Annotated in this window: 55 protein-coding genes and 1 pseudogene (2 of these 56 running past the window's edge); 44 read left to right on the top strand and 12 right to left on the bottom strand. The window is 71.6% G+C overall.

The features are described 5' to 3' along the window. From rpoZ to OHA81_RS06470, 4 genes are all read left to right on the top strand, one after another. Positions 1-23: the end of a DNA-directed RNA polymerase subunit omega gene (gene rpoZ, locus OHA81_RS06485; protein WP_030879741.1), read on the top strand. Its footprint begins 250 nt before the window's first position; only the last 23 of its 273 coding nucleotides appear in the window; the start codon falls outside the window, past its left edge; its stop codon occupies positions 21-23. Positions 24-121: 98 nt separating this feature from the next. Next, positions 122-1,336, top strand: a complete 1,215-nt coding sequence (coaBC, locus tag OHA81_RS06480) for a bifunctional phosphopantothenoylcysteine decarboxylase/phosphopantothenate--cysteine ligase CoaBC (RefSeq protein ID WP_329193639.1) — start codon at positions 122-124, stop codon at positions 1,334-1,336. Positions 1,337-1,531: 195 nt separating this feature from the next. After that, positions 1,532-2,740, top strand: coding sequence for a methionine adenosyltransferase (gene metK / locus OHA81_RS06475; RefSeq protein ID WP_329193638.1), 1,209 nt, complete (start codon positions 1,532-1,534; stop codon positions 2,738-2,740). Between the two features lie 90 nt (positions 2,741-2,830). Next, positions 2,831-4,963: a primosomal protein N' gene (locus tag OHA81_RS06470; protein ID WP_329193636.1), complete on the top strand. Its 2,133-nt coding sequence runs from the start codon at positions 2,831-2,833 to the stop codon at positions 4,961-4,963. Positions 4,964-5,207: 244 nt separating this feature from the next. Here the strand turns inward: OHA81_RS06470 and OHA81_RS06465 are convergent, their stop codons facing one another. Continuing rightward, a complete protein-coding gene (locus OHA81_RS06465; protein ID WP_329193634.1) occupies positions 5,208-5,741 on the bottom strand; it encodes a hypothetical protein in 534 nt (177 codons plus the stop codon). Positions 5,742-5,989: 248 nt separating this feature from the next. Here OHA81_RS06465 and fmt point away from each other — a divergent pair, with 248 nt between their 5' ends. The 11 genes and pseudogenes from fmt (at position 5,990) to OHA81_RS06410 (ending at position 16,945) form a co-directional block, all read left to right on the top strand. Further along, entirely contained in the window at positions 5,990-6,934 is a 945-nt protein-coding gene (gene fmt, locus OHA81_RS06460) for a methionyl-tRNA formyltransferase (protein ID WP_329193632.1), read from the top strand. Between the two features lie 73 nt (positions 6,935-7,007). Next, positions 7,008-8,516 (top strand): RsmB/NOP family class I SAM-dependent RNA methyltransferase, encoded by a 1,509-nt coding sequence (locus OHA81_RS06455; RefSeq protein WP_329193630.1) that lies wholly within the window; start codon positions 7,008-7,010, stop codon positions 8,514-8,516. 206 nt (positions 8,517-8,722) lie between these two features. Beyond that, a pseudogene (locus OHA81_RS06450) lies at positions 8,723-9,127 on the top strand (DUF6507 family protein); the annotation flags it as partial. 58 nt (positions 9,128-9,185) lie between these two features. Continuing rightward, positions 9,186-11,390 carry a hypothetical protein gene (locus OHA81_RS06445; RefSeq protein ID WP_329193628.1) on the top strand — a complete coding sequence of 735 codons (2,205 nt, stop codon included), beginning with the start codon at positions 9,186-9,188 and terminating at the stop codon, positions 11,388-11,390. Next, entirely contained in the window at positions 11,371-12,018 is a 648-nt protein-coding gene (locus tag OHA81_RS06440; protein WP_329193626.1) for a pentapeptide repeat-containing protein, read from the top strand. Before OHA81_RS06445 ends, OHA81_RS06440 begins: the two co-directional genes overlap by 20 nt. 257 nt (positions 12,019-12,275) lie before the next feature. Further along, positions 12,276-13,730, top strand: coding sequence for a DUF6177 family protein (locus OHA81_RS06435; RefSeq protein ID WP_329193623.1), 1,455 nt, complete (start codon positions 12,276-12,278; stop codon positions 13,728-13,730). Between the two features lie 109 nt (positions 13,731-13,839). Further along, complete coding sequence (gene rpe / locus OHA81_RS06430; protein WP_329193621.1) at positions 13,840-14,538, top strand: ribulose-phosphate 3-epimerase; 699 nt, start codon at positions 13,840-13,842, stop codon at positions 14,536-14,538. Positions 14,539-14,650: 112 nt separating this feature from the next. Continuing rightward, a complete protein-coding gene (locus tag OHA81_RS06425; RefSeq protein ID WP_329202042.1) occupies positions 14,651-15,664 on the top strand; it encodes a sugar-binding transcriptional regulator in 1,014 nt (337 codons plus the stop codon). 106 nt (positions 15,665-15,770) lie between these two features. Beyond that, positions 15,771-15,992: a CarD family transcriptional regulator gene (locus OHA81_RS06420; RefSeq protein WP_031145007.1), complete on the top strand. Its 222-nt coding sequence runs from the start codon at positions 15,771-15,773 to the stop codon at positions 15,990-15,992. A 93-nt stretch (positions 15,993-16,085) separates the two neighbouring features. Beyond that, positions 16,086-16,553, top strand: a complete 468-nt coding sequence (locus tag OHA81_RS06415) for a ribonuclease domain-containing protein (RefSeq protein WP_329193619.1) — start codon at positions 16,086-16,088, stop codon at positions 16,551-16,553. Continuing rightward, a complete protein-coding gene (locus OHA81_RS06410) occupies positions 16,550-16,945 on the top strand; it encodes a barstar family protein (protein ID WP_329193617.1) in 396 nt (131 codons plus the stop codon). The genes OHA81_RS06415 and OHA81_RS06410 overlap by 4 nt, the downstream gene beginning before the upstream one ends. Positions 16,946-17,092: 147 nt before the next feature. Here the strand turns inward: OHA81_RS06410 and OHA81_RS06405 are convergent, their stop codons facing one another. The 5 genes from OHA81_RS06405 to OHA81_RS06385 form a co-directional block, all read right to left on the bottom strand. Then, complete coding sequence (locus OHA81_RS06405) at positions 17,093-17,572, bottom strand: group II truncated hemoglobin (RefSeq protein WP_329193615.1); 480 nt, start codon at positions 17,570-17,572, stop codon at positions 17,093-17,095. After that, on the bottom strand, positions 17,569-17,898 hold the full coding sequence (locus OHA81_RS06400) for an antibiotic biosynthesis monooxygenase family protein (RefSeq protein ID WP_329193613.1): 330 nt from the start codon (positions 17,896-17,898) through the stop codon (positions 17,569-17,571). Before OHA81_RS06400 ends, OHA81_RS06405 begins: the two co-directional genes overlap by 4 nt. 80 nt (positions 17,899-17,978) lie before the next feature. Then, a complete protein-coding gene (locus OHA81_RS06395; RefSeq protein ID WP_329193611.1) occupies positions 17,979-18,482 on the bottom strand; it encodes a hypothetical protein in 504 nt (167 codons plus the stop codon). 86 nt (positions 18,483-18,568) lie between these two features. Next, positions 18,569-20,206, bottom strand: a complete 1,638-nt coding sequence (locus OHA81_RS06390) for an FAD-dependent oxidoreductase (RefSeq protein WP_329202040.1) — start codon at positions 20,204-20,206, stop codon at positions 18,569-18,571. A 176-nt stretch (positions 20,207-20,382) separates the two neighbouring features. Continuing rightward, entirely contained in the window at positions 20,383-20,655 is a 273-nt protein-coding gene (locus OHA81_RS06385) for a UBP-type zinc finger domain-containing protein (RefSeq protein ID WP_329193609.1), read from the bottom strand. Positions 20,656-20,932: 277 nt separating this feature from the next. Between OHA81_RS06385 and OHA81_RS06380 the strand changes: the two genes are divergently transcribed. The 28 genes from OHA81_RS06380 (at position 20,933) to OHA81_RS06245 (ending at position 49,348) form a co-directional block, all read left to right on the top strand. Beyond that, positions 20,933-21,757, top strand: coding sequence for a type 1 glutamine amidotransferase domain-containing protein (locus tag OHA81_RS06380; RefSeq protein ID WP_329193607.1), 825 nt, complete (start codon positions 20,933-20,935; stop codon positions 21,755-21,757). Positions 21,758-21,788: 31 nt separating this feature from the next. Continuing rightward, on the top strand, positions 21,789-23,426 hold the full coding sequence (locus tag OHA81_RS06375; protein WP_329193605.1) for a thiamine pyrophosphate-binding protein: 1,638 nt from the start codon (positions 21,789-21,791) through the stop codon (positions 23,424-23,426). Positions 23,427-23,573: 147 nt separating this feature from the next. Further along, a complete protein-coding gene (locus OHA81_RS06370; RefSeq protein ID WP_329193603.1) occupies positions 23,574-24,005 on the top strand; it encodes a nuclear transport factor 2 family protein in 432 nt (143 codons plus the stop codon). Positions 24,006-24,034: 29 nt separating this feature from the next. Then, on the top strand, positions 24,035-24,490 hold the full coding sequence (locus tag OHA81_RS06365) for a nuclear transport factor 2 family protein (protein ID WP_329193601.1): 456 nt from the start codon (positions 24,035-24,037) through the stop codon (positions 24,488-24,490). A 13-nt stretch (positions 24,491-24,503) separates the two neighbouring features. Beyond that, a complete protein-coding gene (locus tag OHA81_RS06360; RefSeq protein WP_329193599.1) occupies positions 24,504-24,884 on the top strand; it encodes a nuclear transport factor 2 family protein in 381 nt (126 codons plus the stop codon). 12 nt (positions 24,885-24,896) lie between these two features. Beyond that, positions 24,897-26,501, top strand: a complete 1,605-nt coding sequence (locus tag OHA81_RS06355; protein ID WP_329193597.1) for a GMC family oxidoreductase — start codon at positions 24,897-24,899, stop codon at positions 26,499-26,501. Next, the gene (locus tag OHA81_RS06350; protein ID WP_329193595.1) at positions 26,494-27,105 is read left to right on the top strand and encodes a DJ-1/PfpI family protein; all 612 of its coding nucleotides are present in this window, start codon (positions 26,494-26,496) and stop codon (positions 27,103-27,105) included. Before OHA81_RS06355 ends, OHA81_RS06350 begins: the two co-directional genes overlap by 8 nt. Continuing rightward, complete coding sequence (locus OHA81_RS06345) at positions 27,105-27,560, top strand: VOC family protein (RefSeq protein WP_329193593.1); 456 nt, start codon at positions 27,105-27,107, stop codon at positions 27,558-27,560. Before OHA81_RS06350 ends, OHA81_RS06345 begins: the two co-directional genes overlap by 1 nt. Positions 27,561-27,563: 3 nt before the next feature. After that, entirely contained in the window at positions 27,564-29,384 is a 1,821-nt protein-coding gene (locus OHA81_RS06340; RefSeq protein WP_329193592.1) for an AGE family epimerase/isomerase, read from the top strand. A 40-nt stretch (positions 29,385-29,424) separates the two neighbouring features. Then, positions 29,425-29,769: an STAS domain-containing protein gene (locus OHA81_RS06335; RefSeq protein WP_329193590.1), complete on the top strand. Its 345-nt coding sequence runs from the start codon at positions 29,425-29,427 to the stop codon at positions 29,767-29,769. Then, on the top strand, positions 29,766-31,913 hold the full coding sequence (glgX, locus tag OHA81_RS06330; protein WP_329193587.1) for a glycogen debranching protein GlgX: 2,148 nt from the start codon (positions 29,766-29,768) through the stop codon (positions 31,911-31,913). Before OHA81_RS06335 ends, glgX begins: the two co-directional genes overlap by 4 nt. Positions 31,914-31,929: 16 nt before the next feature. After that, on the top strand, positions 31,930-32,241 hold the full coding sequence (locus tag OHA81_RS06325) for an STAS domain-containing protein (RefSeq protein WP_190187123.1): 312 nt from the start codon (positions 31,930-31,932) through the stop codon (positions 32,239-32,241). A gap of 14 nt (positions 32,242-32,255) precedes the next feature. Then, entirely contained in the window at positions 32,256-32,711 is a 456-nt protein-coding gene (locus OHA81_RS06320; RefSeq protein ID WP_329202038.1) for an ATP-binding protein, read from the top strand. Next, entirely contained in the window at positions 32,693-33,943 is a 1,251-nt protein-coding gene (locus tag OHA81_RS06315) for a PP2C family protein-serine/threonine phosphatase (RefSeq protein ID WP_329193584.1), read from the top strand. The genes OHA81_RS06320 and OHA81_RS06315 overlap by 19 nt, the downstream gene beginning before the upstream one ends. After that, positions 33,943-34,686, top strand: coding sequence for a MinD/ParA family protein (locus OHA81_RS06310; RefSeq protein ID WP_329193581.1), 744 nt, complete (start codon positions 33,943-33,945; stop codon positions 34,684-34,686). Before OHA81_RS06315 ends, OHA81_RS06310 begins: the two co-directional genes overlap by 1 nt. Before the next feature lie 70 nt (positions 34,687-34,756). Next, complete coding sequence (locus tag OHA81_RS06305) at positions 34,757-35,497, top strand: type 1 glutamine amidotransferase domain-containing protein (protein WP_329193579.1); 741 nt, start codon at positions 34,757-34,759, stop codon at positions 35,495-35,497. A 32-nt stretch (positions 35,498-35,529) separates the two neighbouring features. Then, positions 35,530-37,014: an aldehyde dehydrogenase family protein gene (locus OHA81_RS06300; protein WP_329193576.1), complete on the top strand. Its 1,485-nt coding sequence runs from the start codon at positions 35,530-35,532 to the stop codon at positions 37,012-37,014. A gap of 9 nt (positions 37,015-37,023) precedes the next feature. Then, positions 37,024-37,638 carry an NADPH-dependent F420 reductase gene (locus OHA81_RS06295; RefSeq protein ID WP_329193574.1) on the top strand — a complete coding sequence of 205 codons (615 nt, stop codon included), beginning with the start codon at positions 37,024-37,026 and terminating at the stop codon, positions 37,636-37,638. Beyond that, positions 37,623-38,144: a (2Fe-2S)-binding protein gene (locus OHA81_RS06290; protein ID WP_329193572.1), complete on the top strand. Its 522-nt coding sequence runs from the start codon at positions 37,623-37,625 to the stop codon at positions 38,142-38,144. Before OHA81_RS06295 ends, OHA81_RS06290 begins: the two co-directional genes overlap by 16 nt. A gap of 4 nt (positions 38,145-38,148) precedes the next feature. Beyond that, positions 38,149-40,554 carry a xanthine dehydrogenase family protein molybdopterin-binding subunit gene (locus tag OHA81_RS06285; protein WP_329193570.1) on the top strand — a complete coding sequence of 802 codons (2,406 nt, stop codon included), beginning with the start codon at positions 38,149-38,151 and terminating at the stop codon, positions 40,552-40,554. After that, complete coding sequence (locus tag OHA81_RS06280; RefSeq protein ID WP_329193569.1) at positions 40,551-41,375, top strand: FAD binding domain-containing protein; 825 nt, start codon at positions 40,551-40,553, stop codon at positions 41,373-41,375. Before OHA81_RS06285 ends, OHA81_RS06280 begins: the two co-directional genes overlap by 4 nt. A gap of 30 nt (positions 41,376-41,405) precedes the next feature. Further along, positions 41,406-42,665 (top strand): MFS transporter, encoded by a 1,260-nt coding sequence (locus OHA81_RS06275; protein ID WP_329193567.1) that lies wholly within the window; start codon positions 41,406-41,408, stop codon positions 42,663-42,665. Continuing rightward, entirely contained in the window at positions 42,662-44,140 is a 1,479-nt protein-coding gene (locus OHA81_RS06270; RefSeq protein WP_329193565.1) for an ATP-binding protein, read from the top strand. The genes OHA81_RS06275 and OHA81_RS06270 overlap by 4 nt, the downstream gene beginning before the upstream one ends. 31 nt (positions 44,141-44,171) lie before the next feature. Further along, on the top strand, positions 44,172-44,513 hold the full coding sequence (locus tag OHA81_RS06265; RefSeq protein ID WP_329193563.1) for a nuclear transport factor 2 family protein: 342 nt from the start codon (positions 44,172-44,174) through the stop codon (positions 44,511-44,513). An 84-nt stretch (positions 44,514-44,597) separates the two neighbouring features. Beyond that, positions 44,598-45,245 (top strand): TMEM175 family protein, encoded by a 648-nt coding sequence (locus OHA81_RS06260; protein WP_190187111.1) that lies wholly within the window; start codon positions 44,598-44,600, stop codon positions 45,243-45,245. 72 nt (positions 45,246-45,317) lie between these two features. After that, positions 45,318-46,598: an IS701 family transposase gene (locus OHA81_RS06255; RefSeq protein WP_329193559.1), complete on the top strand. Its 1,281-nt coding sequence runs from the start codon at positions 45,318-45,320 to the stop codon at positions 46,596-46,598. Further along, the gene (locus OHA81_RS06250) at positions 46,598-47,755 is read left to right on the top strand and encodes an XdhC family protein (RefSeq protein ID WP_329193557.1); all 1,158 of its coding nucleotides are present in this window, start codon (positions 46,598-46,600) and stop codon (positions 47,753-47,755) included. The genes OHA81_RS06255 and OHA81_RS06250 overlap by 1 nt, the downstream gene beginning before the upstream one ends. A 150-nt stretch (positions 47,756-47,905) precedes the next feature. Beyond that, positions 47,906-49,348 (top strand): GuaB1 family IMP dehydrogenase-related protein, encoded by a 1,443-nt coding sequence (locus OHA81_RS06245; protein WP_329193555.1) that lies wholly within the window; start codon positions 47,906-47,908, stop codon positions 49,346-49,348. A 77-nt stretch (positions 49,349-49,425) separates the two neighbouring features. Here the strand turns inward: OHA81_RS06245 and OHA81_RS06240 are convergent, their stop codons facing one another. The 6 genes from OHA81_RS06240 to OHA81_RS06215 all read right to left on the bottom strand — a co-directional run bounded on the left by OHA81_RS06240 (position 49,426) and on the right by OHA81_RS06215 (position 56,056). Further along, positions 49,426-50,661: a histidine kinase gene (locus OHA81_RS06240; protein WP_329202036.1), complete on the bottom strand. Its 1,236-nt coding sequence runs from the start codon at positions 50,659-50,661 to the stop codon at positions 49,426-49,428. An 8-nt stretch (positions 50,662-50,669) separates the two neighbouring features. Beyond that, a complete protein-coding gene (locus OHA81_RS06235; RefSeq protein ID WP_329193553.1) occupies positions 50,670-52,412 on the bottom strand; it encodes a sodium/solute symporter in 1,743 nt (580 codons plus the stop codon). Between the two features lie 151 nt (positions 52,413-52,563). Then, positions 52,564-52,839: a hypothetical protein gene (locus OHA81_RS06230; protein WP_329193551.1), complete on the bottom strand. Its 276-nt coding sequence runs from the start codon at positions 52,837-52,839 to the stop codon at positions 52,564-52,566. 204 nt (positions 52,840-53,043) lie between these two features. Next, complete coding sequence (locus OHA81_RS06225) at positions 53,044-53,847, bottom strand: LytR/AlgR family response regulator transcription factor (RefSeq protein WP_329193549.1); 804 nt, start codon at positions 53,845-53,847, stop codon at positions 53,044-53,046. A 119-nt stretch (positions 53,848-53,966) separates the two neighbouring features. Further along, the gene (locus OHA81_RS06220) at positions 53,967-54,899 is read right to left on the bottom strand and encodes an SCO0930 family lipoprotein (protein WP_329193548.1); all 933 of its coding nucleotides are present in this window, start codon (positions 54,897-54,899) and stop codon (positions 53,967-53,969) included. 116 nt (positions 54,900-55,015) lie between these two features. Beyond that, positions 55,016-56,056, bottom strand: coding sequence for a GDSL-type esterase/lipase family protein (locus OHA81_RS06215; RefSeq protein ID WP_329202034.1), 1,041 nt, complete (start codon positions 56,054-56,056; stop codon positions 55,016-55,018). A 377-nt stretch (positions 56,057-56,433) separates the two neighbouring features. On the opposite strand from OHA81_RS06215, the gene OHA81_RS06210 reads away from it, so the two are divergent. Beyond that, on the top strand, positions 56,434-56,910 hold the 5' end (the start) of the coding sequence (locus tag OHA81_RS06210; RefSeq protein WP_329193547.1) for an amino acid transporter. The gene runs 978 nt beyond the window's last position; 477 of the gene's 1,455 nt are visible here — the first part of the coding sequence; its start codon is at positions 56,434-56,436; its stop codon lies off the right edge, out of view.

The following is a 56,910-nucleotide window of genomic DNA, read 5'->3' as shown; positions in this document are numbered from 1 at the left end:
CCATCGAGGCCCCGGCCCAGTAAGGCACCAGGAATTCCTTTCACCACAGGCCCGGCAGAACATCTGCCGGGCCTGTGGTGTGTCATAGGTGCAGAGAAGGTTCCTCGAAGGGGAGTGCGTGGTGGGTAAGCCGAAGGTCGTGCTGGGTGTCAGCGGCGGGATCGCCGCCTACAAGGCGTGCGAGCTGCTGCGCCGGCTGACCGAGTCCGGCCACGACGTACGGGTCGTGCCGACGGCCGCGTCGCTGAACTTCGTCGGGGAGGCCACCTGGGCCGCGCTGTCAGGCAACCCGGCCTCCACCGAGGTCTGGGAGAGCGTCCACGACGTCCCGCACGTGCGCATCGGACAGTCCGCCGACCTGGTCGTCGTCGCCCCGGCCACCGCCGACATGCTGGCCAAGGCCGCCCACGGGCTGGCCGACGACCTGCTCACCAACACGCTGCTCACCGCACGCTGTCCCGTGGTCTTCGCACCCGCGATGCACACCGAGATGTGGGAGCACCCCGCCACCCAGGAGAACGTGGCCACCCTGCGCCGGCGCGGCGCCGTCGTCATCGAGCCCGCCGTCGGCCGGCTCACCGGCAAGGACACCGGCAAGGGACGGCTGCCCGACCCCGACGAGATCTTCGAGGTGTGCCGCAGGGTCCTCGCCCGGGGCGCCGCAGAGCCGGACCTGGCCGGGCGCCACGTGGTGATCAGCGCCGGGGGCACCCGGGAACCGCTGGACCCGGTCCGCTTCCTCGGCAACCGCTCCTCGGGCAAGCAGGGCTACGCGCTCGCCCGCACCGCCGTGGCGCGCGGCGCCCGGGTCACGCTCGTCGCGGCCAACACCGCTCTGGCCGACCCCGCGGGAGCCGACGTCGTACGGGTGGGGACCGCCCTGCAGCTGCGGGAAGCGGTGCTCAAGGCGGCCGCCGACGCCGACGCCGTGGTGATGGCAGCCGCCGTGGCCGACTTCCGGCCCGCCCAGTACGCGGGGGGCAAGATCAAGAAGCAGGACGGGCAGGACCCCGCGCCGGTGGCGCTCGTCCGCAACCCCGACGTGCTGGCCGAGATCTCCGCCGAACGCGCCCGGGAGGGCCAGGTGGTGGTGGGTTTCGCCGCGGAGACCGACGACGTCCTCGCCAACGGGCGGGCCAAGCTCCGGCGCAAGGGATGTGATCTTCTCGTCATCAACGAGGTCGGCGAGACCAAGACCTTCGGTTCCGAGGAGAACGAGGCGGTCATCCTTTCCTCCGACGGGGCTGAGACGCCTGTGGCCCATGGACCGAAGGAAGCGCTGGCGGATGCGATTTGGGACCAGGTCGCTCCCCGCCTCGCGCCGCGACGCGCCTGAGCGGATCGCCTTCCCGCTGGGGAATCCGTACGTCAGAATGTAGTGCCGCAGGTCACACGGCTCCCACAAGGCGAGACGGGTGGTCCGGCAAACGGTGGCGACCGATAAACTGCACCTGGAACACGACCGGGCGCAGCCCCCGGTAAGGTTCCGCCAAATGATCAGCCAGCAGCCGCTGCAACCCCAGGGAGCGTTGTGTCCCGTCGCCTGTTTACCTCGGAGTCCGTGACCGAGGGTCACCCCGACAAGATCGCTGACCAGATCAGCGACACGATCCTCGACGCGCTCCTCACCGAGGACCCGACCTCGCGTGTGGCCGTGGAGACCCTCATCACCACCGGTCTCGTGCACATCGCGGGAGAGGTGACGACGAAGGCGTACGCGCCGATCGCGCAGCTCGTCCGCGACAAGATCCTCGAAATCGGCTACGACTCCTCGAAGAAGGGCTTCGACGGCGCCTCGTGCGGCGTGTCGGTGTCCATCGGCGCGCAGTCCCCCGACATCGCCCAGGGCGTCGACACCGCCTACGAGCAGCGTGTCGAAGGCGACGAGGACGAGCTGGACAAGCAGGGCGCCGGCGACCAGGGCCTGATGTTCGGCTACGCCTGCGACGAGACCCCCGAGCTGATGCCGCTCCCGATCCACATCGCGCACCGGCTCTCCCGCCGGCTGTCCGAGGTCCGCAAGAACGGGACCATCCCGTACCTGCGCCCCGACGGCAAGACCCAGGTCACCATCGAGTACGACGGCGACAAGGCCGTCCGCCTCGACACCGTGGTCGTGTCCTCGCAGCACGCCGCCGACATCGACCTCGATTCCCTCCTCGCCCCCGACATCCGTGAGTTCGTCGTGGAGCACGTGCTCGCGCAGCTCATCGAGGACGGGATCAAGCTGGACACCGAGGGCTACCGGCTGCTGGTGAACCCGACGGGCCGGTTCGAGATCGGCGGCCCGATGGGTGACGCGGGCCTGACCGGCCGCAAGATCATCATCGACACGTACGGCGGCATGGCCCGCCACGGCGGCGGCGCGTTCTCCGGCAAGGACCCGTCCAAGGTGGACCGCTCGGCCGCGTACGCGATGCGCTGGGTCGCCAAGAACGTGGTCGCCGCCGGTCTGGCCTCGCGCTGCGAGGTGCAGGTCGCGTACGCCATCGGCAAGGCCGAGCCCGTCGGCCTGTTCGTGGAGACCTTCGGCACCGCGAAGGTGGAGACCTCGAAGATCGAGGAGGCCATCGGCGAGGTCTTCGACCTGCGCCCGGCCGCCATCATCCGCGACCTGGACCTGCTGCGGCCCATCTACGCCCAGACCGCCGCCTACGGCCACTTCGGCCGCGAACTGCCCGACTTCACCTGGGAGCGCACCGACCGCGTCGACGCCCTGCGCGCCGCCGCCGGTCTGTAAGCGACAGACCCCTGGTGCGAGGCCCCGGACCCTGAGGTCCGGGGCCTCGTGCATGTCCGGGTGTCAGTGGCATTTGGTAAGAATGCGGGTGTGAGCAGCACGGACGAGTCGGATCAGCGGGGCGGGGAGAGCAATCCCGGCGGCCCGCCGGAGCAGCTCGCGCTCATCCGGGACATCGTGGCCGAGGCGAAGGCCAAGGCACCCAAGGCCAAGCCCCGCACCTGGCGCGGGGCGGCCCTCGCCGAGGAACTGCCCGTCGCCCGCGTCCTGGTCAACAAGGGCGTGCTCCACCTCGACCAGCTGTGGGACTACGCGGTGCCCGCCGAGCTGGCCGAGGCCGCGCAGCCGGGCGTCCGGGTCCGGGTCCGCTTCGGTGCGGGCGCCCACCAGGTGCACGGCGGGCGCCGCGAGGGCGGCGGACTGATCGACGGCTTCGTCATCGAGCGGCGCGCCGAGTCCGACTACAACGGGGCCCTGGCGGCCCTGGCGCAGGTCGTTTCTCCCGAGGTCGTGCTCACCCCGGGCCTGCTGGCGCTCGCCCGGGCCGTCGCCGACCGGTACGCGGGCAGCCTCGCGGACGTCCTCCAGCTGGCCCTGCCCCCGCGCAGCGCCCGCGCCGAGGCGAAGCCCTCGCCGGAGCCGCTGCCGCCGCCCCCGGCGCCCGAGCCCGGAAGCTGGCAGCGGTACGGGGCCGGCCCGGCCTTCCTGCGGGCCCTGGCGAGCGGGGGCGCTCCCCGCGCCGTGTGGACGGCCCTGCCCGGCCCCGGCTGGGCCGGTGAACTCGCCCTGGCCATGGCCGCCACCCTCGCCTCCGGCCGGGGCGCCCTCGCCGTCCTGCCCGACGGGCGGACCGCCGCCCGGGTGGACGCGGCGCTCACCGCCCTGCTCGGCGAGGGGCGGCACGCGCTGCTGACCGCCGAATCCGGGCCGGAGAAGCGCTACCGCCAGTGGCTCGCGGTGAGCCGGGGCTCGGTACGGGCCGTCATCGGCACCCGCGCCGCGATGTTCGCACCCGTACGGGACCTCGGACTGGTTGCCGTCTGGGACGACGGGGACTCCAGCCACAGCGACGACCGCGCGCCGTTCCCGCACGTCCGCGAGGTGCTGGAGCTGCGCGCGGTGACCGACGGCTGCGCCTTCCTCGCCGGGGGCACGAGCTGCACCGTCGAGGCCGCCCAGCTCGTCGAGTCCGGCTGGGCGCGGCCGCTGGTCGCCGACCGCGAGACGGTACGGGCCTGCGCGCCCCGCATCAGGACCGTCGGCGACGAACTGCTGGCGCGGGACGAGGCCGCCCGGGCCGCGCGCCTGCCCAGCCTCGCGTGGGAGACCGTGCGCGAGGGCCTCAAGGCCGGACCGGTGCTGGTGCAGGTGCCCCGGCGGGGGTACGTGCCCCGGCTGGCTTGCGAACGCTGCCGGGAACCGGCCCGCTGCCGGACCTGCGCCGGGCCCCTGGAGGCCCCGGACGAGCGGGACCTGCGGTGCGGGTGGTGCGGGCGCGAGGAGCCGTCGTGGCACTGCGGGGAATGCGGGTCGTTCCGGCTGCGGGCCCGGGTGGTCGGCGCGCGGCGCACCGCCGAGGAGCTGGGGCGGGCGTTCCCCGCCGTGCCGGTGCGCACCTCCGGGCGCGATCACGTACTGGATGAGGTGCCGGACCGGCCCGCACTGGTGGTGTGCACCCCCGGGGCGGAGCCCGTCGCGTCCGGCGCGGGGTACGCGGCGGCGCTGCTGCTGGACGGCTGGGCCATGCTGGGCCGGCCAGACCTGCGGGCCGGGGAGGAGGCGCTGCGGCGCTGGATCGGCGCCGCCTCGCTGGTCCGGGGGGAGGGCCAGGTGGTGGTCATCGCCGAGCCGACGCTGCGGCCGGTGCAGGCGCTGGTGCGCTGGGACCCGGTGGGACACGCGGTGCGGGAGCTCGCGGAGCGGGCCCAGCTGGGCTTCCCGCCGGTGTCGCGGATGGCGGCGGTGGCCGGACGGCCCGAGGCACTGGAGGCGTTCCTCGCCGCTGCCGAACTGCCACCGGACGCGCAGATCCTGGGGCCGGTGCCGCTGCCGGGCCGGCGCGGGGAGCCTTCGCCGGGGGAGCGGGTCCTGATCAGGGTCCGGCCCGGCAGCGGGGCGGATCTGGCGAGGGCCCTCAAGAACGCGCAGGCCGCCCGGCTGGCGCGGGGGGTGACGCCCGCGGAATCGGTCCGGATCAGGATCGACCCGCCGGACATCGGCTGAGGGGCGGCGCCGACGGGGCCGGCCCGCGTGCCGCGCAGGCGTCCGGCGCAGGCGTGTCGGGCAGGTCCACCGACCCAGACGAGACGTCCGCCTACGTGGACGAGACGTGCCGTGCAGGAGTCCCGCGCAGGCGGCCGCCCCCCTGCGGGAGCGGCCTCGGGGGAGGGTTGCTCCGCCGGGGGGCGGGGTCAGGGCTGGGCGCGCCCGGCCGTCAGGGGTCGGCGTCCCGGCGGCAGGCCGCGCGTCAGCCGTTGCGCGGGCCGGGGAACGCGGGCGACCGGGAGGCCGCCGCACCCTGTGCCCCGGCGGCCGACTCCTCGCGCACGGGCTGCGGCGGTACGGAGCGCGCCGCCGGGACGGTCGGGAGCGGCGCCAGGGTCCGGGTGGTGGTCGTCCCGTCGGCGGCCACTTCGACGGGCTCGGCGGCCTGGGCGCGCCGGGCCCCGTAACGGCGGTGCACGGCCTGCTTGGTGACGCCGAGCGCCGAGCCGACGGCGTCCCAGGAGAAGCCGAGCGAGCGGTCGAAGTCCACCGCGGCGGTGACCAGCGTCTCGACGCTGTCCCGCAGTTCCTGCGCGAGCCGGACGGTGGGGGCGGGGGCCCTGCCGTAGACGACGAAGCCCGTGGAGGGACCGGAGCGGCGCGGGCGGTACACGTTGCCGAGCTGGGCGGTGAGCGTGCGCAGAGCATCCACCTGCCGGCGGACCCGCTCGATGTCCCGCACCAGGAGATGCAGGCTGGCCCGTGCTTGGGCGTCGTGGGTGGCGTGGTCGGCCATGAAGAAGCCTCTCGAACCGTGCTTAAGAGCGGATCGGGCCGCAGACACCGTTCTCGATCGCGGCCCGTTTCGGTCAATCTCTCTTGACCAACGCGTCAGCGGTCGTCCAGGTCACGCTCCGGGGGCGTGTCGGCATATGCGAGAGGCGCGCGTCCCGCGGTACGCCCCGGGCGCACGGAGTGGGCCGTGCGCGGCGCGGCCCATAGACTGGTGCGCTGCTGACAGCCGAGATAGCGAGGTAGGACCCAGTGAAGCTCGTCTTCGCAGGCACCCCCGAGGTCGCCGTACCCGCCCTGGACGCCCTGATCGCCTCCGGGCGCCACGAGGTCGCGGCCGTCGTCACCCGGCCCGACGCCCCGGCCGGGCGGGGCCGCCGGCTCGTGGCCAGTCCCGTCGCCGAACGCGCCGAGGAGGCCGGGATCGAGGTCCTCAAGCCGGTGCGGCCGCGCGACCCGGAGTTCCAGGCGCGGCTGCGCGAGATCGCGCCGGACTGCTGCCCGGTCGTCGCGTACGGGGCGCTGCTCCCCAAGAGCGCCCTCGACATCCCCAAGCACGGGTGGGTCAACCTGCACTTCTCGCTGCTGCCCGCGTGGCGCGGGGCCGCCCCCGTCCAGCACTCGATCATGGCGGGTGACCAGGTCACCGGCGCGTCCACCTTCCTCATCGAGGAGGGACTGGACTCCGGGCCGGTCTACGGCCACCTGACCGAGGAGATCCGGCCCACCGACACCAGCGGCGATCTGCTGACCCGGCTCGCCTTCGCCGGGTCGGGCCTGCTCGTCGCCACCATGGACGGCATCGAGGACGGCACCCTGCGCGCCGTGCCGCAGCCCGCCGACGGGATCTCCCTCGCACCCAAGATCACGGTCGAGGACGCCCGGATCGACTGGAAGGCCCCCGCGATGCGCGCCGACCGCGTCGTGCGCGGCTGCACCCCCGCACCCGGCGCCTGGACCGTCTTCCGCGGGGAGCGCCTCAAGCTGATCTCGGTCGCTCCGGTGCCCGACCGCACGGACCTGGAGCCCGGCGTGCTGGCCCCGGCCAAGAACAACGTCCACGTCGGCACCGGCTCGCACGCCGTGGAACTGCTCTGGGTCCAGCCCCAGGGCAAGAAGCCGATGAAGGGCGCCGACTGGGCGCGCGGGGTGCGGATCGCGCCCGGCGAGCGCCTGGGCGGAGCAGACGTAGGCTGATACCGGCCGCGCCGAACCCCACCACCTCTGTCGACACACCCCGAGCACCACGTACAACCGGAGCACCTTTCACGTGAGCGAACAGCCCCGTCAGCCCCGTCAGAGCCCCCGGCGCAACGCCGCGGGCGGCAACGGCAAGCCGTCCGGCAACCAGGGCGGCAAGCAGGGCAAGCCCTACCGCCGGCCGCAGAAGGACCCCGTCCGGCTGCTGGCCTTCGAGGTGCTGCGGGCGGTGGACGAGCGCGACGCGTACGCGAACCTCGTCCTGCCGCCGCTGCTGCGCAAGGCCCGCCAGGACGAGAGCTTCCAGGCGCGCGACGCCGCGCTGGCCACCGAGCTGGTGTACGGGACGCTGCGCCGGCAGGGCACGTACGACGCGGTGATCAAGGCCTGCATCGACCGTCCGCTGCGGGAGGTCGACCCGCCGGTGCTGGACGTGCTGTCGCTCGGCGCGCACCAGTTGCTCGGCACCCGGATCCCGCCGCACGCGGCCGTGTCGGCGAGCGTGGAGCTGGCCCGCGTCGTGCTCGGGGACGGGCGCGCGAAGTTCGTGAACGCAGTCCTGCGCAAGATCACCGCGCACGACCTGGAAGGCTGGCTGGAGCGGGTCGCGCCGCCCTACGAGGACGACGCCGAGGAACACCTCGCGGTGTACCACTCGCACCCGCGCTGGGTCGTCAGCGCCCTGTGGGACGCGCTGGGCGGTGGCCGCGCCGGTATCGAGGACCTGCTGGAGGCCGACAACGAGCGGCCCGAGGTCACCCTCGTCGCCCGCCCGGGCCGCTCCACGCCGCAGGAGCTGCTGGAGGCCGTCGGCGAGGAGTCGGCGCTGCCGGGGCGCTGGTCCCCGTACGCGGTACGGATGGCCGAGGGCGGCGAGCCGGGCGCGCTGGAGGCGGTGCGCGAGGGCCGCGCCGGTGTGCAGGACGAGGGCAGCCAGCTGGTGGCGATGGCCCTGGCGGCGGCGCCCGTGGAGGGCCGTGACGAGCGCTGGCTGGACGGTTGCGCGGGCCCGGGCGGCAAGGCGGCCCTGCTCGGGGCGCTGGCCGCGCAGCGCGGGGCGTTCCTGCTCGCCTCCGAGAAGCAGCCGCACCGGGCGCGGCTGGTGGAGAAGGCGCTGGCCGGCAACCCCGGCCCGTACCAGGTCATCGCGGCGGACGGCACCCGCCCGCCGTGGCTGCCGGGATCCTTCGACCGGGTCCTGGTGGACGTCCCCTGCTCCGGCCTCGGCGCCCTGCGCCGGCGCCCCGAGGCGCGGTGGCGGCGCCGGCCGGAGGACCTGGAGGGCTTCGCGCCGCTCCAGCGCGGGCTGCTGCGCGAGGCGCTGTCGGCGGTGCGGGTCGGCGGCGTCGTCGGCTACGCGACCTGCTCGCCGCACCTGGCGGAGACCCGGGTCGTGGTGGACGACGTCCTCAAGGGCCGCGGCGCGGGCGCGTCGGCGCGGGTGTCGGCGGAACTGATCGACGCCCGTCCGTACATGTCGGGTGTCCCGGCCCTCGGCGAAGGCCCGGACGTCCAGCTCTGGCCCCACCTCCACGGCACGGACGCGATGTACCTCGCCCTCCTGCGCCGCACGGCGTAGCGCCCTCCCCGGCAGCCCCCCGCCCTCCGCCCGGCCGCAGTCGGCACGGGCGGGGAGGCCCCGCCGCCCGTGCCGGGGCGAGCCGTCCGACGACGACGCAAAGGTGTGCCGGTGACGGCCGACCCCGCAGAGAGTGTCACTGCTCCGTAACAGGTGCCGATCTGATCGAAACTCACTTTGCAGACGGCAATGGGTAGTTGATAGACATGGAACGTCAGTGCGGGACGTGCAGAACGGGGGGCACCGTGTCGACGTGGGACATAAAGCCTGAGGGCGTTCAAGGAGTCCTGAACAAGACCGTCGAGGCCGGCGGCAAGTTCGAGGAAGAGTTCACGGCGTACGGGGACGGTCTGGTCGGCGCCGCCACGTGGGCGGGCACGATGGTCCTGGGCGGGACCGAAATTCCCAAGGAGGGCGCGTTCGGCCCCGTGGCGCAGGCGTTGCTGGAGTTCCAGCAGCACACGGAGAACGACGTGAAATTCCTTCCGGTCCGGACGGGGAAGTCCGTCACCGGGGTGCGCCTGGCCACTGAGGAGTACCTCAAGGGCGACCTCGCGATGGCGAAGAACAAGCAGGAGGAGTACTCCAAGGCTCCGACTCCGGAAGAGTTGAAGGGCCCCAAGAAGCGATCTGGGGAAGATACCGACTTTCACCGGCAATCTGGAGACGTTGGAGACGCATGCGGCCTCGCTGAAGACGACTGCCTCCGGCATTCGAGGTACGGGCAAGGACGTGCACAACGCCTTTCAGGCGTTGGATGCCGTCTACGACGCGCCCGAGCAGGAAGAGCTGCTCAACTCGACGGTCCCGGTACGGGACAAGGCCGACGAGTTCGCGAAGAAGCTGGAATCCGTCAGCGGCGCGCTGACGAGCTTCGCGACGAGTGCCCGTCCGTTGGTGAGCAAGATGAAGCAACTCCGTGCGGACGCAGAGAAGTTCGTCGCGGAGAACAAGGACGATGACGACTGGCAGCAGGACCAGCACAAGATCGACGAGAACGCGCGTCTGGTCCGCGAGGTCGGCACGACGTGGGTGGCATTCCAGGGCGTCGAGCGCGATGCGGCCAACAAGATCACTGCGTTGGTGGGCGGCACGCACTTCGTCGTCGATGACGGGTCGCACAAGACCGGCATGTACGGCTTCAGGGAAAGCGACGTCAAGGACGCCAAGGAAACGCCTTGGGGGACGGCCGACGAACGTGAGTACACGGGCCTGCGGGCCGCGTGGGAGTGGACGAAGGACCATACCGGCGGTGTGCTGAAGGGGTTCTTCGTCGACGGTGTCTGGGGCACCCTCAAGGGCCTGGGCAGCATGGTCAACGTGTTCGACTGGGACAACTTCAAGAAGACGTGGTCAGGCATCGGGAACGTCTTCGGTGGTATCAGCGCTTACATCGCGACCCCGTACGACTGGGCGATGGACAAGATGTTCGGCCCGGTCGACCACAGTGACACCGACAAGCAGAAGGCGGCCCTGCGCAACTTCGGCAAGTCACTGGTCGCGTGGGACGAGTGGGACAAGAATCCCTCGCGGGCGTCCGGGACGGTCCTGTTCAACGCCCTGACCCTTGGCTCGGGCACGCTGCTCAAACTCGGCAAGGCCGGCCAGGCCGGAAGGCTGGGCGCGGCCGCGGAGGCCGCGACCGCGCTGGGTAAGGCGGGGGCGCTCGTCGACCCGATGAGCTACCTCGGCAAGGCGGCCGTCGTCACCAAGTTCAAGGTCGGCGACCTCATGGAGAGCTTGAGGGCCAGCCGTGCGGGCGTCGACGACATGGCCCGCAGCATGCCCTCCGGTACCTCGCCGCACCCTGGCGAGGCACCCGCGATTCCCGGGCGCGACTACGTCGACCACGCGGGCAACAAGCGCGTCATCGGCGACGACGGGCACATCAGGGACGAGCACGGCAACGTGGTCCCGGACACCGAACCCGTCAGGGAACCGCACAAGAGCGACCTGCCCAACATCCACGAGCACGAGACCGCCCCGGCCATGGAAGAGCCGAAGGTCCTCGAAGGCGCGGGTGGCCCGGGCCGCATGGAAAACGGCACGAGCCACCCGGCCGGCGGATCCCGCCCGACCTCGATGCACCCGGGCGACGGTGCACACCCGGCCGGCGGTGGGGGGCCGCACAACACGCCCTCCACGGGCGGTCACGCCGCGGACCATTCGACCGGTGGCGGCTCGGGCAACGGCCCAGGTGCACACGCGCCCGGTAACGGTGGGTCCTATGCGGATCATGTATCCGGTGGCAGCGCCGAGGGCCATGTGCAGCACCACGCCTCCAGTGGGGAGACGCACGACCACACGGGTAGCGGGACGCCGGACACCTCGGAGAACGCGGGATCGGGTCATGGCGGACGTGCGAACGAGCCGATTCCGGAGTTGACAGCAGAGGAAAAGGCGGCGCACTGGGGTCATCTCGATGACGTGCAACGTCGGGCTCCAGAGGAATTCGATCACTTGAAGCACGACCCGGATCACAAGAACCAGGTCGATGACAGATCGATGGATGAGGCCCGAGTCGGCCTCGACCTGCGAGAGAGTGGGCGGCTCCCGGCGGACATCCGCCGTCCGGATATACCGGACAGGGGTGAGTTTTATTCCGAGACCACCGGTGAATACTATGACATCAAGGGTGTTCACTCCGACTATCCGCCATTCAACAACGTGCGAGACAAGTCCCAGCCGTTCAAGGGTGCGTATGACCCGGGCAACAACGAGTCATGGGTCAACAAGCAGCTGGCGAAGCAGATTGAGAAACGCGGGCGTGTAGTCATCATTGACGTCCGGAATGCAAATCAAGCGGCGATCGACAGTGTCAAGGCAGTTGTCGAGAGCCGCGGTTGGGGAGATCGTGTCATCTGGTATCCGTAAGAACTGGAATCCGGCGGTGTTCCCGGCTGACCCGGAAGCGGCGCGGCGGCTGCAGGAGTGGCTGGCTTCGGAGGATTACAACCTCAATGGCATGGGGAGTGACTTCCGGGGCGCCGACCTTTCGGGCGGGGATTTCTCCAATGCTTGGTTCACCGATGCGGTCCTCGTGGGCGTGAAGTTTGTCAGCGCCTCCTTCTACCGGGCCGACCTGCAGTCGGCGGATCTGACTGGGGCGGATCTGACCGGAGCAGATTGCGTCCGGGCGAACTTGGACGAGGCTGTGCTTCGATCGGCGCGGCTCGATGGGGCCGACATGGTGGGGGCGTCGCTGTGTGACGTCGATGCGTCGGGAGCGAGCTTCCGTGGAACGAGATTCCTCGGTGCTTCGCTGATTGACACCGACATGAGGGGGGCGGATCTGGCCGATGCCGTCCTTGATGAGAATCTCTTCGAGATCAAAGTCGACGATGCCACGGTGGTGCGGGGCCTGGCCGGGACGGTTTTCGGCCCGATCACCGTCTTCAGCGGAGCGTCGTCCCGAGAGCTGGCCGGCGGGGAACTCGAAGCCTGGATCGCTGCACGTGGCGGTCATGTGCAGGTCATTCCTTCGCGTCGGCCACCCAGGTAGCGCAACGGCCGAAACCCACGGGAGAGGAACGCGGATGGTCTGCGGAGGTATCCGTACTCGGAACCTCGGCAGCAGCGCACTCCACGTGCCGTAGTTCTCCGGGACTGCCGAGCCGAGCGTTTCGGGGGTGGTAGGTGACAGCCGACAGCCCGTACACATGCATTCGTGCGATGCCGAAGGTGCCGTCCTCCGGTAGAACCAGGTGCCGGGGCGCTGCTCGGGGACAACAATGATCAAGCAGCCAGGGGGAACACCGCATGACCACGGATGTGATCGCGCTCACCGAGAGGGTGCCCGACCCGCTGAGCGTGCTGGCAGGGCTGCTCGCGGGCGGGCCTGACCTGCGGGTCGAGACCGCCGGTGAGGGTGCCGTGGTGCAGCTCTGTGATGCCGAAGGGCGGCCGCTCGTCTCGATCGAGGTGCCGCTGATGCTCCGGGTACCGGGCGAGGCGTCCAGGTTGCTGGGCCCCGGGGCCGAGCCGTCCGGCGACGGCCCGGCCTGGTGGATCGAGGCTCGGGCCGCCGTCGGCGTCCCCCGGGCAGAGCGGCTCGCGGGTGCGTTCGCGGCCCGTATGGCCATGCTCCTGGGCGGCCGGGTGTGGCCGCCGGACGCCCCCGGCACCGTCGGCGCGGCCCGCCCCGTCGATGTCTCGGGCGTCACCGCGGTACCGGTCCCCGCCGCCGCCCGGCCGGCCGTCGACATGCTCACCGACGAAGCCGCCGTGGTTCTCCAGGACCGGCCGGTCGTCCCCATGACGAGCTGGCTCTCCGATGCCCTGCGCGCCACCGTGGAGAGCGACCGGTCCCTGCAGATCGTCACCCCGCCGCACTGTCGCCTTTCGTTGCCCACCCGCATGCTGCTGCAGTCCACCCCCTCGCGCTGGGTGGTGCGGGACGAGCGGTGCGGGTACTACGACGGGCTGACCGGCGCGGTACTGGAGTGGCAGGACGGCGCCTTCCGGCCCGATCGGGGCGACAGCGGTGAGACCCCGGTGGCGGACGCCTTCACGGACGGGTACCGGCCCACCGGCGAGCGTCAGCTCATCGTCAGCTTCCGTACCCTGCACCGCGCCGAGGCCGACCTCGTCCTCGGGGGTGCGGTGGAGGCCGCCTGGCGGGCCCTCACCGGCAGCCCGCCGGCCGGATGGGGGACCTCGGAGCCGGCCGGGCTCAGCTGGTCGCGGCGGCAGCTGACCGAGCTGGCGTACGAGCGCGCTCCCCGCCCCACTTGGACGGTGGTCGTCGGCACCCCGGACCGCCCTGCCATGGCCACCCTGCGCGTGATCCGTACCCCGGAGGGCGTGGAGGAGGACGTCACCCTCACCGTGGGCCACGGCCGCGGTGAGAAGCCCGCCCTGGAGGCACTGCCGGAGCTGGCCGACGAGCTGGTGACCCGGCACGGGCTCAAGACCATGATGTGCCAGGTGCGCGAGGCGCGCCGGGACCTGAGCGCGCCGCCGCGCTTCGAGCCCCCGCCGCTGCCGTACGCGTTCGTGCTGGGACCCGCGGAGGTCGCCCAGGCGGGGCGCGACACGGCGGGCAGGACGCCGCTGAAGGAACCGCCGGTGCGGTTGGGCCATGGCGGCCGGCCGGGCTACTACTACCCGCTCGGCGACGGCGAGAGCGCCGAAAGCTGGACCGCCCTGGAACAGCTCATGCGCCACTTGCGCGGGGCGCCGCCGCTGGGAGGGATGGCGGGGAACGCAGGGTGAGGGTTAAGGACGTGTGAAGTGAGCGGGCGCATCTGTTAAGCACGGCTGAGGGGTGTGGGACTTACGGGGTCGTGGCCGGAAGTGGGCTTGGGCATGGCACGCTTGGGGCATGGCCGTTCAGATCAATCCCAGCATCCTGTCCGCCGACTTCGCCCGACTCGCCGAGGAGGCGAAGGCCGTCGAGGGGGCCGACTGGCTGCATGTCGACGTCATGGACAACCATTTCGTCCCCAACCTCACGCTCGGCGTGCCGATCGTGGAGTCCCTGAGCCGCGCGACGGACATTCCGCTCGATCTGCACCTCATGATCGAGAACCCGGACCGCTGGGCCCCGCAGTACGTGGAGGCCGGAGCCGGATCGGTCACCTTCCACGCCGAGGCCGCCGCCGCGCCTGTGCGGCTGGCCCGGGAGATCCGGGCCAAGGGCGCCCGGGCGGCCATGGCGCTCAAGCCCGCCACCCCGATCGAGCAGTACGAGGACATCCTGCCCGAATTGGACATGGTGCTGATCATGACCGTCGAGCCCGGCTTCGGCGGTCAGGCCTTCCTCGACATCATGCTGCCCAAGATCCGCCGTACCCGGGAGATGATCGCCAAGCACGGGCTGGAGCTGTGGCTCCAGGTCGACGGCGGGGTCTCGGCGTCGACGATCGAGCGGGTCGCCGAGGCCGGCGCGGACGTCTTCGTCGCCGGGAGCGCGGTCTACGGGGCGCCCGATCCGGCCGCCGCCGTACGGACGCTGCGCGAGCAGGCGGGCGCGGCGATCGCGGCCGCGCCCTGGGCTTGCGACCACGGGGCCAAGGCTTGATGAACAGCTCGGTGAACGAGGGCTGTACGGGCTGATCAACGGTCGTCGGATCTGACAGGATGAACGGCGAGTCGAGAGTGTGAACAGCAGTGAGGAGAACGCGGTGTCTGCAATGTCGGCGGGACGGTCAGCCCTGCGGATGGGACCCGCGGAGCTGGTGCAGGCGGCGGCCATGGCGCGCCGTTTCTACCTGGAGGGCAAGTCCAAGATCCAGATCGCCGAGGAGTTCGGCGTGAGCCGCTTCAAGGTGGCCCGGGTCCTGGAGACCGCCCTCGAACGCGACCTCGTACGGATCGAGATCAGGGTCCCCGCGGAGCTGGACGCCGAGCGCTCCGACGCGCTGCGTGCCCGGTACGGGCTGCGGCACGCCGTGGTGGTCGAGTCCCCGGCCGATGCGACCGAGGACGCCCCGGACCCGGAGAACCTCGGCGCGGTCGCCGCCGACCTGCTGGGCGAGCTGGTCAACGAGGGCGACGTACTCGGTCTCGCCTGGGGCCGCTCGACCATCCACATGGCGGCCTCCCTGCACCGGCTGCCGCCGTGCACCGTGGTCCAGCTGACCGGTGTGTACGACGCGGGTACGGCGGAGCGGGGCTCGGTGGAGGCCGTGCGCCGGGCCGCCCAGGTCTCGGGCGGGGACGCGCACCCGATCTACGCTCCGATGCTGCTGCCCGACCCGGCGACGGCGGCCGCGCTGCGCAGCCAGACGGGCATCGCGCGGGCCTTCGAGTACTTCGACAAGGTGACCGTCGCCGCGGTGTCCATCGGATCGTGGGAGCCCGGCATCTCGACCGTGCACGACATGCTCAGCGACGAGGAGCGGGCCCACTACGCCTCGCTCGGCGTCGCGGCCGAGATGTCCGCGCACCTGTTCGACACCGAGGGCCGGCGGGTCGGCCGGGACCTCGGCGAGCGCTGCATCACCGTCGAGGCGGACCGGCTGCGCCGGATCCCCGAGGTGGTGGCGATTGCCGGCGGACTGCGCAAGGCCTCCGCGATCGGCGCAGTGCTCCGGTCGGGTCTCGTGACCAGCCTGGTCACCGACACGGCCGTGGCGGACTACCTGCTGACGGAATCCCAGCCGGGGCTGCGCCCGGCCCTGGAACGGGCCGATCCCGACGACTGAGCGGGGCCGCGGGGTCCGCCTCCGGGACGTCCCGGAGCGGATGGTGCCGCAATTGAGATCCGAACGGCGGACCGCGGGGCGGCCCGCTGGGCGCATACTGGACCCAATGACTAAGTCAGCAGTACCTCGCCGCCATTTGCCGTCCAGCCCGTTCAAGGCCCCCGTGGAACCGCCGCTCCGGCAGTTCAGCGTCGGCGACCGGGTCACTCACGACGAGCACGGCCTCGGCCGTGTCGTCGGTATCGAGGAGGGGATCGCTGTCCTCGTCGACTTCGGATCGGTTCAGAAACGCATCCTGAGCCCCTACACCAAGATGGCTGCGCTCTAAGCCGTCTTCACACCCCGCTTCTCCACGGCCCGGTTCTCCACGTCCCGCCCCGCGCGAGTCGCGGACGAATCGGTTGTTTGGCACGATCGGCGCATGATCCTTCGGAACGTGCCCCGATCGCTGCTGCGTGCGCTGGGGGCCCTGTTCCTGTGCGCCGCGCTGGTGACCGCGGTCGGCTGCGCCGGCAAGACGCCCGGGGCGGCGCGGACCGGCGCGCCCGCGAGCCCCGGCACCGCGAGCCCGGGCCAGGGGGGTCGCCCCGTCGTGCCCGGATGGGCCAAGGGGATGGCCACCGTACGGGCGGACGCGCTGCCGGAGCAGGCGCGCGAGGTACTGGCACTGATCGACAAGGGCGGTCCGTACCCGTACCGGCAGGACGGCACGGTCTTCGGGAACTTCGAGAAGGCCCTGCCCCGCCGCGAGCGCGGCTACTACCACGAGTTCACCGTGAGGACACCGGGGGAACGCGACCGCGGGGCCCGGCGGATCGTGACCGGCTCGGGCGGGGAGCTGTTCTACACGGACGACCACTACGACACCTTCAAGGCGGTTCTGCGATGACCCTTGGAGCGGGGCCGCTGGCCCCGGCGCTGGCCGCCGCCGAGGAGGCCGGCTGGACGACGCTCCGGCTGGACCTGGACGGCGTCGGCGGCAAGGCGGAGCTGCTGCGGCGGTGTGGGGAGGCCCTGCACGTGCCCCAGTGGTTCGGGGAGAACTGGGACGCGCTGGCGGACGTGCTGACCGACCTGTCGTGGCTGCCGGACGGGCCCGGGCGGCTGGTGGCGGTCACGTCCTGGCACGACTACGCGCGGGCCCGGCCCGGTGAGTGGGCGACCCTGCGCGAGATCCTGGAACAGGCCGTCGACTTCTGGCGGGGCCAGGGCGAGGGCGAGGGCGCGGCCCCGTTGGCGGTGGTGCTCGCCGACCGGCCCGCGGGATACCTTCGCGACTGAGCCGTCCGGGCGCTGCGCCGCCGCACCAGCTCCACTCGGGCGGCCGCACCAGGCCCACTGCGACGGCCGCACCAGGCCCATTGCGACGCGGCAGGGCCGTCCCGACGGGGCGCTGCCGGGCAGGCCCGACAGCGCCCCCGGGCCGGGTCAGGACTTCGGGATCCAGGGCGGGGTCTGTCCCCAGGACCAGACGGGGATCTTCGCCGCGTCGACCGGCGGCGGGTTGGGGCCCGAGTAGATCAGGGCCATCCGGGTGCCCCACTCGATGTAGTAGGCGAACACCGCCCGGAATTCCGGGTCGGTCGGCAGGCCGACCTCGTCCGCCGTGTCCATCAGCAGGTCCACCCACCGGCGGCGCTGCTGCTCGGTGATGCCGCGGCCCAGGTGCTTGGTGGCCATGTGCTGGTGGCCGCCGTGGTGGGCCGAGTAGTCGGCGGGGCCGCCGAAGACCTCCGACAGCCAGATGGCGACGTGCTGCGGGTGGTTCGAGTCCATGCCGGCGAAGACCGGGGCCAGGATCTCGTCCTGGAGGGCGTGCGCGTAGAAGACGTCGGTGAGGCGGTCGAGCGCCTCGGCCCCGCCCATCCACTCGTAGATGGTGGGCGTCGTGTCGGGCGTGGTGCTCATGACTGGGAGGCGGCCTTTCCCGTGCCGAAGACGTCGGTGACGCGGTAGTGCTTCATTTCCTCGATGTTGTTCAGGTACGGGCGGATCGCGGCGAAGAACGCCGGGAACTGCTCGCCCTTGCGGAAGCCCTGGAGGTGGTCCTCGACCGAGGTCCAGCGGATCCGGAGGATGTAGCGCTCGGCCTCCTCCTCGCTGTGGGCCAGTTCGTAGTCGATGCACTCGGGCGAGGCGGCCAGGGACTCGGCCGCCCGCGCGTAGGCGTCCTCGAACGCCGGCTGGTCGTCCGCTGCGATCCGGTAGCGGATGTATTCGACGGTGGTGGTCATCGTGTGGGGCCTCTCCCTGCGGTCGGTTGTCCCGTCCCGGCTACCTTTCCGGGATCTTGCGTGCCCGGCGAGGATTTCCGCTATTCGGAGTCGGACTTCGTGATGTCCGCCTTGACGTCGGGGCCCTGCGAGCGGACCCGCTGGACCGTGTCGAGGGACTCGCGCAGCTCGGCGAGCCAGGTTTCGGTGTTGCGGCCGACGAGGCGGACGCACCACGCCAGCGCGTCGGCGCGGCTGCGGGCCACGCCGCTCGCGACCAGGGTGTCGAGCACCTGGCGTTCGGACTGGCGCAACCGCGTCATCACCGGGACCGCGAGGTGGGTGAACAGGGTCGTCTCGTCGCCGGAGCGCACGCCCCAGGACACCTTGCGGCGGTAGAGCTCCTCCGCCTCGCGGGCCACCTCGATGCGCTGTTCGCGGGTGCGTTCGCGGAAGTCCTTGACCGACTCGTTCGCCGGGAGGGTGCCGATGACCGTGATCTCCTCGCGGTCGGCGGTGACGGAGACCAGGGACTCGTAGACGTCCACCGGCAGGCGGTCCGCGAACCAGGTACGGAGCTGTGTCTGCTGCTCGGGTGTAATCATGTAATCAACGTTGCATCCGCTGCCTTCTTGATCGCAAGGAGTCGCCCACGATTGCCCGTTCGCTCTCAGCTGGTCCCGCGCGGGGTTCAGCCCATCGAGCGGTAGCGGTGGATCAAGGAGACGGCCATCGCCCCCTCGCCGACGCCCGACGCGACCCGCTTGACGGAGTGGGCGCGGACGTCGCCCGCCGCGAAGACGCCGGGGACGCTGGTCTCCAGCGGGTACGGCGCGCGCTCCAGGCTCCACTCCGCCGGGAGCTCGCCCCCGTTGGAGATCAGGTCGGAGCCGGTGAGCACGAAGCCGTACTCGTCGCGTTCCACGACCCCCGCCAGCCAGTCCGTGTGCGGGCGGGCGCCGATGAACGTGAACATGAACCGGGCCGGGACCTCGGTGTCGGCGCCCGTGTCGGCGTCGTGCAGGGTCAGCCGCTCCAGGTGCTCGTCGCCGTCCAGCGAGACGACGGTGGTGCGCACCTTGACCTCGATGTTGGGGGTGCGGGCGATCTCGTCGATCAGGTAGCGGGACATGCTGGCGTCGAGGGACGCCGCCCGGACGAGGATCGTGACGCGGGCCGCGTACTTGGCGAAGTGCACCGCCGCCTGGCCGGCCGAGTTGGCGCCGCCCACGATGAACACGTGCTGCGAGATGCAGGCCGAGCTCTCGGTGGTGGCCGCGCCGTAGTACAGCCCGGCGCCCTCGAAGCGGTCCGCTCCCGGTGCCTGCAGGCGGTTGTACGAGACCCCGGTGGCGAGCAGGACCGTCTCCGCGCTGATCTCCGTACCGTCCGCCAGGGTGAGGATCTTCGCCGGGTCGTCGCGGGTCAGCGAGACCACCTCCACCGGGTGCAGGATCTCGGCGCCGAAGCGGGAGGCCTGGATGGTGGCCCGGCGGGTCAGGTCGCCGCCCGAGAGGCCCGACGGGAACCCGAGGTAGTTCTCGATCAGGCTGGAGGTGCCGGCCTGGCCGCCCGGGGCGCGGGAGTCCAGCATGAGCGTGGACAGGCCCTCGGACGCCGAGTACACCCCGGCCGCCAGCCCCGCCGGACCGGCGCCGACGATGACGCACTCGTAGTGCGGGCGGGAGGCGGTGGTCGCCAGGCCCAGGCGCTGGGCGAGCTGCGTGTCGGTCGGCGCGGAGAGCACCGTCCCGTCCGGGAACCGGACCAGCGGCAGCGCCGCATCGGGGTCGGCGGCCGCGAGCACCGTCAGCGCCTCGGGGTCGCGCTCGACGTTCAGGAAGCGGAACGGCTGCCCGTTGCGGGTGAAGAAGTCCCGGACGGCGTGGGTGCCGGGCGACACCAGGTGGCCGGCGACGATGATCCCGTCGTAGGCGGGGCGGTAGGTGGCGAGCCAGTCCGAGAGCAGGTCGTCCAGGACCGGGAACAGCCGCTCGTGCGGCGGGTCCCAGGGCTTGAGCAGGTAGTAGTCCAGGCGCACCCGGTTGATGGCGGTGATCGCCGCGTCGGTCTCCGCGTAGGCGGTCAGCAGGACCCGGCGGGCGTCGGGGAAGCGGCTGACGGCCTCCAGGAGGAACTCCACCCCGGTCACGTCCGGCATCCGCTGGTCCACCAGGAACAGCGCCGGGTCGTGGCCGCGTTCGTCCAGGGAGTCCAGGATCTTGAAGGCGTCGGCGGCCGAGGAGGCGCCGAGCACCCGGTAGCGGTCCCCGTACGCGCTGCGCAGGTCGCGCCGGACGGCCCGCAGCACCTGGGGGTCGTCGTCCACGGCGAGGATGACGGGCTTGCGGTTCTCGGACCGCTCGGTGGCCGCCGGGGAGTGCCCCGCCGTGGTCGCCGGCGCGGTCGACCCGGTCCGGTCGACGGCGGAGGAGGGGCCGACGGAGGGGACGGCGGAGGAGCGGCCCGCGGGGGAGGGGGCCTCGGCGTGCTCCCGGGACGCGCTCACGCGGGGTCCAGCATCAGCTTGTCGGCGTAGCACCAGGCCCAGTCCTCGCCGGGCTCGTGCGAGGCCGCGACGGGGTGCCCGACGGTGCGGTAGTGCCGGGTGGCATGGCGGTTCTTCGAGGAGTCGCAGCAGCCGACGTGCCCGCAGCTCAGGCACATCCGCAGGTGCACCCAGTCGTCTCCGGTCGCCAGGCACTCCTCGCAGCCGTCGGTCCCCGGCTTCACCGGACGTATCTGGTCGATGTGTGTGCACAACAGGTCCATCGTCATCGTCCCCGTCCCTCTCCTCGCGCACTCGTACCGCTCGTCACGCCGGTGAATCACGGGCGCGTCCAGACCTTAGGACGGGGGCCCCGGAAAGGTTCATCGATTCGGCCGAAGTCATGGAGTAACGGACCTACTTCATGACCTCGCGCGGCGACTACCTGAGGTGTGGGGACGGCATGTCCTTCTACCTCACGAAGTCGCATACGGGCGCTTTGACGCAGGCCCCGCACAGAAGCAGGGTGGGGGACGCCAACACAACAGGCGGCGCCTGGAGGAATCTGTGAGCAGAAAGATTCTGGTCATTGTCTCCGAACACGGTTACTGGGCCGAAGAACTGATCGGGCCCGTATCGCAGTTCGACGAGCGGGGCTACGAAGTCGTATTCGCCACGCCGACCGGGAAGCGCGCCCACGCACTTCCGCCGAGCCTCGACGCCGACTACATCGACCCCCCGCTGGGCCGTTCGGTGACCACCGAGGAGAACGCCCGGCTGGGCCGCGAGTTCGAGCAGTCGAGCCGGCTCGACTCACCGCTCGACATCGAGGCGTGGGCGCCCGAACGCCCGTACACCAGCGACAAGGACTACCTGCCCAAGCTGGAGCAGTACCACCGCGATCTCGACAAGCTCCAGGAGGACATCGCCTCCTTCGACGCGGTCCTCATCGTCGGCGGCAGCGGCCCCATCGTCGACCTCGCCAACAACGAGCGGGTCCACGCCCTCATCCTCGCCTTCAAGAACGCCGGCAAGGTCGTGGCGGCCGAGTGCTACGGGGTGGCCTGCCTGGCCTTCGCCCGCGACTGGGGCGACCGCAAGAGCATCATCTGGGGCAAGCACGTCACCGGCCACTGCAAGGAATACGACTACAAGGACGGAACCGGATTCCTCGGTACCGACTTCAACATGGGACCGCCGCCGTACCCGCTGGAGTACATCCTGCGCGACGCCACCGGACCGCGCGGCGCGTACCACGGGAATTTCGGCCACCCCCTGTCGGTGATCGTCGACTTCCCCTTCGTCACCGGACGTTCGACCCCCGATTCCTATCTGACGGGGCGCAAGATCGTGGAAGTCCTGGAGGACGGGCTCACCCGGTACGGATGGTAGTCCGGTAACTCCTGGGAAAGAGGGGGAATTCATGGAAGCCACTCCCGGACGGGAAAGGCTGATCGAGCAGTTCAAGGCCGACGGCCTGAATGTGATGTTCGGAAATCCGGGGACGGTCGAACAGGGATTCCTCGACGCGGTCGACGCGGCAGCGGACTTCCGGTACGTCCTCGCCCTCCAGGAGACCGTCGCCGCCGGCATCGCCGACGGCTACGCCCGGGCCACCGGCGGCGCGGCCCTGCTCCAACTGCACTCCGGCGTGGGCCTGGGCAACGGCATCGGCATGCTCTACCAGTCGTTGCGCGGCCACACCCCGCTCGTCGTGGTCGCCGGTGACGCCGGGGTCCGCTACGACGCCATGGACGCCCAGATGGCGTCAGACCTGGTGGCGATGGCCAAACCGGTGACGAAGTACGCGACCCGGGTCACCGACCCGCGCTCCGTACTGCGCACCATCCGGCGCGCGGTCAAGATCGCCCTCACCCCGCCGCGGGGACCGGTGTTCGTCGCGCTGCCTATGGACGTGCTGGACGAGCTGAACTCCGAGCCCGTACTGCCCGCCACCGTGCCGCTCACGGACACCTCGCCCTCACCCGCCTCGGTGGGCCGGGCGGCCGAGCTGCTCGCCGCCGCCGCACGCCCGGTCGTGCTGATCGGTGACGGGGTGGCGCTCTCCGGGGCGCAGGCCGAACTCGCACGGGTCGCCGAGATGCTGGGCGCCGACGTGTACGAGGTCGACTCCTCCGAGGTGAACATCGCGGCGTCGCACCCGCTGCGCCGCGGCCAGACGGGCCACATGTTCGGCCCGCACAGCAAGGAGCTGATCGCCGACGCGGACGGGGTGCTGATCGTCGGCACCTACGTCTTCCCCGAGGTGTTCCCCGAACTGGAGAGCCCCTTCCGGGCCGGCGCGAAGGTCGTGCACATCGACCTCAACGCCTACGAGATCGCCAAGAACCACCCGGTGGACCTGGGCCTGGCCGCCGACCCCAAGCAGGCGCTGCGCGCACTGGCGGGCGTACTGGAGCACCGGCTCACCACCGCGCAGCGCACGGCCGCGCGCGCCCGGCTGGACGCCCGCTCCCGGGAGCGGGCCGCGCAGGCGGACGCACCGGACACCGACGGCACGCCGATCGCGGTCTTCCTGCGGACCCTGGCCGAGCGGACGGGCGGGGACCTCATCGTCTTCGACGAGGCGCTGACCACCTCGCCGCTGGTCACCAAGTACCTGCCGGCGGAGCGGCCGGGCGACTACCACCTCACCCGGGGCGGTTCGCTCGGGGTGGGCTTCCCGGGGGCGGTCGGGGCCAAGCTGGCCCGCCCGGACCGGCTCGTCGTCGGCTTCGCGGGCGACGGCGGGTCGATGTACACCTACCAGGCGCTGTGGACCGCGGTCCGGCACGGCATCAACGCCAAGTTCGTGGTCTGCAACAACCGCAAGTACCGGCTGCTGGACGACAACATCGCCCAGTACTGGCGGGAACGGGACATCCCCGAGCACGGCTTCCCGGGATCCTTCGACCTCTCCCACCCCGAGATCGACTTCGCCGGGCTGGCACGTGCCCTCGGCGCGGACGGGACGCGGGTGGAGAAGCCGGACGAGGCGGTCGCGGCCGTGGGCCGGATGCTGGCCCACCCCGGCCCGTACCTCGTGGACATCCAGGTCTGATCCCCGCGCCACTGATCCCCGCGCCACGAGCACCGCACAGCGATCCCCGCACGGCGCATCGAGATCCCTGCACAGCGAGCCCCGCACAGCGCACCTGACATCACCGCCCCTGACATCACCGCACCGGTACGGACAGGAGGAGACCGCATGCCCGTCGAGCGGCTGACCGAGGACGCGATCCGCAGTTTCGCCGAGAACTGGTACGTGGCCCTGGACCAGCACCTTCCGCTGGATCAGGTGCTCGCCATGATCACCGAGGACCTGGAGTTCAAGGTCCCCGAGGACACCTTCCTCGGACACGAGGGCTTCGGCCGCTGGTACGCCGCCGTGACCTCCCGCTTCTTCGACGAGGTCCACACCGTCACCAAGGTCGAGCCCGTCATCGAGGGCGACCGGGCCATCGTCCGGGTCCTCGTGAACTGGCAGGCCAAGATCTGGGACCCGCCCGCTCCGCGCAGCCAGTGGCTCGGCTTCGACGCCGACCAGACCTGGGTCGTCGTGGCAGGCCAGGACGGACCGCTGATCAAGCAGTACACCGTCAACGAACTGGCGCCCATGCCGGGTTCCGGCTCCCTCTGACCGGCTGCGAAGACGTAGGAGGAGCGGCGATGACCGAAGTGACACGGGAGCGGGTGCGAGCGGCCTACCAGGCGCTCGGCTCCGGCGACCGGGCGCGCATCCTGGAGTACTACTCCGAGGACCTGCGCTGGCTGGTGCCGGGCAACCATCCGCTCGCCGGCTGGTACGAGAGCCTGGACGCCTTCCTGGAGTTGATGGGGCAGACCCACAAGCTCACGGGCGGCACCTTCCGGATGGACATCCAGGCGGTTCTCGTCGGTGACGACTGCAGCGCCGACGTGTGCCGCAACGTCGCCGTGCGCGACGGCGCGGACGGGGCGAGCGGGTCCCCGTACGAGCGGATGGACTACCCGGTCTTCCACTTCATGCGGTGGCGGGACGGGCGGATCGTCGAGGGCCGCGACGGCCTCTTCGGCGACACGGCGACCGCCTTCAGCCAGTTCTGGGCGCCCTTCACGCCGGACGGCACCCGCAGGGACCGATAGGGGGATGAGCGCGATGAGCGCGTTGGACGCACGAGAGATTCTGCGGAAGTACTACGAGTACGCCAATGCCGGGGACTGGGACCGCTGGTGCGACCTGTTCGCCGACGACCAGGTCATGGACGAGCAGCTGGCCGGACACATCGAGGGCCTGGAGGTCCTGCGCTCGATGATGAAGGGCATGGGGACGATGTACCGGGTCTTCCGGAACGAGCCCGTGCACTTCCTCGTCGACGGGGAGAAGGCCGCGGCCGTCTCCCACCTCACCGCCGTCAGCGCCTCCGGCGAGGCCATCGAGGCCGAGGTCATGAACTACTTCCGGATCGTGGACGGAAAGATCGTCTACATGGCGAACTACCACGACACCGTGCCCTTCCAGGTGCTCGGCCAGGGCTGAGGGGCGGGCGTGATGGCGAGAGATGAGTACGACTACATCATCGTGGGATCCGGTACCGCCGGCAGTGTCCTGGCGAACCGGCTCTCCGAGGACCCGGACGTCTCCGTCCTCGTCCTGGAGGCCGGCGGCGACCGCATCCCGCCCGAGGTGGACGACCCGTCCTCCTGGTACAAGCTGCTGGGCGGCCCCGTCGACTGGGGCTACACCAGCGTCCCGCAGCCCGGACTCGACGGCCGCCGTACGTACGAACCGCGCGGCAAGGCCCCGGGCGGCAGCAGCAACCTCTACATCATGATGCACATCCGGGGCCACGCCTCGGACTTCGACAACTGGGCCTACCAGGGGGCGGCGGGCTGGTCCTACGAGGACGTACTGCCCTACTTCGCCCTCCTGGAGGGCCAGGAGGACGCCACGGCGCCCACCACCGGCACCCGCGGCCCGCAGCGCATCACCAACGCCGGGCAGCACGGCCCCAACCCCGTCTCCCGCGCCTTCATCGACGCGGCGGTCGAGCTCGGCCACCAGGAGATCGCCGACTTCAACACGGACGGCCCCCGGCGCGGCCTCTTCGGCACCGGCTGGCACCACATCGACGTCGCGGACGGCCGCCGCCAGGGCGCCCTCGCCGCCTACCTGGAGCCGGCCCTGGAGCGGGCCAACCTGACCCTGCGCACCAGCGCGCAGAGCACCCGGCTCCTCTTCGACGGGCAGACCTGCACGGGCGTGGAGTACGTCCGGCTCGCGCCGCCCGCCCCGATCGCGGGCCGCGTGGTGGGCGACGGGCACAGCGCCGCCGCCGAGCCGGGGACGCACACCGTGCGGGCCCGCCGGGAGGTGATCGTGGCCGCCGGGGCGATCGAGTCCCCGAAGCTGCTGCTGCTCTCCGGCATCGGACACCCCGAGCAGCTGCGCGAACACGGCATCGCGGTCACCGCGGCCCTGCCCGGGGTCGGCGAGAACTTCCACAACCACGTGCTGACCGGGCTGATGGCGGAGGTCACCCAGGAACTGCCGCCGCCGGCGCAGAACCTGTCGGAGAGCGCTCTGTTCCTGTCCTCCCGGCCCGGCCTGCCCGCGCCCGACCTGCAGATCGCCTTCGTGCACGTGCCGTTCGACGTGATCGTCGGCCAGGACCACCCCCACACGGTGAGCATCCTGCCCGGGGTCGTCCGGCCCGTCTCGCGCGGCTGGATCAGGCTCGCGAGCACCGACCCGCTGGCCCACCCGCTGATCAACCCGAACTACCTGGGCGACCGGTGGGACCTGGAGCGGATGGTGCAGGGCGTCAAACTCGCCCGGGAGCTCTTCGCGACCTCCGCGTTCTCCCCCTGGTACAAGCAGGAGCTCCAGCCCGGGCCGGGCTACGTGAGTGACGAGGACCTGCGGACCTTCGTGAAGCAGAAGTCGGAGAGCTACCACCACCAGGCGGGCTCCTGCCGCATGGGCATCGACGACCTCAGCGTCGTCGACCCGGAGCTGCGGGTGCACGGCGTACGGAACCTGCGCGTCGTCGACGCCAGCGTGATGCCCGCGGTCCCGTCGGGCAACTGCCACACCGCCATCGCGATGATCGCCGAGCGCGCGGCGGACTTCCTGAAGGGAGTGTCCCGTGCCTGACGCCGTACTGCGCGAGGGCGCCCTGACCGGGACCCGGATCGCGGTCCTGGTCGAGAGCGACTTCTACGAGCCCGAGATCTTCTACTACAGCCGCCGGTTCGCCGAGGAGGGCGCCGAGGTCGACTTCCTGACCCGGCTGTGGGGCAACGGCTCCATCACCTTCACGGGCCACGAGTACCGGGCGCCGTTCACCGCCGACAAGTCCCTGGAGGGGCTGGACGACGACGCGCTGCGCCGGTACGCGGCGATCATCGTCCCCTCGGGCATGGTGGCCGACCGGCTGCGCTACACCGAGGACGTGGACGTCCTCGCACCCGCCACGGAGCTGCTGCGCCGGGCCTTCGAGGAGCCGACGGTCCTCAAGGGGATCATCTGCCACGGCATGTGGCTGGCCGCCTCGATCCCCGACAAGATCCGCGGTCGCAAGGTGGTCTGCCACAACAACCTCATCGGCGACGTCCGCAACATGGGCGCCGAGTACGTCAACGAGGACGTGGTGGTCGACGGTGACCTGGTCACCGGACGCACCGGCGCCCACCACCACCTCTTCGCCCGCCGGATCATCGAGCTGATCGCGGCGGGGCGGGGACGGGGGAGCGCCTGATGGCCGGGACGGTCTGGTCCCACGTGGGCCTGAACTGCACGGACCAGAAGACCACCGAGGAGTTCTACACCCGCTACTTCGGTTTCGCCCGGGCCAGGGTGGTCGACCTCGGCGAGTCGCAGATCGTGTTCCTGCGCAAGGGGGACGCGTACCTGGAGCTCTTCGCGGCCGGCACCGACCCGGCCCGCCCCGCGCAGGGCAACCTCCCGGCGCCGGCCGCGGGCGACGGGCCGCAGGCCCCGGGCCTGATGCGCCACCTGGCCTTCCAGACCGAGAGCGTGGACGCGTTCCTGGCGGAGTTGGGCGAAGCGGCGGAAGTGACCCTGGGGCCGCTGGACTTCGACGACTTCATCTGCGGGTGGCGGACCGTATGGGTCCGCGATCCCGACGGGGTGATCGTCGAGGTCAGCCAGGGATACGAGGACGACAGCTCTCACGACAAGGACGGTGTGTGAAACATGGCTGACGCCGTGAGTTTCTCCTTCTCCGACACGATCGCGGGCTACGTCGTCCGCTTCGACTCCCGCAGCCGGGTGCTGCGGCTCAAGACCTCCGACGGCCGCGAGTTCGACGTGTCGCTGGCCGGGGACCCGAGCGCCGAGCTGGTCCGCAACCTCGACGAGCCGTACATCGACGCCTCCGGGCACATCGACGAGATGCTCTCGCCGGGCCGCCTCCTGTTCGTCTACGGCATCCACTACCCGGGGTCCGGCGGGCGCTTCGACGCCAAGCGCCTGGTCTTCCTGGGCCGCGGCGCCGAGGACTACCGGTTCGAGGAGCCCAGCTGGTGGATCAAGCAGATCGAGTCACTGGCCGACTTCTACAAGCGGGCCCAGTTCGGTGACGGACCGGTGGACTTCACCGAGTACCGCACCGAGATCCGGCTCGGCGGCGACAAGACCGCCAGCCACGTCCAGGAGACCGACACGATCTCCCGGCTGGTCTACGGCATGGCCTCGGCCTACCTGCTGACCGGCAAGGACGAGTACCTGGAGGTCGCCGAGCGGGGCACCGAGTACCTGCGCAAGCACATGAGGGTCGTGGACAGCGAGGAGGACGTGGTCTTCTGGTACCACGGCATCCGCGTCGACGGGGACAGCGAGCGCAAGCTGTTCACCTCGGAGTTCTCCGACGACTACGACGCGATCCCGATGTACGAGCAGATCTACGCCCTGGCCGGCCCCATCCAGACGTACCGCGTCACCGGAGACGTACGCATCAAGAACGACGCGGACGCCACCATCCGGCTGTTCGACAAGTTCTTCAAGGACGAGGAACTGGGCGGCTACTACTCGCACATCGACCCCATCCTGTTCAGCGCCGACCACGAGTCGCTGGGCGAGAACGCGGAGCGCAAGAACTGGAACTCGGTCGGCGACCACGCGCCCGCCTACCTGATCAACCTGTACCTGGCGACCGGCGACCAGAGGTACGCCGATTTCCTGGAGTACACCTTCGACACCATCGCGGACAAGTTCCCGGACTACAAGAACAGCCCCTTCGTCCAGGAACGCTTCCACCGCGACTGGTCGCACGACACGGCGCACAGCTGGCAGCAGAACCGCGCCGTGGTCGGGCACAACCTCAAGATCGCCTGGAACCTGATGCGGATGAACTCCCTCAAAGCCAAGCCGGCCTACGAGGAGCTCGCCCGCAAGATCGGCGAGATCATGCCGGCCGTCGGCAGCGACCGCCAGCGCGGCGGCTGGTACGACGTGGTCGAGCGCGTGAAGGAGGACGGCGAAGAGGCGTACCGCTTCGCCTGGCACGACCGCAAGGCGTGGTGGCAGCAGGAGCAGGCGATCCTGGCCTACCTCATCCTGAACGGCACGGTCGGCGGCGAGGACTTCCTGCGCGAGGCCCGGCAGGCGGAGTCCTTCTACAACACCTTCTTCCTCGACCACGACGAGGGGGCCGTCTACTTCAACGTGCTCGCCAGCGGTACGCCGTACCTGCTCGGCACCGAGCGGCTCAAGGGCAGCCACTCGATGTCCATGTACCACTCGGCGGAGCTCTGCTACCTCTCCGCCGTCTACAACAACCTGCTCATCAACGGCCGGGAAATGGACTTCCACTTCCAGCCCGACCCCAGCGACCTGCCCGACCGCGTCCTGCGCGTCTCACCCGACCTCCTGCCCGCGGGCTCCATCGAGGTCGCGTCCGTCGAGATCGACGAGAAGCCGTGGACGGACTTCGACGCGAAGGGCCTCACGGTCCGGCTGCCCGACGTCCAGAGCCGGGTCAAGGTCAAGGTCCGGCTGCGGCCGGTCACCAGGTAATGCCCAACGGGGGGCGCCCCACCATGAGGGGAAGAAGACAATGACTCTTCACGTGAAAGAACGCCGGAACAAGGGCGGCACGGTAGTCGTCGCCACCGGCGAGATCAACAGCGAGACCTCGGGGCAGCTGCTCCAGGCCCTGCTGCCGCTCGTCCGCGAAGGCCGGTCGCTGCGCATCGACCTCACCGCCGTCACCTACGTCTCCAGCGCCGGCCTGCGCACCCTGCTCGTCGTCTACCGCGAGGCCCAGCACGCCGGTGTCGCCGTCACCCTGTACGGGGTGAGCGAGGAAGTCCGGTTCGTCATGTCGGCCACCGGCTTCCTGGACTTCTTCTCCGCCGGCGAGGCCGAGGCGGCCAACGCGAAGGCCCGGGCCGCGCTATGAGCGAATCCACGACCGAACAGGTACTGCGCGTCGACGCCTACCCCACCCACGAGGTGGGCGGGTTCCGCGTCCGCGCCGGAAAGCCGTTCCCCTTCGGGGCCAACGTGGTCCCCGGCGGGGTCAGCTTCTCCGTCTTCTCCGACCAGGCCACCTCCATGACCCTGGTCATCTACAAGCGCGGCGAGGCCGAACCGATGGCCGAGCTGCAGTTCCCCGAGGAATTCCGCACCGGCAGCGTCTTCGCGATGACGGTCTTCGGCCTCGACCACGAGAACATCGAGTACGGGTACCGGGCCGACGGACCCTACGACCCCGTCACCGGCCACCGCTTCGACGCCCGCCAGGTCCTCTCCGACCCCTACGCGCGGCTGATCGCCGGCCGCGACGTGTGGGGCGTGGAGCCGGACCGCAGCCGCGGCTACCAGTACCGCTCGCGGGTCTGCCTCCAGGACTTCGACTGGGGCGACGACACCCCGCTGCGGATCCCCGCCGAGGACCTCGTGGTCTACGAGGCCCACGTGCGCGGCTTCACCCGGCACCCCTCCTCGGGGGTCACCGCCCCCGGCACCTTCGCGGGGCTGCGCGAGAAGATCCCGTACCTCAAGGAACTCGGGATCAACTGCATAGAGCTGCTCCCGGTGTTCGAGTTCGACGAGAGCGACAACCCGCGCAGCAACCCGGAGACCGGCGAGAAGCTCTACGACTACTGGGGCTACAACACCGTCTCCTTCTTCGCACCCAAGGCCGGCTACGCGGCCACCGGGCGCTACGGGATGCAGGGCGACGAGTTCCGCACCCTGATCAAGGACCTGCACGCGGCCGGCATCGAGGTCATCCTCGACGTCGTCTTCAACCACACGGCCGAGGGCAACGAGCAGGGCCCGACGATCTCCTTCAAGGGGCTCGACAACGCCACGTACTACATGCTCACGCCGGAGGGCTACTACTTCAACTTCAGCGGCACCGGCAACACCGTCAACTGCAACCACCCCGTGGTGCGCAACTTCGTGCTCGACTGCCTGCGCCACTGGGTCGCCGACTACCACATCGACGGTTTCCGCTTCGACCTCGCGGCCATCCTCGGCCGCTCCGCCGACGGCACCCCGCTGCCCAACCCGCCGCTGCTGGAGTCGCTCGCCTTCGACCCGGTGCTGCGGCACACCAAGCTGATCGCCGAGGCATGGGACGCCGGCGGCCTCTACGAGGTCGGCAACTTCCCGGCGTACGGACGCTGGGCCGAGTGGAACGGCAAGTACCGCGACACCGTGCGCAGCTTCCTCAAGGGCGACCCCGGGGTCACCGGGGAACTCGCCACCCGGGTGGCGGGCTCGCCCGACCTCTACGCCACCCGCGGCACCTCGGCGTCGGTCAACTTCCTGACCGCGCACGACGGGTTCACCCTCGCCGACCTGGTCTCGTACAACGACAAGCACAACGAGGCCAACGGCGAAGGCAACAACGACGGCGGCAACGACAACGCCAGCTGGAACTGCGGGGCCGAGGGACCCACGGACGACCCCGAGGTCAACGCCCTGCGCCTGCGCCAGATGAAGAACGCCATGGCCATCCTCTTCACCAGCCAGGGCATCCCGATGCTGCTGTCCGGCGACGAGGTGGCGCGCACCCAGCAGGGCAACAACAACACCTACTGCCAGGACAACGAACTGTCCTGGTTCGACTGGGACCAGGTCGACCAGAACACCGAACTGCTGCGCTTCACCCGGGAGATGATCGCCTTCCGCAAGCACCACCGGGAACTGCGCTCCACCTCCCACCCCACCGGGCAGATGCGGGACACCCTGGGGCTGCCCGACATCAGCTGGCACGGCGAACGGGCCTGGCAGCCCGACTGGTCGCAGGACAGCCGGCTGCTGGCGGTGGCCCGCTGCGGCACCGGGGACGACGACGTGGTGTACGTGGCCATGAACGCGCACTGGGAGTCGCACGACCTGGAGCTGCCCGCCCTGCCGGGCGGACGGACCTGGCACCTGTTCGCCGACACCTCGGCCGAGGCGCCGTACGACATCCGCACCCCCGGTGCGGAACAGGAGCTGGACAACGCCGGCAAGTACCTGATCGGCCCCCGCTCCGTCGTGATCCTCGTGGGCCGTACGAACGAGCCCGAGACGACCGGGACGTTCTGACCGAAGGAGATCTGACATGCCGCTTTCCGTGACCCTGAGCATCGAGGGTGACACCACCGTGATCGAACTGGAGGGCGAGCTGGACGCCAAGACGGCCCCGGACTTCCACCAGACCATCGAGAAGGCCGCGGGCCACGGCACCAGCACCGTCGAGATCCGGATGGCCGGCGTCGGCTACATGGCCAGCGCCGGACTGCGCTCCCTGGTCTTCGCCCAGCAGAAGGTGGCGGACCACGTCACCATCAAGGTGGTCGGCGCCATCGAGCCCGTCTCCCGGACCATCCGCACCGCCGGACTGGACCGGAGCATCCAGCTCTCCGACGACTGACGGCCGTGGGCGACATGGTCGAACTGGCGAGCAAACCCTCCGTACTGGACGTGCCCGCGAAGATCGGGGCGCTGGGCGAGATCGCCGCGTTCGTCCTGCGACTGGCCGGCCGGGCGGGCCTGGGCAAACAGGCGACGTACCGGATCCGGCTGGCCGTGGACGAGCTGGCCACGAACATCGTCATGCACGGGTACCGGGGCGGCGGCGGACGCATCACCGTCCGCGGCCACTCCGGCCCCGGCGGGGTGCGGATCGTCCTGGAGGACACCGCACCCCCCTTCGACCCCGTCGAAGGCCGCCTGGCCCCCGCCCTCGGGGTACCCCCGCACCGGCGGCGGGTCGGCGGTCTCGGCATCCACCTGGCACTCACCAGCGTGGACGACTACAGCTACGCACGCATGGACGGCCGGAACACCAGCACGCTGACTGTGAAGGCTGAGGAGACGGACCCATGCCCTCCACGACCGTGATCATCCTCGACGAGTACCCGCCCCCCACGCCCGAACTGCTCGACGCACTCAGGCTGATGGACGCGGAACTCGTCCCCCGCACCCTCGCGGAACTGCTGCGCGGCCCACTGGAAGTGCTGCCCGTGGCGGACGTGCTGCTCGCCCCGGCCGAGGCCGACGGCGAGAACATCCGGTCAGCCGTACGCAGGCTGCGCCGCTGGGCCGGGGCCCCGATCGTGGTCGTCTGGACCGTCGCGGAATTCGCCGCACTGGAGCACCACGTGCGGCTCGGCCACGACTACCTCGTACCGCCGTTCCTGCCGGCCCTGGTCGGTGCCCGGCTGCACAGCTGCTCCGAGCGGGCCGGGCTCGGCCGTACCCTGCGCGAGGCGGACGCCCGCGCCGAACTGATGGGCTACGAGAAGGAGCTGGAGATCGGCCGGGAGATCCAGGCCGGCTTCCTGCCCGAATCACTGCCCGTCCCGCAGGGCTGGGAGATCGACGTACGCTTCCGGCCCGCACGACAGGTCGCCGGGGACTTCTACGACGTCTTCGAGATGTCCCGGGGCCGCCGGCTCGCGGTGGTCGTCGCCGACGTCTGCGACAAGGGCGTCGGAGCCGCCCTGTTCATGGCCCTCATCCGCTCGCTGCTGCGGCACACCGCCGAGAACAGCGGCCTGCAGCACCTGATGGCGGCGGGCCGCACCGGGGGCAGCCGGCGTACGCCGGTCGTCGGCGCCACCCCGCTGCTCAACGCGGTCACCGCCACCAACGGCTACCTCACCCGCAACCACCTGCGGCAGGGCTACTTCGCCACCCTGTTCTTCGGCGTGCTCGACCCGCTCACCGGAAGCCTCGTCTACATCAACGGTGGCCACAACCCGCCCCTGCTGCTGTCCGGCTCCGGTGACGTGCCCGTACCGCTCGACGTCACCGGACCGGCCGTCGGCGTACTGCCCGACTGCGTCTACCACCTCGGCTACGCCCAGCTGAACCCGGGCGACACCCTCTTCGTGTTCACGGACGGGGTACCCGAGGCCCGCTGTCCGCAGGGAACCTTCCTGGGCGACGAGCGGATGCTGGAACTGCTCTCCGGCCCCCCGGCGAGCGGCAAGGACGTGGTCGACCGGATCGACCTGGCGGTGCGCGAGCACACCGGCAGTGCCGAACAGCACGACGACGTCACCATGCTGGCCCTGCACCGGCCACGTGCGGCGCGGGGGCCGCACGCAGACCTGAGGGCGGCGGCCTGATGACCCGGACCATCGTGGTGCACTCACACCGCGGCGGCACCGGGAAGTCCTCGGTACTGGCGAACCTCGCGCTGCTGATAGCGGCCGGGGGACGCCGGGTGGGGGTGGTCGACACCGACATCCACTCACCCACCCTGGACCAGTTGTTCCGCATCGCCCCCGGCGCCTCCCTGGCCGACTACCTCCTCGGCCGCTGCGAGATCGAGGCCGCCGCCCGGCAGACCGGTGTGCCGGGGCTGTACGTGGTACCGGCCCGGACCGGGACCGCGGCCCTGCGCGAGCTCATGTCCACCGGCTACGACGTGGGGCTGCTCCCCGAGGGCTTCGACCGGCTCGCCGATCACTACGCCCTCGACGTGCTGCTGCTCGACACCCACGCCGGGCTCAACAACGAGTCGGTGACGGCCATGGCCAGCGCCGACGTGGTGGTGATCCTGGCCCGCGCCGACCGCGTCGACCTCTCCGGGGTCGAGGAGACCGTCTCCCTCGCCGGGCGCCTGGCCTGCCGGCGGGCCCTGGTCCTGAGCATGGCCCCCGAGGGGGTCGACCGGGTGGACGCCCGCCGGCGCGCCGAGGAGGTCTACGGCGCACCCCTGGCCGGGATCCTTCCGTACGTACCGGAAATGGCCGCCTTGTACGGCGAGCGCATATTCGCAGAAGCCCATCCCGACCATCCCCTGGTCGGTGAATTCCGCACCATCATGTCGGCGCTGGACGCACGTGACGAAGTATCGCGCGCCTGACGCTCCCCCCTTACGCCCCCGCAGGGGGGCGTGTTGAATCGGCAGCGATTCCAGAACAAGGAGATCAGTCATGAAGATCCTCGTCGTCATGACGGCAAAGGCCACGCTCCATCTGCTCGACGGGGAACAGCACCCCTCGGGATTCTGGGCCGAGGAATTCGTCGTGCCCTACACCCTCTTCCGCGCCGCCGGCCACACCGTGGACGTGGCGACGATCGGCGGCCAGGCCCCGACGGTCGACCAGACCAGCATCGACCCGCAGTTCCTCCAGTGGGTCCGCCCGGCGGGCTCCCCCGACGAGGACGCCGCCAACGCGGCCGCATACGTACGGGTCATCGAGGACACCCCGCAGCTCAAGAACCCGATCGCGCTCGAAGCCCTCGGTGAGAAGGACATCGCCGACTACGACGGGATCTACGTCAGCGGCGGCCACGGCGCGATCGGGGACCTGCCCAAGTCCGACGAACTGGCCCAGGTCCTGCGGTGGGCCATCGCCCAGGACAAGCCGCTGGCCACCGTCTGCCACGGCCACACCTCGCTCCTGGCGCTGCGCGACGGCGAGGGCCGCTGGCCGTTCGAGGGCTACCGGATGACGGCGTTCTCGCACAGCGAGGAGCTCGTCACCAACATGGCCGGCCGGCTCCCGCTGATCCTGGAGGTCGAACTGACCCGGCTCGGCGCCCGCTACGAGAAGGCCGAGGCGATCTGGGACTCCCACGTCGTCGTCGACCGCCGGCTCACCACCGGCCAGAACCCGTACTCCTCCAAGGCCCTCGCCGAGACCTTCTTAGCGCAGCTCGCGAAGGGCTGACAGGCCCCCGCACCCCGACACGGAAGGCAGCCATGACCAAGCGTGAGCTGAGCGGCCAGCCCCTCGCCAACCCCGGGAAACTCTTCATCGGCGGCAGATGGGTCCCGTCCCGGGACGGCCGGACCGAACCCGACGTCAGCCCCGTGGACGGCCGGGAGATCGTGCCGGTGGCCCAGGCCACCGCCGCCGACGCGGACGCGGCCGTGGCCGCCGCCCGGGCGGCGTACGAGGAAGGCCCGTGGAGCAGACTCTCCGCCCAGGAACGCGCGCTGCGGCTGAACCGGGTCGGGGAGCTCATCGAGCGGGACCTGGAGGAGATCGCCCTGCTGGAGACGGTGGACATGGGCAAACCGTTCGCCTTCTCCAGCACCGTCGACGCCCCCATGGCCGCCCAGCTCATGCACTACTACGCGGGCGCGGTCACCCGCGTCGACGGCTCGTCCCGGGCGCCGGCCGGCGGGCAGCTCGCCTACACCCTGCGCGAACCGCTGGGGGTGGTGTGCGCCATCACCCCCTTCAACTTCCCGCTGCTGCTCTCGATGACCAAGATCGCCCCGGCCCTCGCCGCGGGCAACACGGTCGTCCACAAGCCCTCCCCGGCCACCCCGCTCACCGCCCTCAAGATCGCCGAGCTCTTCCAGGAGGCGGAGATCCCCGACGGGGTGCTGAACGTCATCACCGGACCGGGCGTGGAACTGGGCGAGACCCTCACCGACCACCCCGGCATCGACAAGATCGCCTTCACCGGCTCCACCGCGGTCGGCCAGTCGATCATCCGCAAATCGGCCGGCACCCTCAAGAAGGTGACGATGGAGCTCGGCGGCAAGTCCGCCAACATCGTCTTCGCCGACGCCGACCTGGACGCCGCCGAGGAGCTCGCCTTCTTCGGCATCTACTACAACAAGGGCGAGATCTGCACCGCCGGCTCCCGGCTGCTCCTGCAGCGCCCGGTCCACGACGAACTCGTCGAACGCCTGGTCCGCCGGGCCGCCGCCCTCAAACCCGGCGACCCCCGCGACCCGGCGACCCTGTTCGGGCCGCTCGCCCACCGCGGGCAGTTCGAGAAGGTCAGCTCGTACATCGAGATCGGGGAGAAGGAAGGCGCCGTCCTGCGGACCGGCGGCACCGGCTGGACCCCCGAGGGGGCCTCCAGCCAGGGCCTGTACTTCCTGCCGACCGTCTTCACCGGGGTCGACAACAGCATGCGCATCGCCCAGGAGGAGATCTTCGGCCCGGTGCTGTCGATCATCCCCTTCGACACCGAAGAAGACGCCATCCGCATCGCCAACGACAGCGCGTACGGACTGGCGGCCGGCGTGCACACCAAGGACCTGCGCCGGGCCCACCGGGTCGCCTCGCAGATCAAGGCGGGCACCGTCTGGGTCAACTGCTACAACCAGTACGACCCCTCCGTGCCGTACGGCGGCTACAAGGCCTCCGGTTACGGCCGTGAGTGCGGGCCCGAATCCCTCGAGAGCTACACCCAGACCAAGTCGGTCTGGATCGGCATGGACTGAGGAGCGTCAATGCGGACAGGCATCATCGGCACCGGCCGGATCGGCACGGTCCTCGCACGGATCCTCGTCGCCGCCGGCCACGAGGTCGTCCTCGCAGGCGCCCGCGGGCCGCAGGCCCTGGCCCCGCTGGTGGCCGAACTCGGCGCCGCGGCTTCGGCGGCGCACCCCGCCGAAGCCGCGGGCCGGGCCGACCTGGTGGTGCTGATGGTGCCGTTCGACCACGTACGGGGGCTGCTGCCGCCGCACGTGGTGCAGGACAAGGTCCTCGTGGACGCGACCAACGCGTTCGGCGGGCCCGGTACCCCCGCCGATCTCGGCGGACGCGGCTCCAGCGACCTGGTCGCCGAGTGGTACCCCGGCGCCCGGGTCGTGAAATCCCTGAACACCATGCATTTCGAGACCCTCGCCGTGGCCGGTACCGCAGGGGGCGAACGACTGGCCCATTTCACGGCGGGCGACGACGGGAAATCGAAGGAAATCGTCGCGGGAATCATTTCGGATCTCGGATTCGCCCCCGTCGACACCGGCCCGCTGCACTCCGGAGGAATTCTCCAACAGCCCGGCGGACCCCTCTTCAACCGGCCGCTCACGGAAGCGCAGGCGCTCGCATGGATCTCTCACTGAACGTGAACGGAAGACCCGAGCAGTTCTCGGCCCCGCCGAACGAACTGCTCGTGGAACGGCTGCGCGACGGCCTGGGACTGACCGGGACCAAAGTCGGCTGCGACACCGGCCAGTGCGGCACGTGCGTCGTCCGCCTCGACGGCAGGTCCGTCAAGAGCTGCCTGGTCCTCACCGCAGCGGCCGCCGGCGCCCGGGTGACCACCATCGAGGGCGTCACCACCCGAGGTGGCGAGCTCACCGGTCTCCAGGAGGCCCTGCGCGAAGAGCACGGCACCCAGTGCGGCTTCTGCACCCCCGGCATGGTCATGGCCCTCGGGGAACTCGTCGACAACACCGCCGACCGCGAGGCCCCCACCGAGCCGGAGATCCGTGAGTGGCTCACCGGCAACCTGTGCCGGTGCACCGGCTACCACAGCGTCGTACGCGGAGTGCAGCGCGCCTGCTCCGCCGCCCGCGCCGGGGAACCGGCAGCCGAGGCCGCCGCCGCGCCCGGACAGGAGGTGTGAGGCCGTGACCGCTGTGACGGGGGAGAGCGCTCTCCAGGGCAACGGAGTGCTGGGACAGCCGCTGGACATCCGCGAGGATCCGCAGCTGCTGCGCGGCGAAGCCACGTACGTCGCGGACATCGACCTGCCGGACACCGCGCACATGGCCATCCTCGGCAGTCCGGTGGCCCACGCACGGATCGTGTCCATCGAGACCAAGGCCGCGCAGGAGCTGCCCGGCGTACTGAAAGTGGCCACCGCGGCCGACTTCACCGACGTCATGCCGTTGCCCTGCATCTGGATACCCGGCGGGGTCGAGAGCCACTTCCCGCCCCACCCCTACGGGCTTCCCGGCGCCCGCCCGGTCCTGACCGGTGACCGCGTCCGGCACGTCGGCGACCCGATCGCCGTGGTCGTCGCCGAAACCCCGCGCCAGGCCGCCGCGGCCCTGGCCGCCATCGCGGTCGAGTACGAACCGCTGCCCGTGGTCACCCGCGCCGACGAGGCCCTGGCCGAGGGCGCGCCCCAGCTGCACGAGGCCGTCCCCGGCAACCTGAACGCGTACTGGACCTGCGGCGACAAGGACCGCACCGACGCGGCCATCGCCGAGGCCGAGGTCACCGTCGAACTCGACCTCGTCAACCAGCGCACCATCAACAGCCCCATCGAGCCCCGCGGGGCCGTCGGCGACTTCGACGCCACCACCGGCGAGTACACCCTCTACGCCTCCACCCAGGGCCCGCACAACCACCGCTTCCTGCTCGCCGCGCTGGTCCTCGGCATCCCCTTCAACAAGCTGCGCGTGATCGCGCCGACCGTGGGCGGGAGCTTCGGCACCAAGGGCTACCTCTACCCCGACATGGCGCTGGTCCTGCTGCTCTCCAAGGCGCTCGGCCGCCCCGTGAAGTGGGTGGACACCCGCACCGGCCTGATGAACTCCACCGTCCAGGGCCGCGACCACCGCCAGCACGTCACCCTCGCCGGCACCCGCGACGGCCGCATCACCGCCGTGCGCGCCACCAGCCACGCCAACCTGGGCGCGTACCCCTCCACCATCGGCCCCGGCGTCGCCACCGCCCTGATGGGCCGCTCCATCAGCGGCATGTACGACATCGACGCCGCCTTCTGCGAGGTCTACGCCGCCTTCACCAACACCGTCCCGCTCGGCGCCCAGCGCGGCAGCGGGCGCGCCGAGGCCGCCTTCCTGATGGAGCGCCTCGTCGACCGGTACGCCTTCGAGATCGGCATGGACCCGGCGGCCGTGCGGCGCAAGAACCTGGTGCCGAAGGAGAAGTTCCCCTACGACAACGGGCTCGGCTGGACCTACGACTCCGGTGACTACCAGCTGAACTTCGACAAGGCGATCGAGCTGTCGGGGTACGCCGACATGCCCGCCCGCAAGGCGCAGGCCCGCGCCCGCGGCAAGCGCCTCGGCGTCGGCATCGCCTCCTACGTCGCCATCTGCGGGGTCGGCCCCTCCACGAGGATGTCCAAGGAGGGCATGCTCGGCGGCACCTGGGAGAGCGCGAACATCCGCGTCCACCCCACCGGCGAGGTCACCGTGACCGTCGGCTCCGCCTCCACCGGCCAGAGCCACGCCACCGTGTTCGCGCAGGTGGCCGCCGACGAACTCGGCATCGACCCGGCGCAGGTCCAGGTCCTGGAGGGGGACACGCAAAAGGCCCCGTACGGGCAGGGCACCTACGGCTCGCGCTCCTACAGCATGGCCGCGCCGGCCGTCGCCCTCACCGCCCGCAAACTCAAGGCGAAGCTGGTCAAGGCGGGAGCCGTCTTCCTCGGGGTCCCCGAGGACAAGGTCGTCTACGCGGGCGGCGGCGTCCACGAAGAGGGCAACGAGGAGAACGCGAAGACCTTCGCCGAGCTGGCGATGGCCATGTGGTACGGCTGGGGGCTGCCCCCCGAGATCGAACCCGCCCTCGACGAGACCACCCACTTCGACCCGCCGGACTTCAACTACCCCTTCGGGACGCACGTCGCGGTGGTCGAGATCGACGAACTGACCGGCGAGACCGAGGTGGTGGCCTACACCGCCGTGGACGACGCCGGCAACATCGGCAACCCGAAGATCGTCCACGGTCAGATCGAGGGCAGCATCGTCCACGGCCTGGGCCAGGCCCTCATGGAGGCCGCCGAGTACGACGAGGACGGGCTGCTCATCAGCTCCGACCTCAGCCACTACGCCCTGCCGCGCGCCGCCGACGTGCCCTTCTTCGCCCTGGACAAGACGACCACGCCGAGCCCGCACAACCCGCTCGGCGCCAAGGGGGCCGGCGAGATCGCCACCGTGCCCCCGGCCGCCGCCGTCGTCAACGCCGTCGTGGACGCCCTCTCCGACCTGGGCGTCCGGCACATCGACATGCCCCTCACCCCCGAGAAGGTCTGGCGCCGCCTGAGAGGGGAAGCCCAGTGATCCTCACCGAGTTCGACTACGTACGGCCCGTCGGCCTCGAAGAGGCGCTGGCCCTCCTCGCCGGCACCCCCGGTGCGCGGGCCCTGGCCGGCGGCCAGAGCCTGCTGCCCGACCTGCGCACCGGCGCCGCCCGGGCCCGCCTGCTGGTCGACGTACGGCACCTGGAGGAACTCCGCGGCGTCGAGACCGCCCCGGACGGGACGCTGCGGATCGGGGCGCTGACCACGCTCGCCGAACTCGCGGCCCATCCGATGGTGCTGGCGCAGGCCCCGGAGATCGCCGCCGCGGCCCGGGCCAACGGCGACCCCCAGGTCCGCAACCTCGGCACCACCGGGGGGAACCTGGCGGCCACCGGCCGGGCCACCGACCTGCCGGTCGCGGCCATCGCCGCGGGCGCAGAGGCGGAACTGGCCGGGCGCCGGGGACGCTCCACGGTGACGGCCGAGGAACTCGCCGCCTCCGGAGTGCCGGCGGACACCGTGATCACGGCCCTGCTGGTGCCGCCCGGGGGACCGGCGGGCGCCTTCGAGAAGAGCGCCGACCGGGCCACCCGCTACCCGCTGTGCGCGAGCGCCGTACGCCTCACCGAAGACGGTCCCCGCATCGCGGTCACCGGAGCCACCGCCCGCGCCCTGCGCCTGCGCGGGGTCGAGGACCGGCTGGGCGGGGGCCCGTACACCACGGACAACGTGCTCGCGGCCTTCCGCGCCGAGCCCCGGGAGCTGTTCGTCCCGGGCCGCGGCACCTCGGCCGAGTACCTCGGCCACCTCGCGGGGGTCCTGACCGCCCGCGCACTGGCGAGGGCCCAGGCGCACGCCTGATCACCGCCCACCACGGGGGAGTTGACAAGAGTGGCCGAACCGACCAAGACGACCACGGGGGACATCGTGCACCCGGCCGGCCGGCGGGCCGGTGCGCCCAGAGGCTCCGGCTTCTGGGTGGTGGGCGCGGTCCTCGTCCTGCTCATGCTCTCCTCCTCCGTGCCCTCCGCCCTCTACGTGCTCTACCAGCAGAGATGGGGGCTGTCGGCGGGCACCATCACGGTGGTCTTCGCCCTGTACGCCGTCACCGTCCTGGCAGGGCTGCTGCTGTTCGGGTCGCTGTCCGACACCCTCGGACGGCGGCCCGTGCTGGGCGCCGCACTGGTCCTCGCGATCGTGTCCATGGGCCTGTTCGCCGGGGCCCAGGGGCTCGGACTGCTCCTCGCCGCCCGCGCCGTACAGGGGCTCGCGGTCGGCCTGGCCACCGGGGCGATGGGCGCGGCCCTGCTCGAGCTGACCCCGCGCTCCAAACCCGCACTCGGCGCCCAGGTCAACAGTGCGGGCCCCACCGTCGGCATCGGGCTCGGCGGCCTGGGCGCCGGATTCCTCGTCCAGTACGGGCCCGCACCGACCGTACTGAGCTACGCCCTGCTCGTCGGGGCCTTCGCGCTCACCCTGGTCGGGGTGGTCCGGATGGGCGAGAGCGCACCAGGGCTGCAGGGCGGCCGTTTCCGGGTCGTCCCGCGCCGCATCCGGATACCGCCGGGCACGGGCGGCCGGTTCGCCGTCCTGGTGCTCACGATCGTCGCCGTCTGGTCGGTCGGAGGCTTCTACCTCTCGCTCGGCCCGCACCTGGCCCTGTCCCTGCTCCGCAGCACCAACTACCTGGTCGGCGGCGCCACCGTCGCCCTGCTCGCGGGCGCCGCGACCGGCGCACAGCTGCTGCTCGGCCGCACCGAGGCGCTGCGCACGGCGGTCATCGGGCTGCTGGGGCTGCTGGCCGGCCTGGCGCTGGTGCTGCTGGCGCTCGGGCTGGGCTCCGCGCCCGTCTTCCTCATCGCCACGGCCGTGCTGGGCAGCGGCTGGGGCGCCGCCTTCCTGGGCTCCTTCCGCGCCCTCAGCACGCTCGCCGAGCCCGAACACCGCGGCGAACTCACCGCCGCCGTCTACGTGTTCGCCTACCTCGCCATGAGCGTCCCGTCGGTGCTCGCCGGAATGCTGACCAACATCCACGGCCTGCACCGCACCTCGGTCGGCTTCATGGCCGTCGTCGCCGGGGTGTGCGCGCTGGCCCTGATCGTCACCTTGCGGCTGTCCGCCCGTACGCGGGCAGAGGGGAGTACGGCATGAGCGACCCGGAGTTGCGGTCCGCCCTGCGCGAGCTGGAGATCTTCGCCGGTCTCACCGAGGAGCAGCTGGACTGGCTGGTCTCGGTCACCGAGCCCCGGGTGCTGGCCGACGGCGACGTGCTCTTCCGCGACGGGGACGAGGCCACCTGCTTCCACGTGCTGCTCGCGGGAGGCCTCGTCGTCACCAAGGTCATCGACGGCCGGGAGGAAGTGCTCACCCGCCACTCCACCGAGGAGGAGAGCGCCGCGGCCGAGGAGCACGACGGCAAGCCCTCCGCCGCGCACCGTTTCACCGGGGAGCTGCCGCTGCTGACGGACGGCTCCTACGTGGCCACCGCGTCCGCGTCCGGTCCCGCGACCACCGTCGTCGGCTACCCCAAGCCGGTGTTCTTCGAGATGCTGTCCCGCTGCCACGGCGTGGCCGCCGTGCTGCTGCCCGTACTTGCCTGGCGGATCAAGTCCTCCGAGGTGCAGGCCCGCAAACGGGCCACCGTGGAGGCACTGGGCACCCTCGCGGCGGGCCTCGCGCACGAGCTGAACAACCCGGCGGCCGCGGTGGCGCGCGCGGCGCAGGAGCTCGCCCCCGCCCTGGAGCGGCTGACCCGCACCGCGCACGCCTGGGGCGCGGCCGCCTCGGGGGCCGAACGCTCCCTGCTGGACCGGCTCACCGACGAGCTGGACAAACTGCCGCCGCCGCAGACCTCCGACCCGCTGGCGCAGGCGGACGCCGAGGAGGAGATCACCGACTGGGCCGAGGAGGCGGGCACCGAGCGGCCGGGGCTGCTCGGCTCGGGCGTCTCGGACCTCGGCCTGGAGCTGGGCTGGCTGCTGGAGCGGCTGGAGGGGATCGGGGAGCCGGCCCTGCCGGCCGCCCTGGACCACCTGGCGGCGCTGCTGGAGATCCGCTCCCTGGCCGCCGAGCTGCGGGCCGCGGGCCCGCGCATCTCCCAGCTCGTCGCCGCCACCCGCGATTACGCCAATCTCGACCGCGCCCCCGAACAGCGCTTCCCGGTGACGGAAGGACTGGAGAACACGCTGGTCGTGCTCCGGTCGAAGCTCTCCGGCATCACCGTGGTGCGTGAGTACGAACCCGGCCTGCCCGAACTGACGGGCTATCCAGGCGAGTTGAACCAGGTGTGGACCAACCTCGTCGACAACGCGGCCGAGGCCATGGAAGGGGCCGGCACCCTCACCCTGCGCGCCCGGGCGGAGGGCGTGTGCATGGTCGTGGAGGTCGTCGACACCGGCCGGGGCATCCCCGAGGACGTCCTGCCGCGGATCTTCGAGCCCTTCTACACCACCAAGGACGTGGGGAAGGGGACGGGGCTGGGGCTGCACCTCAGCTACCGGATCGTGACCCAGCGCCACCACGGGTCGCTCGCGGCCCGCTCCCGTCCGGGGGAGACCCGGATGGTCGTCCGGCTGCCGCTCGCCACACCGCCGGCGGCGACCGCCGCCGGTTCCCGCACCAGTTGAGCCACCACCAGCCCAGAGAGTGGAGACGCACATGGCCACGTACGACATCTCCAAGCTGCACCCGGTCTTCGTCCGCCAGATGGAGGCGCTCGCCGCCCTCGACATCGAGGCGGTCATGAAGAACTACACGGACGACGCCGTGCTCCTGCGCTTCGAAGGGGCCTCGGTGGGCATCGAGGCCGTCCGCGAGACGTTCACCGGCTACCTCTCGGTCAAGCCCACGCTGGTCGAACTCCAGGAGTACATCGAGACCGAGGACACGATCTTCTACCGCGCGATCATGAACCTGAACGGTCAGCCGGAGCACGCGTTCGGGACACTTGTGGTCCGCGATGGCCGGATCTGGCGTCAGACCGCCGGGTTCGGCAGCTGAACCCCGAGAACTGGGTAGCGTGTGCGGGGAGAGCGGGGGCAGCGCTCTCCCCGCACACGCGGAACGAGTGACAAAGGGGAGCCAATGGAGCGCGAAACCGGACGCGTCGAGGCATTCAGCGACGGCGTGTTCGCCATCGTCATCACCATTCTCGTTCTGGAACTGAAAGTTCCGAAAGAAACGGGATCGGAGTTCTGGAGCGGGGTGTGGGAGCAGTGGCCGCATTACGCCGCCTATGTGGTGAGTTTCCTCATCATCGGCGTGATGTGGGTGAACCACCACACCATCTTCAGTCACCTCAAACGGGTCGACCGCCCGCTGTTGTTCCTGAATCTCCTGGTGCTGATGGTGGTGTCGGTGATCCCGTACACCACCACCGTGCTCGCCGAACACCTCATGGAGGAGGGCGGATCGGCCAACGCGGCCGCCATCCTCTACAGTTCGGTCACCGTGGCGTACGCCCTGGCCTTCCTCGCCTTCTGGTGGTACGTCACGCGGGTCGGCCACCTCTTCCACGAACGGGTGGACAAAGAAGGCGCCCGGGCGACCCGAATGCGGTTCGGCCTGGGGGCGGTCGCCTACCCCATGACGGTGCTCCTGTCCTTTTTCTCCGCACCGCTCACTCTGGTCGCACACTTCCTGATCGCGCTCTACTATGCGGCGAACCAGATCCCGATCCCACTCGTGGTAGAGGAAGAGCGGCTCGCAACTGCCGGCGACCTCAGGAAGTAGCCGCCCTGGCCTACGGCCGTTCTCCGCGGTCAAGTAGGGTATTGGATCTAGCTGGTCGCGGGGGAGGCCCAGATGGCTCGCGTAGTCCTGCCGGAGGATTCCGCAAAGGAAATCTCCGAGTTGATCGACGTCCTGATCTCTTTGTTCTTCGAGTCATTACCCCGGCGGGACCAGCGAAACTGGGCCCGCGTATATCTCAACGGTCTCGTGCGGACCAACGGGAAGAAAACGATCCGCAACCTCGCCGGGACCGGGGCCAGTTCCGTCGAACAGAGCCTCCAGCAGTTCATCAGCAAGTCCCCGTGGGACTGGACCCCCGTACGCCGCTCCCTCGCCCAGCACATCGAACGCACCGCCCAGCGACCGCTGGCCTGGGTGGTGCAGCCGATGGTCATCGAGAAGGCCGGCGACCGCTCCGTCGGCGTGGGCCGCCAGTTCGTCCCCCAGCTCGGCCGCACCGCCAACTGCCAGCAGGCGGGCGGCATCTGGCTCGCCTCCAGCGAGGCCAGCTTCCCGGTCGAATGGACCCTCACCCTCCCCGGGCCCTGGACCAGCGAACTGCTGCGCCGGCGCCGGGCCGGCATCCCCGACACGGCGCGCTCGCTCACCCCCGCCCAGGACGCCGTGCACGCAGTCCAGCGCATGGCCGCCACCTGGCAGCTCCAGCGGCGCCCGGTGGTGATGGAGGTCTCCAACAGCGACCTCCCGCAGTGCATCGAGTCCTTCGCGCTCCAGGACATCCCCTTCGTCTTCAAGGTCGACGGCTCACTGCCCGTCTCCTTCGGCGGGTCCGGACGCCACAAGCCCGGACCGCACACCGCGCCGGCCCGGGAACTCATCGACTCCCTGCGCTCCCAGCGCCGGGTCGTCGAATGGACCCGCCACGGCCGCGCCGAAGGCGCGGTGACCCTGCTGACCTCGGCTTCCATCCTCGCCACTCCCGGCGAGGACCGGCCCGCCCCCGCGCCGCCCACCCCGCTGCTGCTCGTCGGGGCCTGGACGGAGGCCGCCCTGCTGCCGTCGGAGTTCTGGATCACCAATATCGGGGACCGGCCGCTCGCCCAGCTCTTCCTGCTGGCCAAGCTCACCGACCGGGTCTCCCTCGACTTCGCCGAGACCTGCGAACCCGTCGGGATCCGCGACTTCGAGGGCCGCTCCTTCCGCGGGTGGCACCACCACGCCACCCTCGCCAGCGTCGCCCACGCCGCCCGGCTGCTGGGCAGCGCCGGCACCCGCCTTCCCGAACCCGCGGCCCTGCCCTACCAGGGCCCGGCCCGGCCCCGCCCGGCGGCCGTCCTGCCGCCGAGGCCGCTCATACCCGGGCAGGTCGCACGCCGGGAGTACATACGCTGATGCTCGACATCGCGGGGGAACTGCGCACCTGGTGCGCCGAGCGGCGCGACTTCGCGCTCGCCACCGTCATCGCCGTCAGCGGGAGCGCGCCGCGCGGCCCCGGTGCCTCGCTGGCCGTCGACGCCGCCGGCACCGCCCTCGGCTCCCTGTCCGGGGGCTGCGTCGAGTCCGCCGCCCACGAGCTGTGCCTGGAGGCGATCGCCACCGGGGAGGGGGGCGTCCACCGCTTCGGGTACAGCGACGACGACGCCTTCGCGGTAGGGCTGACCTGCGGTGGGGTCCTGGACGTGCTGATCACCCCGGTACGCGGGCACGACCCCGTGCGCCCCGTCCTGCGCGCGGTGCTCGACCACGCCGAGGCCGGCACCCGCACCGCGCTCGCCCGGGTGGTCGCCGGGCCGCCCCGGCAGCTCGGCCGGGCGCTGGCCGTCCACGCCGACGGCTCCTACGAGGGCCACCTGGGCGGCGGCCCCGACCTGGACCGGGCCGCCGCCGAACGGGTACGGGACCTGCTGCTCGCCGGGCGGACCGGCACCGCCGAGCTGGGCACGGCCGGCGGGCTGTGCGGGCAGCCCCTGACCCTGTTGGTCGAGTCGGCCGCCGAGCCGCCCCGGCTGATCGTCTACGGGGCCATCGACTTCGCCGCCGCCCTGGCGCGGATCGGGGCCTTCCTGGGGCACCGGGTCACCGTCTGCGACGCCCGGGCCGTCTTCGCCACCCCGGCCCGCTTCCCCGGCGCCGACGAGGTCGTCGTCCAGTGGCCGCACCGCCACCTCGCCGCCGAATGGGAGGCGGGCCGCCTCGACGCCCGTACCGCCGTCTGCGTCCTGACCCACGACGCGAAGTTCGACGTACCGCTGCTGGCCCTCGCCCTGCGGCTGCCGCTCGCGTACGTGGGGGCCATGGGGTCGCGGCGCACCCACGCCGAGCGGGCCGCCCGGCTGCGGGAGGAGGGCCTGTCCGAGGCCGCGCTGGCCCGGCTGCGCTCACCCATCGGCCTGGACCTGGGCGGCGGCACCCCCGAGGAGACCGCCCTCGCCATCGCCGCCGAATTCACCGCCGTCCGCCACGGCGGAACCACGACTCCCCTGGCCGCCCGGCCCGGCCCGGTGCACCGGCGGGTGCTCCCGGTGGGCGGGCCGGCCGGGCGGGGATGACGCGACCTGGAGGAACGGACCACCCGGTCCTTTATGTCCTGGAGGATCGGACCGGGCTGCATGAACACCGGGTCGTGGGAGAATGAAGTACGTGCGTTTCCTCGGCTGACCCGTCGAGGGCCAACTCCGATCGACTGGGATGTTCAGCACGTGCGTTTCCTCAATGACCAGAAGCCGCCGTACGACCTGACGTACGACGATGTGTTCATGGTGCCGAGCCGGTCCGCGGTCGGTTCCCGTCAGGGCGTCGACCTCTCCTCGCCCGACGGCACCGGCACCACCATTCCGCTCGTCGTGGCCAACATGACCGCCATCGCGGGACGCCGGATGGCCGAGACCGTCGCCCGCCGCGGCGGCCTCGTCGTCATCCCGCAGGACATCCCGATCGAGGTCGTCACCGACGTCATCTCCTGGGTCAAGACCCGCCACCTCGTGCTGGACACCCCCATCACCCTGGCGCCCACCCAGACCGTCGCCGACGCCCTGTCCCTGCTGCCCAAGCGGGCCCACGGCGCCGGAGTCGTCGTCGACGCCGACAACCGGCCCGTCGGCGTCGTCACCGAGCACGACCTGAGCGGCGTGGACCGCTTCACGCAGCTCTCCGAGGTCATGTCGAAGGAGCTGCTGCTCATCGACGCCGGCATCGACCCCCGCGAGGCCTTCAACAAGCTGGACGCCGGTCACCGCAAGCTGGCCCCGGCCGTCGACGAGGACGGCAGGCTCGTCGGCATCCTGACCCGCAAGGGCGCCCTGCGCGCGACCCTGTACACCCCGGCGACCGACGCCAACGGCAAGCTGCGCATCGCCGCGGCCGTCGGCATCAACGGCGACTTCGTCGGCAAGGCCAAGCAGCTGCTCGACGCGGGCGTGGACACGCTCGTCATCGACACGGCCCACGGCCACCAGGAGTCGATGATCAGCGCGATCAAGGCCGTCCGCGCGCTGGACCCGCACGTCCCGATCGTGGCGGGCAACATCGTCGCCGCCGAGGGCGTCAAGGACCTGATCGACGCCGGTGCGGACATCATCAAGGTCGGTGTGGGCCCCGGCGCCATGTGCACCACCCGCATGATGACCGGTGTGGGCCGCCCGCAGTTCTCGGCGGTGCTGGAGTGCGCCGCCGAGGCCAAGAAGTACGGCAAGCACGTGTGGGCCGACGGCGGCGTCCGCCACCCGCGCGACGTGGCGATGGCGCTGGCCGCCGGTGCGTCCAACGTGATGATCGGCTCCTGGTTCGCCGGGACGTACGAGTCCCCGGGCGACCTCCAGCAGTCCGCCGACGGCCGGTTCTACAAGGAGTCGTTCGGCATGGCGTCCGCGCGCGCCGTGCAGAACCGCACCTCGGAGGAGTCCGCGTACGACCGGGCGCGCAAGGGCCTGTTCGAGGAGGGCATCTCCACCTCGCGGATGTTCCTGGACCCCGCGCGGCCCGGCGTCGAGGACCTGATCGACTCGATCATCGCCGGCGTGCGGTCTTCCTGCACGTACGCGGGCGCGGGTTCCCTCGCGGAGTTCGAGGAGAAGGCCGTGGTCGGCGTCCAGTCGGCGGCCGGCTACGCGGAGGGCAAGCCCCTGCACGCCAGCTGGAGCTGACCCGCACCGCCCCGTGGCCCCGCCCCCCTCCGCCAGGACGGGGGGCGGGGCCACGGGCATGCCCGGACGTGATGCGCTCAAACCCGGTCGGGCCGCTCCCCGGGCCCCGACGGGTGGACGCCCGGGCGGTACTTGGGGATCCGGACCGTGACCTTCATCCCGGCGCCGATCCCCGTCTCGATGACGAGTCCGTAGTCGTCCCCGTAGACCTGCCGCATCCGCTCGTCCACGTTCGGCAGCCCCACCCCGGACGAGGAACCCGTCCGCTCACCGGCCAGGATGCGGCGCAGCAGGGCGGGATCCATCCCGACGCCGTTGTCCTCGATGGTCAGCACCGCCTCCGGACCCGCGTCCCGGGCGGCGATGGTGATCCGGCACCGGGCGGTGGAGTCCTCCAGCCCGTGCCTGACCGCGTTCTCCACCAGCGGCTGCAGGCACAGGAACGGCAGGGCCACCGGCAGCACCTCCGGCGCCACCTGCAAGGTCACCGTCAGCCGGTCGCCGAACCGGGCCCCGGCCAGGGCCAGGTACTGCTCGATGGAACGCAACTCCTCGGCGAGCGTGGTGAAATCGCCGTGCCGCCGGAACGAGTACCGGGTGAAGTCGGCGAACTCCAGCAGCAGTTCCCGCGCCCGCTCCGGGTCGGTGCGCACGAACGAGGCGATCGCCGCGAGGGAGTTGAAGATGAAGTGCGGGGAGATCTGCGCCCGCAGCGCCTTGATCTCCGCCTCCATCAGCCGGGTCCGCGACCGGTCGAGCTCCGACAGCTCCAGCTGGACCGACACCCAGCGCGCCACCTCCGTCGCGGCGCGCACCAACACCGCCGACTCCCGCGAGCCGTACGCCACGAGCGCGCCCAGCACCCCGTCCTCACCCGTCAGCGGGGCGAACACCGCCCACTTGAGGGGGCAATCGGGCCGCTGGCAGTCCGTGCGCAGGCTCATGCTCCGCCCCGACTCCAGCATCCGCGCCACCCGGGCCATCGCCCGCCGCTCGTGGTGGTCGGCGCCCGGCCCGTCCCAGGCCAGCACCGCCTCCCGGTCCGTGAGGCACAGCGCCTCGGTACCGAGCAGCGAGCGCAGCCGCCGGGCCGCCTTGCGGGCGGCGTCCTCGGTCAGCCCCGCCCGCAGCGGGGGAGCGGCCAGCGAAGCGGTGTGCAGGGTGTGGAAGGTGGCCCGCTCGACGGGGGTGCCCAGGTCCAGCCCCGTGGCCCGCTCCTTGCGCCGGGCCTGCCACCTGCCGCCGGCCCAGCCGAGGGCCGGCAGGGCCGCCGCGCCCAGCAGCGCCAACGCCGAGGGCACCGCCCCCGTCACGGCCTGTGTCACCGCCCCGTCCACCGCGCGCCCCCGCTCCGGTCCCCGGCGACGTCCTCCGGCAGGTGCAGCCGGGCCAGCGTCGCCGCCGTACCGGCGGGGACGCGGGAACGGGTGGCCAGGGACACCGCCACCATCGTCAGGAACCCCAGCGGGACCGACCACACCGCCGGCCACGCCAACAGGGTGTGCGCCCAGCCCGCCGGCACGAGCCCGACCCGGGTCGCCACCACCGCTCCCAGCGCCGCCCCGCCACCGGTGACCAGCCCCGCCACCGCGCCCGGCGGGGTCAGTCCCCGCCACCAGATGCCCAGCACCAGCAGCGGGCAGAACGACGACGCCGACACCGCGAAGGCCAGCCCCACCGCGTCCGCCACCGGCACGTCCGCCGAGGCCACCGCCCCCACCAGCGGCACCAGCATCGCCACCACCACCGCGAACCGGAACGTCCGCACCCGCCGCCCCGGCAGCACGTCCTGGTGCAGCACCCCGGCCACCGCCATCGTCAGCCCCGACGCGGTGGACAGGAACGCCGCGAAGGCGCCCCCGGCCAGCAGCGCCCCCAGCAGCTCCCCGAGCAGCCCGCCCAGCATCCGCCCCGGCAGCACGAGCACCGCGGCGTCGGCGTCCCCCGTCAGGGCCAGCTCGGGCGCGTAGATCCGGCCCAGCGCCCCGTACACCGGCGGCAGCAGGTAGAACACCCCGACCAGGCCGAGCACCACCAGCGTGGTGCGGCGGGCGGTCCGCCCGTCGGGGCTGGTGTAGAACCGCACCGCGACGTGCGGCAGGCCCATCGTGCCGAGGAACGTGGCCAGGACCAGCCCGTACGTGGCGTACAGCTGGTGGTGGTGCCGGTTGCCGGACAGCGGCTCCGACCAGCTCGACACGCCCAGCCCCGCCTCCGCCCGGGCATCGGGCACCACGCTGTCCGGGGTGAACCGGAGCAGCGCGCGGGCCCGTACGGTGTGCTGCCCGGCGGCCAGCGTCACCGGCTGCCCCGTGTACGAGCGGCCGTCCACCAGCCCCGTCACCGTCAGCGTGAGTGGCGCGCCCAGCGTGATCCGCATGTCCTGGGCGGCGGTGACGGCGGTGTGCTCGCGGAACACCGCCGGGGCGTCGAAGGTGGCCCGCGGCGCCCCGTCCGCGGCCCAGGCACCGATCAGGAAGAACGCGGGGACCAGCAGGGCGGTGAACTTGAGCCAGTACTGGAAGGCCTGCACGAAGGTGATGCTGCGCATCCCGCCCGCCCCCACGGCCGCCGTGACCACCGTCGCGACGACGACGCCCCCCACCCAGTGCGGGGCCCCGGTCAGGATCTTCAACGTCAGCCCGGCCCCTTGCAGTTGGGGCAGCAGGTACAGCCAGCCGACGCCGACCACGAACAGCACCGCGATCCGCCGCACGGCCCGGGACTCCAGCCGGGCCTCGGCGAAGTCCGGCAGGGTGTACGCGCCCGAGCGCCGCAACGGGGCCGCCACCAGGACCAGCAGCACCAGGTACCCGGCCGTGTACCCCACGGGGTACCAGAGCATCTCGGGCCCCTGGAGCAGCACGAGCCCCGCGATCCCGAGGAAGGAGGCGGCGGAGAGGTACTCGCCGCTGATGGCCGCCGCGTTGAGGCGGGGGCCGACGGTGCGCGAAGCCACGTAGAAGTCGGAGGTGGTACGGGATATGCGCAGCCCCAGCGCGCCGACCAGCACGGTGACCAGGACGACGACGGTGACCGCGGTCAGCGCGTACGTCTGGTTCACCGGCACGTCCTTCGGCAGGCTGAGGGGTCCGGCGAGTGTACGCAGCGCCGTACGCCGGGCGACAGACGCGATCAGGCACGAAGGTGGCCGAACGGCGTGCCCCGGGCCGGGGGTGGGCGGGGGTTCGGCGGCGGGGCCCAGGCGGCGGGGCTCAGACGGCGGGGTCGCGGTGCTCCGCACAGTCCCGCAGGGCGATCTCCAGCTCCACGTACGACTCTTCGGCCCGACGGAAGGCCAGCGTCAGTGCCGCCTCCGCACGCGGCGGCAACTGCCGCCGGGCCCCGTCCTGGGCCTCGTACAGCACGTCGGCCCAGCGTGCCGCCACGCTGCGCAGCCGGGCCAGCAGGGCCTCGGCCTCGACGGGGCCGGCGGGCCGGGTGCGCGGCAGTCCGGTGAGCGCGTCCAGCAGTGCCTGGATGTCGGGCATGTGCGGGGCTCCTCCCGGACCGGAAGATCCACGATACGCGCGGGCTGCCCGGACGGTGCGGGTACCGTCCACCGCTGCGGCCGACGGGCCCGGGGCGTCGCCGTACGCCCGTCCCGGCGCGACGAACGGCGACCGGCGCGCGCCGGACGGTCGGCGGGCGCCGGTCGCCGCGGGCCCGGCGGCGGGGCCGGTCCGGGGCGTCCGTCAGCCGGTCGCGTGCCGCATCAGCAGGTCCCGCAGCTCCCGCGAGTGGCGGCGGCTGACCTGGAGCTCCGCCGACCCCACGCGGACGCTGGTGGTTCCCCCGTCGAGCCGCAGTTCGTCGATCCGGCCGAGAGCCACCAGGTGGCGCCGGTGGATCCGGACGAAGCCGCGCGCCGCCCAGCGTTCCTCCAGGGTCGACAGCGGGATCCGCACCAGGTGGCTGCCGTCGCCGGTGTGCAGCCGGGCGTAGTCGCCCTGGGCCTCCACGTACGCGATGTCGGCGATCGCCACGAAGCGGGTCACCCCGCCCAGTTCGACCGCGATCTGCTCGGTGGACCGGTCGGTGGCGGTGGCCCCGGGGGCCGGCGTGCGCTGCACGGGCAGGGCCGGGTCCGCCGCGGGTCCGGTGGGCCTTTCCAGCTGGGCGCACGCCCGGCGGACGGCTTCCGCCAGCCGCTGCGGCCGCACCGGTTTGAGCACGTAGTCCACCGCCTTCAAGTCGAAGGCCTGGACGGCGAACCCCTCGTGCGCGGTGACGAACACCACCAGCGGGGGACGGGCGAACCCGGCCAGCAGCCGGGCGATGTCCAGCCCGGTCAGCCCGGCCATGTGGATGTCGAGGAAGACCACGTCGATGCCGTCGGGCCCGTCCGGTCCGCTCTCCAGCGCCCGCGTGACCCTGCGCAGGGCCTCCGTGGCGTCCTGGGCACCCACGGCGCTGCTCACCCGCGCGTCGGAGCGCAGCAGGTAGAGGAGTTCCTCCAGGAGGGGCTTCTCGTCGTCGACGGCGAGTACGCGCAGCATGGAGCCGAGTCTAGGTTCCGTCCCCCGCCTGCGGAACGGTGCGCCGGGCACGGGTGCGCGGCCCCGGCCCCGGGGGGAGGGGAGGGCGGGGCCGCGCGGTCAGGTGGTCTGCGGGGGGCTTACTGGGCCGTGATGAGCTTGCCGTCGGGGGCGACCGCGTACCAGGTGCCGCCCGCGCCCTGGCCGTTGGTGTCGCCGGCCTTCTTGTCGCCGGTGAAGGTGTAGACCGGCCAGCAGTTCACCGTCTGCTGCTTCTTGCCGTCGGGGCGGTCCAGCACCAGGAAGTTCTTCTCGACGATGCCCTTGGCGTTCGCCTTGTCCACCGGGGGCACCACCGGCCACTTGGCGACGCAGTCGCCCTCGCACTTGGAGACCATCGGCCAGGCGGTGTCCGGCTTGAACCGGTAGACCGTCATCCCGTTGCCGTCGACGATGTGCTCCCCGAGCTTGGGGTCCTGCGCCACGGTCAGCGCGCCCGTGGTCTGACCGGCGCCGGCCGGCGCGGTGGCCGGCTTCGCGGCCTTCTTGCCGTCCGGTGCCGCCGCGAACCAGGTCCCGCCGACGCCCTGGCCGTTGGTGTCGCCCGCCTTGGTGTCCTTGGCGAACCGGTACACCGGCCAGCCGGCCACCGTCAGCTGCTTGCTGCCGTCGGTGCGCACGACCTCGCCGAGCAGCGACGCGTCCATGCCCGCGGCGGCCGTGGCGTCGCCGGCCGCGACCGCCGGCCAGGCCTTGGCGCAGTCGCCGTCGCAGGTGGACTTGGGCGGCTTGGCGGTGTCCTTGTCGAAGCGGTAGAGGGTGAAGCCGGCGCTGTCGGTGAGGACCGGGCCCAGCTTCTCGTTGGCGGCGATCGCCAGCTGGCCTGCGCCCTTGGCGCCGGGGGCGCCGGCCGCCGCCGGGTCGGCTCCGTAGGAGTCCGCGGCGGGAGCCTGGGCGGCGGCCCCGGCCGGCGCGGTACTGCCGGCCGCCTTGTCGTCGCCGCCGCACGCGGTCGCCGTCATGGTGACGACGATCGCGATCGCGGCCAGGGAAGTTCCGCGCTTGATACCCATGTTGATCACTCCCACGTGTGGTGTCCGCCGAGTCCGTCGCCGGAGGTCGGCAAGTCGTGCAGGACACGTCGTGGGGACGGCGCTCCGTTCACCCGGGGCGGTGTGTCCTCTTTCACCTATCCCGCGTCGAACCCGGCCCGCCGCAGGGCCGTGACCACAGCGAGGCCCAGGACCCGGTGCCCGTCGTCGTTGGGGTGCAGCCCGTCCGCGAGGTGCTCGGGTGCGAGCAGGTCCCGGCCCGGCAGGAGGGCCAGGCGGCCGTCCCCGGCGGTGATCCGGTCGCGGACGGCGCGCTCCATGGCGTCGCGCAGGGCGCCCAGGGTGGCGCCGAGCCGGTTCGGGGTGCGCTCCGCCTCGGGGCGCAGTACGGGGGACAGGAGCAGCAGCGGGGTCTGGGGGTGGCCCTGCCGGACGAGGTCGAGGAACGCGCGCGTGGTCTCGTAGAGCATCGGCGCGGAGAAGGGCACCCGGGACCAGCAGTTGGTGCCGAAGGCGAGGGTCAGGGCGTCGGCGGGGAGCCGCGCGAGCTGTTCGGCGGTGGCCATCTCCCCCCGTGCGGCGCCCGCGTACCCGAGGTTGACGGTGTCCCAGCCCAGTTCCCGGCCGGCGACGGCCGCCCACCCGTGGGCGGGGCGCGTGGACCACCAGCCCTCGGTGATGGAGTCTCCGTGCACCACCCAGCGCGGGACCCGCGGGGCGGGGGCCAGGGGGCCGCCGATCCCGCGCAGGCCGAGCACCAGCGGCGACTGCGCCTCCGGCGGGTGGACGGTGAACGGTCCGCCCCCGCCGGGCAGGTCGATCCGGACCACGGCCTCGGCGGCCGGCTCGGTCCACACCTCGTGGACCGCCCCGTGCCGGTCCCACAGGGCGAAGCCGTGCGCGATGTCACGCAGCGCGTCGGTGGGGCCGGGCACGGTCGCCCGGTAGCGGATCTCCACGGCGCGGGCCCGATCGGCGGTGAACTCCAGCCGGACCCCGATGGGCAGCGCGGCCCGTTCGCCGGTGTCCCAGGGCAGCCGCATGGTGTCCGCCGGGTCCGCGCGCACCGGCCGGCCCTCGTCCAGCCAGGCGACCCCGCGCAGGAAGGGGCCCGGGTCCTGCCACGCGTCGTCCGCGCCGCTCCCGGGGTCCTGCCACGCCTCGTCCGCGCCGCTCACTGCTCTCACGCATCGCCTCCGGTCTCGGGTGCGGGAACCGCTTCGATTCGTACCCCGCATCGAGGACTTCGACCGCCGCGCGGGCGAACCCGTGGAAATGGGACGCGGAAGCGGTCTGCGCAGTGATCGATCGTCCCCGCGCAACAAAGGGCCATCTGGGACAGATCCGCGCAACGATCGTGCGGCAATGTGCAAGGATGGTGCATTACGGGCGGTATCACTCAGCTCGTAGGCTCACTCGCTGTACGTGGAGTGGCGAGGACCGCCTGCTCGGCGGTCCCCCATGCCCAGGCAGGCTCCTGCTCGCCTGTTCCTGCTCCGGACCGCTGCGGTCGACGCCTGAGAGTCCCCATCCGCAGTGTCAAAGGAGTCCTTTCGTGCTCGAAACCGGCCAGGCGCCACCGCTCACGTCCGAGCCCAGCAAGCCTGCCCATCCTTTGCTGCGCCGCAAGCCGGTCGAGCAGCTGGTCGCCGAGGGCGGCCAGGGTGAGGGCGGATCGCTGCGCCGCTCGCTCACCATGTGGCAGCTCACGATGATCAGCATCGGCGCGACCCTGGGCACCGGCATCTTCGTCGTCCTCGGCGAAGCCGCTCCCAAGGCCGGCCCGGCCGTGACGATCTCCTTCGTCATCGCGGGCCTGACCGCGCTGTTCTCGGCCCTGTCCTACGCCGAACTGGCCGGGTCCGTCCCGGTGTCGGGATCCTCGTACTCGTACTCCTACGCCACCATGGGCGAGTTCATCGCCTGGATCTGCGGCTGGTGCCTGGTCCTGGAGTACGCGGTGTCCGTCGCGGCGGTCGCCGTCGGCTGGGGCCAGTACCTCAACGAACTGCTCGACGGGACCATAGGCGTC

It is taken from the genome of Streptomyces sp. NBC_00667, from assembly GCF_036226825.1.
GTDB lineage: Bacteria > Actinomycetota > Actinomycetes > Streptomycetales > Streptomycetaceae > Streptomyces.
The sequence above is the reverse complement of the archived record's forward strand: the minus strand, read 5'-3'. Positions and strand labels throughout refer to the sequence as shown.

Excerpts from the sequence above, each read along its gene's own strand:
- OHA81_RS06465 (WP_329193634.1), bottom strand. The coding sequence starts at position 5,741 with ATGGCCGACCACGCCACCCACGACGCCCAAGCACGGGCCAGCCTGCAT.
- OHA81_RS06435 (WP_329193623.1), top strand. The coding sequence starts at position 12,276 with ATGACCACGGATGTGATCGCGCTCACCGAGAGGGTGCCCGACCCGCTG.
- rpe (WP_329193621.1), top strand. The coding sequence starts at position 13,840 with ATGGCCGTTCAGATCAATCCCAGCATCCTGTCCGCCGACTTCGCCCGA.
- OHA81_RS06425 (WP_329202042.1), top strand. The coding sequence starts at position 14,651 with ATGTCGGCGGGACGGTCAGCCCTGCGGATGGGACCCGCGGAGCTGGTG.
- OHA81_RS06420 (WP_031145007.1), top strand. The coding sequence starts at position 15,771 with ATGACTAAGTCAGCAGTACCTCGCCGCCATTTGCCGTCCAGCCCGTTC.
- OHA81_RS06415 (WP_329193619.1), top strand. The coding sequence starts at position 16,086 with ATGATCCTTCGGAACGTGCCCCGATCGCTGCTGCGTGCGCTGGGGGCC.
- OHA81_RS06410 (WP_329193617.1), top strand. The coding sequence starts at position 16,550 with ATGACCCTTGGAGCGGGGCCGCTGGCCCCGGCGCTGGCCGCCGCCGAG.
- OHA81_RS06405 (WP_329193615.1), bottom strand. The coding sequence starts at position 17,572 with ATGAGCACCACGCCCGACACGACGCCCACCATCTACGAGTGGATGGGC.
- OHA81_RS06400 (WP_329193613.1), bottom strand. The coding sequence starts at position 17,898 with ATGACCACCACCGTCGAATACATCCGCTACCGGATCGCAGCGGACGAC.
- OHA81_RS06395 (WP_329193611.1), bottom strand. The coding sequence starts at position 18,482 with ATGATTACACCCGAGCAGCAGACACAGCTCCGTACCTGGTTCGCGGAC.
- OHA81_RS06385 (WP_329193609.1), bottom strand. The coding sequence starts at position 20,655 with ATGACGATGGACCTGTTGTGCACACACATCGACCAGATACGTCCGGTG.
- OHA81_RS06375 (WP_329193605.1), top strand. The coding sequence starts at position 21,789 with ATGGAAGCCACTCCCGGACGGGAAAGGCTGATCGAGCAGTTCAAGGCC.
- OHA81_RS06370 (WP_329193603.1), top strand. The coding sequence starts at position 23,574 with ATGCCCGTCGAGCGGCTGACCGAGGACGCGATCCGCAGTTTCGCCGAG.
- OHA81_RS06365 (WP_329193601.1), top strand. The coding sequence starts at position 24,035 with ATGACCGAAGTGACACGGGAGCGGGTGCGAGCGGCCTACCAGGCGCTC.
- OHA81_RS06360 (WP_329193599.1), top strand. The coding sequence starts at position 24,504 with ATGAGCGCGTTGGACGCACGAGAGATTCTGCGGAAGTACTACGAGTAC.
- OHA81_RS06355 (WP_329193597.1), top strand. The coding sequence starts at position 24,897 with ATGGCGAGAGATGAGTACGACTACATCATCGTGGGATCCGGTACCGCC.
- OHA81_RS06345 (WP_329193593.1), top strand. The coding sequence starts at position 27,105 with ATGGCCGGGACGGTCTGGTCCCACGTGGGCCTGAACTGCACGGACCAG.
- OHA81_RS06340 (WP_329193592.1), top strand. The coding sequence starts at position 27,564 with ATGGCTGACGCCGTGAGTTTCTCCTTCTCCGACACGATCGCGGGCTAC.
- OHA81_RS06335 (WP_329193590.1), top strand. The coding sequence starts at position 29,425 with ATGACTCTTCACGTGAAAGAACGCCGGAACAAGGGCGGCACGGTAGTC.
- glgX (WP_329193587.1), top strand. The coding sequence starts at position 29,766 with ATGAGCGAATCCACGACCGAACAGGTACTGCGCGTCGACGCCTACCCC.
- OHA81_RS06325 (WP_190187123.1), top strand. The coding sequence starts at position 31,930 with ATGCCGCTTTCCGTGACCCTGAGCATCGAGGGTGACACCACCGTGATC.
- OHA81_RS06320 (WP_329202038.1), top strand. The coding sequence starts at position 32,256 with ATGGTCGAACTGGCGAGCAAACCCTCCGTACTGGACGTGCCCGCGAAG.
- OHA81_RS06315 (WP_329193584.1), top strand. The coding sequence starts at position 32,693 with ATGCCCTCCACGACCGTGATCATCCTCGACGAGTACCCGCCCCCCACG.
- OHA81_RS06310 (WP_329193581.1), top strand. The coding sequence starts at position 33,943 with ATGACCCGGACCATCGTGGTGCACTCACACCGCGGCGGCACCGGGAAG.
- OHA81_RS06305 (WP_329193579.1), top strand. The coding sequence starts at position 34,757 with ATGAAGATCCTCGTCGTCATGACGGCAAAGGCCACGCTCCATCTGCTC.
- OHA81_RS06300 (WP_329193576.1), top strand. The coding sequence starts at position 35,530 with ATGACCAAGCGTGAGCTGAGCGGCCAGCCCCTCGCCAACCCCGGGAAA.
- OHA81_RS06295 (WP_329193574.1), top strand. The coding sequence starts at position 37,024 with ATGCGGACAGGCATCATCGGCACCGGCCGGATCGGCACGGTCCTCGCA.
- OHA81_RS06290 (WP_329193572.1), top strand. The coding sequence starts at position 37,623 with ATGGATCTCTCACTGAACGTGAACGGAAGACCCGAGCAGTTCTCGGCC.
- OHA81_RS06270 (WP_329193565.1), top strand. The coding sequence starts at position 42,662 with ATGAGCGACCCGGAGTTGCGGTCCGCCCTGCGCGAGCTGGAGATCTTC.
- OHA81_RS06265 (WP_329193563.1), top strand. The coding sequence starts at position 44,172 with ATGGCCACGTACGACATCTCCAAGCTGCACCCGGTCTTCGTCCGCCAG.
- OHA81_RS06260 (WP_190187111.1), top strand. The coding sequence starts at position 44,598 with ATGGAGCGCGAAACCGGACGCGTCGAGGCATTCAGCGACGGCGTGTTC.
- OHA81_RS06255 (WP_329193559.1), top strand. The coding sequence starts at position 45,318 with ATGGCTCGCGTAGTCCTGCCGGAGGATTCCGCAAAGGAAATCTCCGAG.
- OHA81_RS06250 (WP_329193557.1), top strand. The coding sequence starts at position 46,598 with ATGCTCGACATCGCGGGGGAACTGCGCACCTGGTGCGCCGAGCGGCGC.
- OHA81_RS06230 (WP_329193551.1), bottom strand. The coding sequence starts at position 52,839 with ATGCCCGACATCCAGGCACTGCTGGACGCGCTCACCGGACTGCCGCGC.
- OHA81_RS06225 (WP_329193549.1), bottom strand. The coding sequence starts at position 53,847 with ATGCTGCGCGTACTCGCCGTCGACGACGAGAAGCCCCTCCTGGAGGAA.
- OHA81_RS06220 (WP_329193548.1), bottom strand. The coding sequence starts at position 54,899 with ATGGGTATCAAGCGCGGAACTTCCCTGGCCGCGATCGCGATCGTCGTC.